General features: G+C 62.6%; 57 protein-coding genes, 1 tRNA gene and 2 pseudogenes (2 of these 60 cut by a window edge). 29 read left to right on the top strand and 31 right to left on the bottom strand.

The genetic code is table 11. The features are described 5' to 3' along the window. From gyrB to ACRTG1_RS14045, 3 genes are all read left to right on the top strand, one after another. Positions 1–1,721, top strand: the 3' portion of a protein-coding gene (gene gyrB, locus ACRTG1_RS14055; protein ID WP_113153699.1) for a DNA topoisomerase (ATP-hydrolyzing) subunit B. 727 nt of this gene lie to the left of the window's left edge; 1,721 of the gene's 2,448 nt are visible here — the last part of the coding sequence; the start codon falls outside the window, past its left edge; the stop codon is at positions 1,719–1,721. A 169-nt stretch (positions 1,722–1,890) separates the two neighbouring features. Next, positions 1,891–2,385 carry a hypothetical protein gene (locus ACRTG1_RS14050; protein WP_113153700.1) on the top strand — a complete coding sequence of 165 codons (495 nt, stop codon included), beginning with the start codon at positions 1,891–1,893 and terminating at the stop codon, positions 2,383–2,385. Between the two features lie 217 nt (positions 2,386–2,602). After that, positions 2,603–2,962 (top strand): hypothetical protein, encoded by a 360-nt coding sequence (locus tag ACRTG1_RS14045; protein WP_432516432.1) that lies wholly within the window; start codon positions 2,603–2,605, stop codon positions 2,960–2,962. 188 nt (positions 2,963–3,150) lie between these two features. Here the strand turns inward: ACRTG1_RS14045 and lepA are convergent, their stop codons facing one another. Further along, positions 3,151–4,959: a translation elongation factor 4 gene (lepA, locus tag ACRTG1_RS14040; RefSeq protein WP_113153702.1), complete on the bottom strand. Its 1,809-nt coding sequence runs from the start codon at positions 4,957–4,959 to the stop codon at positions 3,151–3,153. A 140-nt stretch (positions 4,960–5,099) separates the two neighbouring features. Here lepA and ACRTG1_RS14035 point away from each other — a divergent pair, with 140 nt between their 5' ends. Next, positions 5,100–5,564 carry a MarR family winged helix-turn-helix transcriptional regulator gene (locus ACRTG1_RS14035; RefSeq protein WP_206546522.1) on the top strand — a complete coding sequence of 155 codons (465 nt, stop codon included), beginning with the start codon at positions 5,100–5,102 and terminating at the stop codon, positions 5,562–5,564. 9 nt (positions 5,565–5,573) lie between these two features. On the opposite strand, the gene ACRTG1_RS14030 is transcribed toward ACRTG1_RS14035, so the two are convergent. The 3 genes from ACRTG1_RS14030 to ACRTG1_RS14020 all read right to left on the bottom strand — a co-directional run bounded on the left by ACRTG1_RS14030 (position 5,574) and on the right by ACRTG1_RS14020 (position 8,520). Continuing rightward, positions 5,574–6,368, bottom strand: a complete 795-nt coding sequence (locus tag ACRTG1_RS14030) for a DUF2189 domain-containing protein (protein WP_297563680.1) — start codon at positions 6,366–6,368, stop codon at positions 5,574–5,576. 131 nt (positions 6,369–6,499) lie between these two features. Next, positions 6,500–7,708, bottom strand: coding sequence for a cation:proton antiporter (locus tag ACRTG1_RS14025; protein ID WP_299939508.1), 1,209 nt, complete (start codon positions 7,706–7,708; stop codon positions 6,500–6,502). Continuing rightward, positions 7,708–8,520, bottom strand: a complete 813-nt coding sequence (locus tag ACRTG1_RS14020; RefSeq protein WP_432516431.1) for a YiiX/YebB-like N1pC/P60 family cysteine hydrolase — start codon at positions 8,518–8,520, stop codon at positions 7,708–7,710. Before ACRTG1_RS14020 ends, ACRTG1_RS14025 begins: the two co-directional genes overlap by 1 nt. Positions 8,521–8,790: 270 nt before the next feature. Between ACRTG1_RS14020 and ACRTG1_RS14015 the strand changes: the two genes are divergently transcribed. The 5 genes from ACRTG1_RS14015 to mbfA all read left to right on the top strand — a co-directional run bounded on the left by ACRTG1_RS14015 (position 8,791) and on the right by mbfA (position 13,639). Continuing rightward, a complete protein-coding gene (locus ACRTG1_RS14015; RefSeq protein WP_432516430.1) occupies positions 8,791–9,495 on the top strand; it encodes a CerR family C-terminal domain-containing protein in 705 nt (234 codons plus the stop codon). Continuing rightward, positions 9,492–10,445: an HlyD family secretion protein gene (locus ACRTG1_RS14010; RefSeq protein WP_113153708.1), complete on the top strand. Its 954-nt coding sequence runs from the start codon at positions 9,492–9,494 to the stop codon at positions 10,443–10,445. Before ACRTG1_RS14015 ends, ACRTG1_RS14010 begins: the two co-directional genes overlap by 4 nt. Further along, positions 10,442–11,359 (top strand): ABC transporter ATP-binding protein, encoded by a 918-nt coding sequence (locus tag ACRTG1_RS14005; RefSeq protein WP_206546527.1) that lies wholly within the window; start codon positions 10,442–10,444, stop codon positions 11,357–11,359. Before ACRTG1_RS14010 ends, ACRTG1_RS14005 begins: the two co-directional genes overlap by 4 nt. After that, entirely contained in the window at positions 11,356–12,489 is a 1,134-nt protein-coding gene (locus ACRTG1_RS14000) for an ABC transporter permease (protein ID WP_206546528.1), read from the top strand. The genes ACRTG1_RS14005 and ACRTG1_RS14000 overlap by 4 nt, the downstream gene beginning before the upstream one ends. A 166-nt stretch (positions 12,490–12,655) precedes the next feature. Next, positions 12,656–13,639 carry an iron exporter MbfA gene (mbfA, locus tag ACRTG1_RS13995; protein WP_113153711.1) on the top strand — a complete coding sequence of 328 codons (984 nt, stop codon included), beginning with the start codon at positions 12,656–12,658 and terminating at the stop codon, positions 13,637–13,639. A 5-nt stretch (positions 13,640–13,644) separates the two neighbouring features. Here the strand turns inward: mbfA and ACRTG1_RS13990 are convergent, their stop codons facing one another. The 3 genes from ACRTG1_RS13990 to ACRTG1_RS13980 form a co-directional block, all read right to left on the bottom strand. Further along, positions 13,645–14,007: an antibiotic biosynthesis monooxygenase family protein gene (locus ACRTG1_RS13990; RefSeq protein WP_297560970.1), complete on the bottom strand. Its 363-nt coding sequence runs from the start codon at positions 14,005–14,007 to the stop codon at positions 13,645–13,647. Further along, the gene (locus ACRTG1_RS13985) at positions 14,004–14,336 is read right to left on the bottom strand and encodes an NIPSNAP family protein (protein ID WP_113153712.1); all 333 of its coding nucleotides are present in this window, start codon (positions 14,334–14,336) and stop codon (positions 14,004–14,006) included. The genes ACRTG1_RS13990 and ACRTG1_RS13985 overlap by 4 nt, the downstream gene beginning before the upstream one ends. A 63-nt stretch (positions 14,337–14,399) precedes the next feature. Continuing rightward, on the bottom strand, positions 14,400–14,606 hold the full coding sequence (locus tag ACRTG1_RS13980; RefSeq protein ID WP_432516429.1) for a DUF1127 domain-containing protein: 207 nt from the start codon (positions 14,604–14,606) through the stop codon (positions 14,400–14,402). 92 nt (positions 14,607–14,698) lie between these two features. Here ACRTG1_RS13980 and ACRTG1_RS13975 point away from each other — a divergent pair, with 92 nt between their 5' ends. From ACRTG1_RS13975 to ACRTG1_RS13965, 3 genes are all read left to right on the top strand, one after another. Further along, positions 14,699–15,382: an ArsR/SmtB family transcription factor gene (locus ACRTG1_RS13975; protein WP_432516428.1), complete on the top strand. Its 684-nt coding sequence runs from the start codon at positions 14,699–14,701 to the stop codon at positions 15,380–15,382. A gap of 99 nt (positions 15,383–15,481) precedes the next feature. Further along, the gene (locus ACRTG1_RS13970) at positions 15,482–16,528 is read left to right on the top strand and encodes a M42 family metallopeptidase (RefSeq protein ID WP_113156108.1); all 1,047 of its coding nucleotides are present in this window, start codon (positions 15,482–15,484) and stop codon (positions 16,526–16,528) included. Between the two features lie 209 nt (positions 16,529–16,737). After that, positions 16,738–16,872 carry a hypothetical protein gene (locus ACRTG1_RS13965; protein ID WP_261397498.1) on the top strand — a complete coding sequence of 45 codons (135 nt, stop codon included), beginning with the start codon at positions 16,738–16,740 and terminating at the stop codon, positions 16,870–16,872. Between the two features lie 9 nt (positions 16,873–16,881). Here ACRTG1_RS13965 and ACRTG1_RS13960 read toward each other — a convergent pair whose 3' ends face one another. The 4 genes from ACRTG1_RS13960 to dut form a co-directional block, all read right to left on the bottom strand. After that, positions 16,882–17,241, bottom strand: coding sequence for a DUF1850 domain-containing protein (locus ACRTG1_RS13960; RefSeq protein WP_206549112.1), 360 nt, complete (start codon positions 17,239–17,241; stop codon positions 16,882–16,884). Beyond that, on the bottom strand, positions 17,238–19,355 hold the full coding sequence (locus ACRTG1_RS13955) for a TRAP transporter permease (RefSeq protein ID WP_432516427.1): 2,118 nt from the start codon (positions 19,353–19,355) through the stop codon (positions 17,238–17,240). The genes ACRTG1_RS13960 and ACRTG1_RS13955 overlap by 4 nt, the downstream gene beginning before the upstream one ends. Before the next feature lie 194 nt (positions 19,356–19,549). Next, positions 19,550–20,506: a TAXI family TRAP transporter solute-binding subunit gene (locus tag ACRTG1_RS13950; RefSeq protein ID WP_113156109.1), complete on the bottom strand. Its 957-nt coding sequence runs from the start codon at positions 20,504–20,506 to the stop codon at positions 19,550–19,552. Between the two features lie 235 nt (positions 20,507–20,741). After that, complete coding sequence (gene dut, locus ACRTG1_RS13945; RefSeq protein WP_113153716.1) at positions 20,742–21,227, bottom strand: dUTP diphosphatase; 486 nt, start codon at positions 21,225–21,227, stop codon at positions 20,742–20,744. 203 nt (positions 21,228–21,430) lie between these two features. On the opposite strand from dut, the gene ACRTG1_RS13940 reads away from it, so the two are divergent. The 8 genes and pseudogenes from ACRTG1_RS13940 to ACRTG1_RS13905 all read left to right on the top strand — a co-directional run bounded on the left by ACRTG1_RS13940 (position 21,431) and on the right by ACRTG1_RS13905 (position 26,700). Next, positions 21,431–23,020, top strand: coding sequence for a peptide chain release factor 3 (locus ACRTG1_RS13940; protein WP_432516426.1), 1,590 nt, complete (start codon positions 21,431–21,433; stop codon positions 23,018–23,020). 187 nt (positions 23,021–23,207) lie between these two features. Beyond that, positions 23,208–23,867: a peroxiredoxin gene (locus ACRTG1_RS13935; RefSeq protein WP_113153718.1), complete on the top strand. Its 660-nt coding sequence runs from the start codon at positions 23,208–23,210 to the stop codon at positions 23,865–23,867. A gap of 171 nt (positions 23,868–24,038) precedes the next feature. Next, entirely contained in the window at positions 24,039–24,389 is a 351-nt protein-coding gene (locus ACRTG1_RS13930; RefSeq protein WP_432516425.1) for an MliC family protein, read from the top strand. Between the two features lie 69 nt (positions 24,390–24,458). Beyond that, complete coding sequence (locus ACRTG1_RS13925; RefSeq protein ID WP_113153720.1) at positions 24,459–24,815, top strand: ArsR/SmtB family transcription factor; 357 nt, start codon at positions 24,459–24,461, stop codon at positions 24,813–24,815. A 38-nt stretch (positions 24,816–24,853) separates the two neighbouring features. Continuing rightward, positions 24,854–25,402: an SRPBCC family protein gene (locus ACRTG1_RS13920; protein ID WP_432516424.1), complete on the top strand. Its 549-nt coding sequence runs from the start codon at positions 24,854–24,856 to the stop codon at positions 25,400–25,402. 39 nt (positions 25,403–25,441) lie between these two features. Then, a pseudogene (locus tag ACRTG1_RS13915) lies at positions 25,442–25,885 on the top strand (SRPBCC family protein); the annotation flags it as partial. 6 nt (positions 25,886–25,891) lie between these two features. Then, complete coding sequence (locus ACRTG1_RS13910) at positions 25,892–26,287, top strand: VOC family protein (protein WP_297561068.1); 396 nt, start codon at positions 25,892–25,894, stop codon at positions 26,285–26,287. A 20-nt stretch (positions 26,288–26,307) separates the two neighbouring features. After that, positions 26,308–26,700 (top strand): VOC family protein, encoded by a 393-nt coding sequence (locus ACRTG1_RS13905; RefSeq protein WP_432516423.1) that lies wholly within the window; start codon positions 26,308–26,310, stop codon positions 26,698–26,700. Between the two features lie 36 nt (positions 26,701–26,736). Here the strand turns inward: ACRTG1_RS13905 and ACRTG1_RS13900 are convergent, their stop codons facing one another. The 8 genes and pseudogenes from ACRTG1_RS13900 to ubiE form a co-directional block, all read right to left on the bottom strand. Further along, entirely contained in the window at positions 26,737–27,654 is a 918-nt protein-coding gene (locus ACRTG1_RS13900; RefSeq protein WP_113153723.1) for a pirin family protein, read from the bottom strand. Positions 27,655–27,899: 245 nt separating this feature from the next. Continuing rightward, entirely contained in the window at positions 27,900–28,424 is a 525-nt protein-coding gene (locus tag ACRTG1_RS13895; RefSeq protein ID WP_432516422.1) for a GNAT family N-acetyltransferase, read from the bottom strand. Then, positions 28,421–29,665, bottom strand: coding sequence for a bifunctional phosphopantothenoylcysteine decarboxylase/phosphopantothenate--cysteine ligase CoaBC (coaBC, locus tag ACRTG1_RS13890; RefSeq protein WP_432516421.1), 1,245 nt, complete (start codon positions 29,663–29,665; stop codon positions 28,421–28,423). The genes ACRTG1_RS13895 and coaBC overlap by 4 nt, the downstream gene beginning before the upstream one ends. A gap of 14 nt (positions 29,666–29,679) precedes the next feature. Then, a complete protein-coding gene (locus ACRTG1_RS13885; protein WP_113153728.1) occupies positions 29,680–30,105 on the bottom strand; it encodes a type II toxin-antitoxin system VapC family toxin in 426 nt (141 codons plus the stop codon). Further along, positions 30,089–30,265, bottom strand: a complete 177-nt coding sequence (locus ACRTG1_RS13880; protein ID WP_222474305.1) for a hypothetical protein — start codon at positions 30,263–30,265, stop codon at positions 30,089–30,091. The genes ACRTG1_RS13885 and ACRTG1_RS13880 overlap by 17 nt, the downstream gene beginning before the upstream one ends. A gap of 15 nt (positions 30,266–30,280) precedes the next feature. Further along, positions 30,281–30,346 (bottom strand): annotated as a pseudogene (locus ACRTG1_RS13875) (FitA-like ribbon-helix-helix domain-containing protein); the annotation flags it as partial. A 423-nt stretch (positions 30,347–30,769) separates the two neighbouring features. After that, complete coding sequence (gene ubiB, locus ACRTG1_RS13870; protein WP_432516420.1) at positions 30,770–32,344, bottom strand: 2-polyprenylphenol 6-hydroxylase; 1,575 nt, start codon at positions 32,342–32,344, stop codon at positions 30,770–30,772. Between the two features lie 10 nt (positions 32,345–32,354). Next, positions 32,355–33,131 carry a bifunctional demethylmenaquinone methyltransferase/2-methoxy-6-polyprenyl-1,4-benzoquinol methylase UbiE gene (gene ubiE / locus ACRTG1_RS13865; RefSeq protein ID WP_113156110.1) on the bottom strand — a complete coding sequence of 259 codons (777 nt, stop codon included), beginning with the start codon at positions 33,129–33,131 and terminating at the stop codon, positions 32,355–32,357. Between the two features lie 108 nt (positions 33,132–33,239). Between ubiE and ACRTG1_RS13860 the strand changes: the two genes are divergently transcribed. The 3 genes from ACRTG1_RS13860 (at position 33,240) to ACRTG1_RS13850 (ending at position 35,584) form a co-directional block, all read left to right on the top strand. Continuing rightward, positions 33,240–34,220 (top strand): adenosine deaminase, encoded by a 981-nt coding sequence (locus tag ACRTG1_RS13860; RefSeq protein WP_432516419.1) that lies wholly within the window; start codon positions 33,240–33,242, stop codon positions 34,218–34,220. A 70-nt stretch (positions 34,221–34,290) separates the two neighbouring features. Then, on the top strand, positions 34,291–34,920 hold the full coding sequence (gene upp, locus ACRTG1_RS13855; RefSeq protein ID WP_113153732.1) for a uracil phosphoribosyltransferase: 630 nt from the start codon (positions 34,291–34,293) through the stop codon (positions 34,918–34,920). 97 nt (positions 34,921–35,017) lie between these two features. Then, entirely contained in the window at positions 35,018–35,584 is a 567-nt protein-coding gene (locus tag ACRTG1_RS13850) for a TIGR02281 family clan AA aspartic protease (protein WP_206546542.1), read from the top strand. 8 nt (positions 35,585–35,592) lie between these two features. On the opposite strand, the gene deoA is transcribed toward ACRTG1_RS13850, so the two are convergent. Genes deoA through ACRTG1_RS13820 form a run of 6 tightly spaced genes read right to left on the bottom strand, consistent with a single transcriptional unit; the run spans position 35,593 to position 41,760 of the window. Continuing rightward, the gene (gene deoA, locus ACRTG1_RS13845; protein WP_432516418.1) at positions 35,593–36,912 is read right to left on the bottom strand and encodes a thymidine phosphorylase; all 1,320 of its coding nucleotides are present in this window, start codon (positions 36,910–36,912) and stop codon (positions 35,593–35,595) included. A gap of 8 nt (positions 36,913–36,920) precedes the next feature. Then, on the bottom strand, positions 36,921–37,727 hold the full coding sequence (locus ACRTG1_RS13840; protein ID WP_113153735.1) for a purine-nucleoside phosphorylase: 807 nt from the start codon (positions 37,725–37,727) through the stop codon (positions 36,921–36,923). After that, positions 37,724–38,119, bottom strand: coding sequence for a cytidine deaminase (locus tag ACRTG1_RS13835; RefSeq protein ID WP_206546545.1), 396 nt, complete (start codon positions 38,117–38,119; stop codon positions 37,724–37,726). The genes ACRTG1_RS13840 and ACRTG1_RS13835 overlap by 4 nt, the downstream gene beginning before the upstream one ends. Next, positions 38,119–39,090, bottom strand: coding sequence for an ABC transporter permease (locus ACRTG1_RS13830; RefSeq protein ID WP_113153737.1), 972 nt, complete (start codon positions 39,088–39,090; stop codon positions 38,119–38,121). Before ACRTG1_RS13830 ends, ACRTG1_RS13835 begins: the two co-directional genes overlap by 1 nt. Position 39,091: 1 nt before the next feature. Then, positions 39,092–40,231, bottom strand: a complete 1,140-nt coding sequence (locus tag ACRTG1_RS13825) for an ABC transporter permease (protein ID WP_432516417.1) — start codon at positions 40,229–40,231, stop codon at positions 39,092–39,094. After that, positions 40,228–41,760, bottom strand: a complete 1,533-nt coding sequence (locus ACRTG1_RS13820; protein WP_432516416.1) for an ABC transporter ATP-binding protein — start codon at positions 41,758–41,760, stop codon at positions 40,228–40,230. Before ACRTG1_RS13820 ends, ACRTG1_RS13825 begins: the two co-directional genes overlap by 4 nt. 182 nt (positions 41,761–41,942) lie before the next feature. Here ACRTG1_RS13820 and ACRTG1_RS13815 point away from each other — a divergent pair, with 182 nt between their 5' ends. Continuing rightward, positions 41,943–42,146: a SlyX family protein gene (locus tag ACRTG1_RS13815; RefSeq protein WP_113153740.1), complete on the top strand. Its 204-nt coding sequence runs from the start codon at positions 41,943–41,945 to the stop codon at positions 42,144–42,146. A 43-nt stretch (positions 42,147–42,189) separates the two neighbouring features. Here the strand turns inward: ACRTG1_RS13815 and ACRTG1_RS13810 are convergent, their stop codons facing one another. From ACRTG1_RS13810 to aroA, 6 genes are all read right to left on the bottom strand, one after another. After that, the gene (locus ACRTG1_RS13810) at positions 42,190–42,801 is read right to left on the bottom strand and encodes a TetR/AcrR family transcriptional regulator (RefSeq protein WP_432516415.1); all 612 of its coding nucleotides are present in this window, start codon (positions 42,799–42,801) and stop codon (positions 42,190–42,192) included. A 71-nt stretch (positions 42,802–42,872) separates the two neighbouring features. Beyond that, the gene (locus ACRTG1_RS13805) at positions 42,873–43,421 is read right to left on the bottom strand and encodes a carboxymuconolactone decarboxylase family protein (RefSeq protein ID WP_162742217.1); all 549 of its coding nucleotides are present in this window, start codon (positions 43,419–43,421) and stop codon (positions 42,873–42,875) included. A 1,317-nt stretch (positions 43,422–44,738) separates the two neighbouring features. Then, positions 44,739–46,442 (bottom strand): 30S ribosomal protein S1, encoded by a 1,704-nt coding sequence (rpsA, locus tag ACRTG1_RS13800; RefSeq protein ID WP_113153744.1) that lies wholly within the window; start codon positions 46,440–46,442, stop codon positions 44,739–44,741. Between the two features lie 148 nt (positions 46,443–46,590). Beyond that, entirely contained in the window at positions 46,591–47,250 is a 660-nt protein-coding gene (gene cmk / locus ACRTG1_RS13795) for a (d)CMP kinase (RefSeq protein ID WP_317562481.1), read from the bottom strand. Continuing rightward, positions 47,247–47,951, bottom strand: a complete 705-nt coding sequence (locus ACRTG1_RS13790) for an SDR family oxidoreductase (protein WP_113153746.1) — start codon at positions 47,949–47,951, stop codon at positions 47,247–47,249. Before ACRTG1_RS13790 ends, cmk begins: the two co-directional genes overlap by 4 nt. Before the next feature lie 29 nt (positions 47,952–47,980). Further along, positions 47,981–49,318 carry a 3-phosphoshikimate 1-carboxyvinyltransferase gene (gene aroA / locus ACRTG1_RS13785; RefSeq protein ID WP_113156111.1) on the bottom strand — a complete coding sequence of 446 codons (1,338 nt, stop codon included), beginning with the start codon at positions 49,316–49,318 and terminating at the stop codon, positions 47,981–47,983. Between the two features lie 302 nt (positions 49,319–49,620). Between aroA and ACRTG1_RS13780 the strand changes: the two genes are divergently transcribed. From ACRTG1_RS13780 to ACRTG1_RS13760, 5 genes are all read left to right on the top strand, one after another. Beyond that, positions 49,621–50,025 (top strand): TIGR02300 family protein, encoded by a 405-nt coding sequence (locus ACRTG1_RS13780; RefSeq protein ID WP_432516414.1) that lies wholly within the window; start codon positions 49,621–49,623, stop codon positions 50,023–50,025. Positions 50,026–50,199: 174 nt separating this feature from the next. Continuing rightward, positions 50,200–50,275, top strand: a tRNA-Ala gene (locus ACRTG1_RS13775). Positions 50,276–50,701: 426 nt separating this feature from the next. Next, positions 50,702–52,288, top strand: coding sequence for a peptide ABC transporter substrate-binding protein (locus ACRTG1_RS13770; RefSeq protein ID WP_113153748.1), 1,587 nt, complete (start codon positions 50,702–50,704; stop codon positions 52,286–52,288). Positions 52,289–52,362: 74 nt separating this feature from the next. Beyond that, positions 52,363–53,280, top strand: a complete 918-nt coding sequence (gene oppB, locus ACRTG1_RS13765) for an oligopeptide ABC transporter permease OppB (protein ID WP_113153749.1) — start codon at positions 52,363–52,365, stop codon at positions 53,278–53,280. Next, positions 53,273–54,178 carry the 5' portion of an ABC transporter permease gene (locus ACRTG1_RS13760; protein WP_206546553.1) on the top strand. Its footprint extends 237 nt past the window's final position, so the window shows 906 of its 1,143 coding nt (coding positions 1–906); the start codon lies at positions 53,273–53,275; its stop codon lies beyond the right edge, outside the window. The genes oppB and ACRTG1_RS13760 overlap by 8 nt, the downstream gene beginning before the upstream one ends.

Genomic DNA, 54,178 nt, shown 5'->3' with positions numbered 1-54,178 from the left:
GCGCCAAGAAGCCGCTGATCGAAGCCCCCATCGCCATTGGCGGTGAGAAGGACGGGATCACGGTGGAAGTGGCGATGTGGTGGAACGATTCCTACCACGAGAACGTGCTGTGCTTCACCAACAACATCCCGCAGCGCGATGGCGGCACGCATATGGCCGGCTTCCGTGGCGCGCTGACGCGCCAGGTGACCGGCTATGCAGACAGTTCCGGCCTGACCAAGAAGGAAAAGGTCTCGCTCACGGGCGATGACTGCCGTGAAGGCCTGACGGCCGTTCTCTCGGTCAAGGTGCCGGACCCGAAGTTCTCGTCACAGACCAAGGACAAGCTCGTGTCCTCGGAAGTGCGCCCCGTGGTGGAAAGCCTCGTCAACGAGGCGCTTGGCACATGGTTCGAAGAGCATCCGACGGAAGCCAAGACGCTGATCGGCAAGGTGGTGGAAGCGGCCTCTGCGCGTGAGGCAGCCCGCAAGGCGCGCGAGCTGACGCGCCGCAAGGGCGTGCTCGACATCACCTCGCTGCCGGGCAAGCTGGCCGATTGCCAGGAACGCGATCCGGCGAAGTCCGAAATCTTCATCGTCGAGGGTGACTCCGCTGGCGGCTCGGCCAAATCCGGCCGGTCGCGCAAGAACCAGGCGATCCTGCCGCTGCGCGGCAAGATCCTCAATGTGGAGCGCGCCCGCTTCGACCGCATGCTGTCGTCCGACATGATCGGCACGCTGATCACGGCGCTCGGCACCGGCATCGGCAAGGACGAGTTCAACGCCGACAAGCTGCGCTATCACAAGATCATCATCATGACGGACGCCGACGTCGACGGCGCCCATATTCGCACGCTGCTCCTGACCTTCTTCTTCCGGCAGATGCCGGAGCTGATCGAGCGTGGAAACCTCTACATCGCCCAGCCGCCGCTCTACAAGGTGACGCGTGGCAAGTCCGTCCAGTACATCAAGGACGAAGCGGCGTTCGAGGAGTTCCTGATCAATTCCGGTCTTGAGGAAGCAACGCTCGAACTGTCCAATGGCGAAGTGCGTGGCGGGCAGGACCTCAAGCAGGTCATCGACGATGCACGCGGCGTGCGCCAGCTCATCAATGGCCTGCACACACGCTACAGCCGTTCCGTTGTCGAGCAGGCGGCCATTGCCGGTGCGCTCAATGCGGCGGTGCTGGCCGATCCGGGCAGGGCAGCCGAGGCCGCACAGAAGGTGGCCGAACGTCTGGACATGATCTCCGAAGACATCGAGCGCGGCTGGGAAGGCCGGGTGAATCCCTCCAATGAGGGCGCTGGCGGATATCTTTTCGAGCGCACCGTGCGCGGCGTGCGCGAAGTGGTGGTGCTGGATTCGGCGCTTGTTGCGTCGGCTGATGCGCGCGCCATTGATCGCTACACCGAGCGCCTCCAGGAGATTTACACCAAGTCTCCGATGCTGCGCCGCAAGGACAAGTCCGAGGTCATCAGCGGGCCGATGGCGTTGCTCGACGCCGTGTTCGCCACGGGGCGCAAGGGCCTCACCATGCAGCGCTACAAAGGGCTGGGCGAGATGAATGCCGAGCAGCTCTGGGAGACGACGCTCGACCCGGATGCGCGTTCGCTGCTTCAGGTGAAGGTGACGGACGCCACCGACGCGGATTCGCTCTTCTCGCGCCTGATGGGCGACGAGGTGGAGCCCCGCCGCGAGTTTATTCAGGACAATGCGCTTTCGGTGGCCAATCTCGACATCTGACCGCATTGCGAGAAGAACGCTTTTGAAACGGCGCGGAGAGATCCGCGCCGTTTTTCTTTTGTGCTGCGAGGAAGCAGTCGCCGGCCCGGATCGCACTTGTCGACACGCGCGCTGTTTCGCGGGATGATCGGCCAGTCGGGGCAAGTCGGGGCCAGAACGGAGGCTGGCGATGCGAGCCTTTTCCTTCAGGAACATCATCATCGCGGCGCTGGCGCTGTGTGCGGTGCTGTTCGCGGTGGGCTGGTTCACGCGTGAGGACCCTGCCGACGCGCCCTACCTGAAAATCCTCGGCGGCGGGTTCATGTTCAACTATCGCGAGGCCGAAATCTTCTACGGTTTCACGGCGCAGGTGGTGCGCCCGCTCGCCAGCGGGTCGATCATCGAAGCGACGTTCGAGGATCCGGCGGGTGGTGCGCCGCTGGTGGTTTCCGAGCGCGTGAGCACGATGACGGATCGCTACGCATTGCGCACTCCGCCCGTTCGCGGGGTTGAAGCGAAGAAGCCCTATCGCGTCGAGATCCGGGTCTATGATCGTACGAAGACCACCCTGCTCTGGCAGGAAGAGCACAGCTATGCGAGCCAGATTGCCGATACGGTTGTTCCGGAAAAGCCGCTCACGATCGGTCCGGGCTATCACAGGAACCCGGAGCTTGAACGGCGATAGCGAAGTGGCCTTGGGTGCTGCCTGATTTTTTTTATGAACCTTTCTCCAGCGTGCAGCGACTGACGAATGCTGGAGCATCGGACCGAAAAGTGGAAACCGGTTTTCGGATAATTCCGTTGCTCCATCAAGAGCTTAGGTCGTCCTTGTGCGTCCGTATGGACGCACGGCGATCCGGGGCGCGAATGCCCCTTCTGAAAAACGCTACTGGAGAAACAAAATGTCCTATTCGTTCAACGCACGTCGCTTCGCCATGGTCGCCGCATCGCTTGCCATGATCACCGCAACCGGTCTGCCGACGGCAGGCGTCGCCGGCCAGTTTGCACTGGCCCCGCAGATGGCCGGTCCCGCCATGAACTGCTCGGTTCCCAATCACGTGGTCTGTACCATCAGCAGCGCCAAGGGGCTGAAGCTGGTGAAGATCACCGCCAACACGCCGCAGGGCAGCGTGAACCTGGTCAACAAGTCCTACAATGGCTGCCCGAAACAGGTGCAGGTTTCCTGGGACTCGGCCTACCAGATGGCCGGCAAGCAGATCGTGGAATGCAATGGCGGGGGCTTCCGGCTCAAGGCGCGTTGAAGCGCCACCCTCTGATCACCAACACCCGGACGATGCCGCCGGGTACGGGTGGCGGGGCAGCCCGCACAGGTGGCATCAAGCGTGAGACCCGCAGGCTTTCGCCAGCGGGTCTCATCGCATTTCTGGTGTCAGGCGTTCCCGCCTGACCGTAGATCGTCCTTCGAGCGTCCTGATGGACGCACGGCGATCTAGTCGCTCATCTTCAGCGCCTGGATGAAGGCTTCCTGCGGAATCTCCACCTTGCCGAACTGGCGCATGCGCTTCTTGCCCTCTTTCTGCTTCTCGAGCAGCTTGCGCTTGCGGGTCACGTCGCCGCCGTAACACTTCGCCGTCACGTCCTTGCGCATGGCCGAAATGGTTTCGCGCGCGACCACCTTGCCGCCAATGGCAGCCTGGATCGGGATCTTGAACATGTGGCGGGGGATCAGCTCCTTGAGCTTCTCACACATGGCGCGGCCGCGCTTTTCGGCAGCCTGCCGGTGCACCAGCATGGAGAGCGCGTCGACCGGCTCTTCATTGACGAGAACCGACATCTTCACCAGATCGCCTTCGCGATATCCGATGATCTGGTAGTCGAAGCTGGCATAGCCCTTGGTGATGGATTTGAGCCGGTCATAGAAGTCGAACACGACTTCGTTGAGCGGCAGCTCGTAGGTCACCATGGCGCGCTTGCCGACATAGGAGAGGTCGGTCTGGATGCCGCGACGATCCTGGCAGAGTTTGAGGATCGGGCCGAGATAATCGTCCGGCGTCAGGATCGTCGCCTTGATCCACGGCTCCTCGATCGTGTCGATGCGCACAATGTCCGGCATGTCGGCGGGGTTGTGCAGCTCCACCTGGTCACCGGAGGTGAGGTTCATGCGGTAGACCACGGAAGGCGCGGTGGCGATCAGGTCGAGATTGAACTCGCGCTCAAGCCGCTCCTGAATGATCTCCAGATGCAGAAGGCCGAGGAAGCCGCAGCGGAAGCCGAAGCCGAGCGCCGCAGAGGTTTCCATCTCGAACGAGAACGAAGCGTCGTTGAGGCGCAGCTTGCCCATGGCGGCGCGCAGGTCTTCGAAGTCTGCGGCATCGACCGGGAACAGGCCGCAGAACACCACCGGCTGCGCCGGCTTGAAGCCCGGCAGGGGCGATGTGGTCTGGCGCTTGTCTTCGGTGATCGTATCACCGACGCGGGTGTCGGCCACTTCCTTGATCGAAGCCGTGATAAAGCCGATCTCGCCGGGGCCAAGCTCGTCCACCATCACCATCTTCGGGGTCATCACGCCAACCCGGTCCACCGGATATTTGGCGTCGGTGCCCATCATGCGGATGGTCTGGCCCTTCTTGAGCTTGCCGTCGATCACGCGCACCAGCACGATCACGCCGAGATAGGCGTCGTACCAGCTGTCGACCAGCAGCGCCTTGAGCGGGGCTTCCCGGTCGCCGCCTTCGGGGGCGGGGAGGCGGGTGACGATGGCTTCCAGAACATCGTCGATGCCCACGCCGGTCTTCGCCGAAATCGGGATCGCGTCGGAGGCGTCGAGGCCGATCACCTCTTCGATCTGCTCTTTCACGCGCTCGGTGTCGGCTGCGGGCAGATCCACTTTGTTGAGAACGGTGACGATCTCATGATCGTTGTCGATGGCCTGATAGACATTGGCCAGCGTCTGCGCTTCGACGCCCTGGCTGGCGTCGACCACGAGAAGCGAACCCTCGCACGCCGAAAGCGAACGCGAGACTTCATAGGCGAAGTCCACGTGGCCGGGCGTGTCGATCAGGTTCAGCACATAGTGCTCGCCGTTTCGCGCATCATATTCGAGGCGCACGGTCTGGGCCTTGATGGTGATGCCGCGTTCACGCTCGATGTCCATCGAGTCGAGGATCTGATCCTTCATCTCGCGATCGGCCAGCGAACCCGTCATCTGGATCAGCCGGTCGGCAAGGGTCGACTTGCCATGGTCGATATGCGCGACGATGGAAAAGTTGCGGATATGGGAAAGTGGCGTGTTCGTCATGTCGCAGGCTCTAGCAGGCGGCCTCATTTTCGACAAGCATATTGCGCTGGCAGATTGCAGCGTATGCAGCGGCAGAGTGCGCTTTTCGGAAAATGAGGCCTCTTATTGTACCGACGGCGCGCCCACCATATATGCTCGGGATGAGCGATCCAGACAGACACAAACTCGGCCTCCTGATCCATGACGTCGCGCGATTGATGCGCCGGCGCTTTCAGGAGAAGGGCAACGAGTACGGACTTTCATCCGCTCAGTGGGGACTTCTGTTCCGGTTGATGAAAGAAGACGGCGTGCCGCAGGCGCGGCTGGCCGAGTTTCTGGAAGTGGAGCCGATCAGCGTTTCGCGCATGGTCGACCGCATGGCCGAGAATGGCTGGGTGGTGCGGCGCGCGGGCAGAATGGACCGGCGCGTGCGCATGATCCACATCACCCAGAAAGCGCGTGAAGCCTGCGACAGCATTCGGCAGATCAGCACGTCTGTCTATGACGAAGCGCTTCTTGATATGGCCGAGGACGAGCGCAGGGTTTTGGTTGGCGCGCTCAACAAGATGGCCGCCAATCTCTGCGCCACGGTGTCCGGGGGCAACGGGCAGACCGCCTGCCCGTAAGCGCGTCTCTCACTCCGCAACCAGTTTGCGATAGAGATGCCATGTCGCGTGGCCTAGGATCGGCATGACCACGGCAAGGCCCGCGAAGAGCGGCAGCGATCCCACAAGCAGTGCGCCTGCAACGAGCAGGCCCCAGAGTGCGATGGGCACCGGATTGGTGCTCGCCGCCCGCACGGATGTGATGATGGCGGCCACGGCGCCGCAATCGCGATCAAGCAGCATCGGAAACGCAATGGACGTGGTGATCAGCACCACCAGGGCGAAGATGAAGCCGATGGCATTGCCAAGCAGCAGAAGCATGAAGCCTGCATCCGTCGTGAACAGGGTCTCGAGAAATTGCGTCATCGATGCCGGCGGTTCGGGACCGAGCAGACGCGTGTAAAGCCCCTGCGCGACGAGAAGCCACGCTATGAACATCGCAAAGAGCATCGCGCCGACCGCCACAATGGACGGGATGGCCGGTGATCTGCGCACGTCGAATGCATGCCGCCAGGATGTATCGAGCCCGGCTTCGCGCCGCCGGCTGATCTCATAGAGGCCGAGTGCCGCGAACGGGCCAAGCAGGGCAAAGCCCGAGACGAGCGGGAACAGGAGCGGCAGCGCATTTGCGCCCGACGCCCAGTAGATGAGAACCACACCGACCAGCGGATAGATGAGGCAGAGAAACGCATAGTGCGATGGCTTCTGCCAGAAGTCGTCGAGCCCGCGTCCAAGCGCGTCGATCACATCCGACGTGGTGATCTTTCGAACGGCCGGCAATGTGAGTGTCTTGTCGGTTCCGGCCATGACGTGAAAACCAGTCATTTTCTGACCTCCCGGATTGGCCGGGTTGCAGGCCGCAGCCCGGCGACAGCATGGCGGGGAGTATAGGCCCCGTGCTGCCTTACGGCGAGGCGCGGGCCGGTCACATCTTGCGGAGCGCGGGTTGAACGCCGTCAGTCGGTTTTCGGGAAGAACACCCGTTTGGCGAAGGGCGCGCTCGCGCCATGCAACACGACCGACAGAAGGATGGCGAAAACCGCGATGTCGGTGATGGCGCTGGCGGCGTCGAAACCTGACTGGTCGACGACGAGGATGAGGTAGAGCACGGAGGCAAGCCCGCGCGGGCCGAACCATCCGACAAAGAGGCGCGCGCGCAGCGTCGTGTCGGTTCCCAGCATGGCGAGTAGCACGGGAACCATGCGGATAACGGTGAGGCTGAGGGCTGCGTAGATGAGACCGGGCAGAAGCGGTGTCTCGAAGGCCTGCGGCAGCAGCGCCGCACCGAACAGGAGGAATGTGAGATTGGTGAGGATCGATCCTTCCGTCATGGCGAAATTGCTCATGCCGGCGACCGTGTGCGCGGGCAGGCGCCAGCCAAAGGCAAGGCCGGCCGAGAAGGCGGCGAGGAAGCCATTGCCACCGGTCAGCTCCGCCGCGAGATAGGCAAGCCCCGCCAGCGTGACCATGATCGGGGTGCGCCCTGCCGGGTTGGAAAGGCGTCGCAGCAGCGCAAACTCGCTGGCGACCGCACCCAGATAGCCGACCGCCAGACCGACCAGCGGCCCGAACACCACCTGCTTGACGAAGAAGGTCGCATGCCCCGCCATGCCCTGGCCGCTGCCTGTGTCGGCCGCAAGAGCAAGTGCGATCAGAAGCAGCGGCAGGCACAGCCCGTCATTCAGCCCGCTCTCCACATCGAGCGCCTCGCGTTCCACTTCCGGCAATCCGTCATTGCCGAAAACGGGCTGCGCCAGTGCTGCATCGGTGGGGGTCAGAACGATGGCCAGAACCAGCGCGCCGAACAGGCCGAGCGTGGGGAACAGCGCCATGCCGGCCAGCGTGCCGGCAAGGATGGTGAGCGGAATGCCGATGAACAGAAGCCGCGCAGACAGAAGCGCGGTGGCGCGCTCCGCCATGACGCCGGAAATTCGGATATTGGCCGCATCGCGAAACAGGATGATCGCCAGCGTTGCCGTGGCGAGGAACTCGACAATGGAATTGCCGAGCGCGGCGGTGAGGTTGCTGTCTGCCTCGAAGAAGCCGTAGCCCAGCGCGGTGAAAAGCATCGGGCCGGAAAGGACCGAGGCTTCGAGCCTGCGCGAGACCAGCGAGTAGGCGGTGAAGCAGAGGAACAGAAGCGCCAGCGCTGCGTGAAGCTCCATCAGCTGTTTCCGTTCTCTTCAGACGTCTGGTCGTCCTTGCGTTCGGCCCAGTTGAGCGTCTTGTAGTCGAAGCCGAAAGTGAGCGTCGGCTTGACGATGGCAAAGTAGGGCGAAAGGTCGAAATCGCGTGGCGTGAACAGGCTGTGGTGGCGGATGTGCAGGATCTCGCGCCGTGAATAGGCCGACTCCGCCGAGGCATGCCCCTTTGCTTTCACCGTTTCCGGCAGGATCGGGTAGCGCACGCCCTGAAAGGCTTGGGCGATGAGCGAGGAGCAGATGGCGCGGGTGGGATCGCCCGAGCCGAGCGCGATCATGCGTCGCCGCCAGCGCACCGGAACGGGTGGCGTGGGCATGAAATAGCGCAGCAGATCGAAGATGTTACGCATGTCGTAGCGTAGCCCGAGCTTGCCGACCATGAAGTCAATGATGGCGTTCCGGTCATCCGGAGTGAGGCCGCTCGCCCGGCAGATGCGGGTGTTGTAGGTCTTGTACTTTGAAAGCGGCACGGCGATGCAGCCATCACCGAGAATGACCTCCACGAGGCGTGGCCGCTCGGAGCCGTCTTCCGGCTCGGGCAGCGCGTCGCCGACATAGAGCGCGGCATGGCTCCAGGTGGACTGGGTGAGATATTTGATCGCTGCCGAGATGCGCTGGTTGCCCTCGATCAGAAGAATGTCACCGGGCTGCAGGGTGCGGTGCAGGGTTTCCGGGTCGGACGGGGTGTAGGGCTGATAGCCTGAGGATTCGCTCTGCAGTCGCCGCGCCAGAAACCGGCCGAGCCGGTCGAGCAGGGTGCTGGATTGTTCGCTCATGCGCTCCCGTCCGCCAATCAAGCAGCATTATCCGGTTCGCTCATGGGGCGAACCATTCGACGTTGCAGACCCTAGAGCATCAAACCGAAAAGTGGAATCCGGTTCTCAGTTCTTCCCATGCTCCGTCAAATGTTTGGTCGTCCTTTTGCATTGAAGCGGACATGCAGCGATCTGTCGGTGGCGTCGTTCAGGGCTGGCGCTTTGGCACCCGTGTTTCGACGCTCGCGACAAGCGATTGACTTTATTCAATCGTTTGATTAAATTTGATGCATGAAACAGCGCAATCATGATTTAACGGGCGCTGGTGCGCGTCTTTCTTCGGCAGAGCACACGCGGCTTTCGCTCATTCAGGCCGGGCTGAAGCTGTTTGGCGAGAAGGGCTATGACGGCACAACGACGCGGGAGATCGCGAGTGCGGCCGGGGCCAATATCGGGTCGATCTCCTACCATTTCGGCGGCAAGGAGGGGCTGCGCGCGGCCTGTGCGGATCACATCGTCGAGCTGGTCGGCGGCATCGCGGGCAGCGCTCTCGATGTGCCGTCCGAGGCGACGGGGCAGCTCGATCCGGCCGCAGCGCGCGCCATCCTGATGCGGGTTCTCGAAACCATGACGGGCTTCATCGCTGCGCGGCCCGAAGCGGGCCTGATCGTCAAATTCGTTCTTCGGGAACTGGCCCATCCCACCGTTGCGCTCGACCGCATCTATGACGGTGTTTTCGCGCCGGTGCACACACGCCTCTGCCAGGTGTGGGAAGCAGCCACCGGCCGGCCGGCGGAGAGTGACGAGACCAAGCTCACCGTTTTCACGCTGATCGGGCAGCTCGTCTATTTCCGCATCGCCAGCGAGGCTGTGCAGCGGCGCATGGGGTGGAGCGATATCGGCAGCCGTGAGGCCGCAGCCATCACAGCCATCGCCAGCAGCAATCTGGAAGCCATTCTGACCGCGCAGACGCGCGACAAGGACACAAAGTCATGAGCATGCTTTGCGCAATTCCTCTTCTGGCAGGTTTCCTGTCTGGCTGCAGTGGCGAGGCCCCGCTGGCCGTCGGCTATGTGGAAGGCGATTATGTGTTGCTTGCGCCCACCGAGGTTGGTCAGCTGAGCGCGGTGCCCGTGCGGCGCGGCGCAATCGTTGAGGCGGGCGCGACCGTCGCCATGATGGATGAGACGGATGCGCGGATCGCCGTGCGTCAGGCCGAGGCGGGGCTGGCCGAAGCGGAGGCGCATCTCGCCGACCTTCAGGAGGCGAAGCGCCCGGAAGAGATCGCCGTCCTGGAAGCTGCGCTTTCGTCCGCCAATGCCGAGGCGGCGGAAGCCGGGCGCGTGCTCTCGCGCACGCAGGACTTGTTTCGCCGGGGCATTGCCGCGCAGGCCGAGCTCGACAAGGCGAAGACGGCCAAGGAGCTGGCGGACACGCGCATAGGCCAGGCCGAGGCCAATCTGGCCGTTGCCCGCCTGCCAGCCCGCGCCGAGGCGATCAAGGCCGCGGCCAAGCGCCGCGATCAGATGGAAGCGGCGCTGGAGCAGGCGCAATGGCGTCTTTCCGAACGCGCCATCAAGGCCCCAGCCGCCGGCCGCATCGATGATGTGATCCGCAATGCCGGAGATGTGGCCGGCCCCTCCGCGCCGGTGGTTTCGCTGTTGCCGGATGGCGAGGTGAAGCTCAAGGTCTATGTGCCGGAAGCCGCGTTCTCCAGCGTGCAGCCGGACGCGTTGCTGGCGGTCAATTGCGATGGCTGCGCACCGGGGCTGACCGCACGCATTTCCTATATCTCGCCCGAGCCGGAGTTCACGCCGCCGGTGATCTATTCGCTCGAGACGCGGCAGAAACTCGTCTACCTCATTGAGGCGCGACCGGAGGGGGACGCCCGCAGTCTTCAGCCGGGGCAGATCGTCGATGTGCGCCTCAAGGCAGACGCGCAATGAACGCCATCGACGTCCACGGTCTCGTCAAGCGGTTCGGCGACAAGACCGTCGTGAACCAGGTGACCATGCAGGTCGCCAGAGGGGAAATCGTCGGCTTTCTCGGGCCGAACGGTTCGGGCAAGACAACGACGATCCGCATCATGTGCGGGCTTCTGACCCCGGATGAGGGAGAGGGCACGGTGCTCGGCTACGATCTGCGGAGCGAGGGGCTCAGGATCAAGCGCGAGGTCGGCTACATGACGCAGCGCTTCTCCTTCTATGAAGACCTCACCATTGCCGAGAACCTGGCCTTCGTCGCGCGGCTTTACGATCTGAAGCCGGTCGGTGCGCATGTGGATCGCACGCTGGAGGATCTGGGCCTCACCTCGCGCCGCAACCAGCTTGCCGGAACGCTTTCCGGCGGCTGGAAGCAGCGACTGGCGCTGGCCGCCTGCATCATGCATCAGCCAAAGCTCCTGCTTCTCGATGAGCCGACAGCGGGTGTCGACCCCAAGGCGCGCCGCGAGTTCTGGGACGAGATCCACCGGCTTGCCGCCGACGGTCTGACCGTTCTCGTCTCGACCCACTACATGGACGAGGCCGAGCGCTGCCACCGCATCTCCTACATCTCCTACGGCACGCTTCTGGCCACCGGAACGGTGGCGGACGTCGTGCGGGATGCGGGGCTTGTCACCTATCTGGTGGACGGGCCGAAACTCGAACAGCTCGCCGCCGAGCTGCGGCAGCGGCCGGGCGTCGAGCAGGTTGCGCCCTTCGGCGCGAGCCTGCACGTGGTGGGCTCGGACGAAGCCGCGCTCAAGGCTGCGCTGGCCGACCTTGAAGGGCGCGACGGCGTGACCGTTTCGCGCGGCGAGACCAGTCTTGAGGATGTCTTCATCCAGTTCATGGCCAATTCGACGGACAACATGCAATGAACCGCATCTTCTCCCTTGGCCGTCTCATGGCGCTGCTCATCAAGGAGTTCATCCAGATGCGGCGCGACCGCATCACCTTCGGGATGATGCTCGGCGTTCCGCTCATGCAGCTCGTGCTGTTCGGCTATGCGATCAACAGCGATCCGAAGGCCCTGCCGGCGGCGCTCGTTTCGCTGAGCCAGGATCACTACAGCCGGGCCATGGTCTCTGCGCTGGAGAATACGGACTATTACCGCTTCGACCATGTGGTGGGCAGCGCGGAAGAGGCCGAGCATCTGATGGCGAGCGGTGAGGTGGTGTTTGTCGTCACCATCCCGTCGGACTTTGCGCGCCGGGTCGACCGGGGGCAGCGCCCGCAAATCCTCATCGAGGCCGACGCCACCGATCCATCGGTTGCCTCCGGGGCCATTTCCACGTTGGGCACGGTCGCCGCCGAGGCGCTTCTGCGCGAGCGTGGCGTGCCCGCCTCCGAGGCAAAGCCCGCCGACCGGCTCGAGGTCATCGTGCACCGCCGCTACAATCCCGAAGGGCTCTCGCAGTACAACATCGTGCCCGGTCTTCTGGGCGTCATCCTGCAGATGACCATGGTGATGATGACCTCCATCGCGCTGACGCGCGAGCGCGAACGCGGCACGATGGAAAACCTGCTCGCCATGCCCGCCAGCCCGCTGGAGATCATGCTGGGCAAGGTGCTGCCCTATCTCGTCGTGGGCGCCGTGCAGGTGGCCGTCATTCTGGGGGCAGCGAAGCTGCTGTTCGGCGTGCCCTTCGTGGGCAGCCTGTGGCTGCTTCTGGTGGCGGTGCTGATCTTCGTGCTGTCGCTGGTTCTGCTCGGTTACACGATCTCCACCGTGGCGCGCACGCAGATGCAGGCCATGCAGCTCACCTTCTTCTTCTTCCTGCCATCGCTCCTTCTCTCCGGTTTTATGTTCCCGTTTCGCGGCATGCCGGAGTGGGCGCAGTGGCTTGGCGAGATCTTCCCGCTCACTCATTTTCTGCGCGTGATCCGCGCCGTGATGCTGAAGGGAGCTGACCTGCCGGCCATCGCGTTCGAGACAGGCATTCTGGTGCTGTTCATCTTCATCTATGCCGGGTTTGCGCTGTTGCGCTTCCGCCGGACGCTGGATTGATCTGGATGTTTCTTGGGACATCGGCTTCACCCGAAAACCGGTTTCCACTTTTCGGTCCGATGCTCTGGGCCAAGCGAATGGTTATGACTGAATAAGCCATGAGCGTTGACGCGGGCGCACTTGGTTCTTAAATTAGAATAATTCTAAACAATGGATTGCCCGGACAATGCTCTCTCGCTTCTTAGGTTCCTCCCGCCGCTCCTTCTCATCGCTGACTGAACAGGAAATTCTCGCTCTCGCCATCTCGTCGGAAGAAGATGATGCGCGCATCTACCGCGCCTATGCGGACGGTCTGCGCGAGGACTTTCCGCATTCTGCCGCCGTGTTCGAGGAAATGGCGAAGGAAGAGGACGGACATCGCGCCGCGCTGATCGAGGCGCACCGCGCACGGTTCGGCGAGCGCATTCCGCTGATCCGTCGTGAGCATGTGCGCGGCTATTACGAGCGCAAACCCGACTGGCTGGTGCGTCCGCTGGGACTGGAGAAGGTGCGTGCGCAGGCAGAGCAGATGGAAGACCAGGCGCACCGCTTCTATGTGGAAGCGGCCAAGCGCACGGAGGATGCGGGCATCCGCAAGCTGCTTGGCGACCTTGCCGCTGCAGAAAAGGCGCATGAATCGCTGGCGCACCGGCTTTCGGAAAAACATCTGGGCGCAGACGAGCGCGCCGAGGAAGACCAGACAGAGCACAAACAGTTCGTTCTGACCTATGTCCAGCCGGGCCTTGCCGGCCTGATGGACGGCTCCGTCTCCACGCTGGCACCCATCTTCGCCGCCGCCTTCGCCACCGGCGACACCTGGCAGACCTTCCTGGTCGGTCTCGCCGCCTCCATCGGCGCAGGCATCTCCATGGGCTTCACCGAAGTGGCGTCGGACGATGGCGTGATCTCGGGTCGCGGCTCGCCGATCAAGCGCGGCATCACCACCGGCATCATGACCACGGTGGGCGGTCTCGGCCACGCGCTGCCCTATCTGATCCCGCATTTCTGGACCGCGACGATCATCGCCTTCATCATCGTGTTCGTCGAGCTTTGGGCAATCGCCTGGATCCAGAACCGCTACATGGAAACCCCGTGGAGCCGCGCCACCTTCCAGGTGGTGCTCGGTGGCGCGCTGGTGTTTGCCGCAGGCATGCTCATAGGCAACGCCTGACCGGGCTAAACCGACCGACGGGCCGCGTCATGCATGGCGCGGCTGTCGGCGGGTGCTTCGGCCCGTTCCGTCATTCCGTAATCGCGCAGGACATGGGCGATGCGTAACCGGTAGCCGGCAAATATGCCGTTCCGCCCGGCGCGCTGCGCCTGCCTGTGTTCCTCGGTGTTGCGCCAGGCTTTCACCGCTTCCTCATCGCGCCAGAACGAGAGCGAGAGCACCCGGTTCCCGTCATTGAGGCTCTGGAACCGTTCGATGGAAATGAAGCCATCCACGCCGTCGAGCATCGGGCGTAAGTCTGCGGCTATGCCGAGATAGGCATCGCGCTTTCCTGCCGCCGGCTCCACTTCGAAGATCACCGCGATCATGGCTGCACCCATTTCGCATGGGGAGCGGAGGCAAGTTTCAGAAACATGCGGTCCTCCTTCAGGATGAAACGTTCGCGCTTTGCGAATTCATAATTCGCGCGGCCTTCGGGGCTTGCAGCAAGCCTCGCCCGGTACTCTTCGTAAGCTGCGAGACTGTCCAGATTGTAAACGCCATAGGCGGTGGTCGTGGAGCCCTCATGTGGTGCGAAATAGCCGATCAGGTCCACGCCTGCGCGCGGGATCGCCTGACCCCAGTTGCGGGAATACTCCTCGAAGGCGTCTCGCTTGAAGGGATCGATCTCGTAGCGGATGAAGCAAGTGATGGTCATGGGGGTGGTTGTCTCCTGCCGACATGCTTCGGTCGGTATCGAAGCATTTTCGGGTTTTCTGTGTCAGATGTCCCAGAAGGGTTTTGCGCATTCGCGCTGCACGTCGCGGCGGGTCAGGCCCACATCGCGCAACTGTTCGTCGGTTAGGTCTGTTAGCGTGCGCCTCTGCCGATAGCGTTCCGAGGCCAGCGCAAGGCGCGCTGCGAAACACTGCAGCATGACGGTGATCGACAGGGGGCGGCGTGCGTCCCCCATCGAAGGTGGCGTCAATGGTTTTCCATAGGGGCGCATCGCTTTCTCCCTGGTTCGACAAGGAGAGAATAGCGCTTGCTGCACATGCACACTTTGATTAGCATCGAACTATGAAAGCAGGAACGGACCTCGCCCAGATTGCCAGCCTCGTCGGAGATCCGGCGCGCGCCAACATGCTGGCTGCGCTGATGGGCGGCACGGCTTTGACGGCCAGCGAACTGGCGGTCGAGGCCGGCGTCACCCTGCCGACGGCGAGCGCCCATCTTTCCAGGCTGACCGAGGGCGGACTGCTGCGCATGGCGCGGCAGGGCCGTCATCGCTATTACGCGCTGTCCGATCATCAGGTGGCGGGCATGCTGGAATCCATCATGGGGGTCGCGGCGGCGCTGGGGCCGCGAAAAGTGTTGCCCGGTCCGCGCGACACGGCCATGCGCGAAGCGCGCATCTGCTACGACCATCTGGCGGGCGAGGCGGGCGTCGCCATGTTCGATGCCTTTGCCGGGCGTGGTTTTCTGACCATCGATGGAGAGGATGTGAGCCTGACGGAAAAGGGCGCTGGCTTCTTCTGCGATTTCGGGCTCGACATTGAGGCGATGCGCAGGAAGCGGCGGCCGATGTGTCGCTCCTGTCTGGACTGGAGCGTGCGGCGTTCGCATCTGGCAGGCAGTCTCGGCGCGGGCATGCTCGACCGCTTCATCGCGCTGAACTGGGTGCGGCGGAAAAAGGAAAGCCGCATCATCCGCTTCACACCACCCGGGCGCACGGGTTTCGACAAGCTGCTGCGGGAGGCCTGAGCCAGCGCGAAACGCAGGCGTGGCCGTTTCCTTCCGCGCGGCTTTGCGCCATGGTCGCCCCTCACCAATGATTCCAACAAAGCTCTGCCGGGGACAATGATGAACACCGAACTGCTGCGCAGGCTCTGCGAAACGCCGGGCGCGCCGGGCCATGAAACGCGCGTCCGCGCGCTCATCGAAAAAGAGATCGAGGGACTGTTCGACGAAGTGCGGACCGATCCGATGGGCTCGCTCCTGTGCGTGCGCAAGCCGCGCAAGAAGACCAAGGGCGATCCGCTCAAGATCATGCTTCTGTGCCACATGGACGAGATCGCCTTTCTTGTGACCCATGTGACCGAGAAGGGCTTCCTGCATCTCGATCCGGTTGGCGGCTTTGATCCGCGCAACCTGTTTTCCCGCCGTGTGCTGATCTGCACCGAGAGCGGCGACTACAAGGGCGTGATGAACCCCGCCGGCAAGCCGATCCACATTCAGAGTGCGGAAGAGCGCAAGAAGGTGCCGGAGCCGGGCGATTTCATCGTCGACATGGGGCTTGGCGAAAAGGCGCGCGATCTGGTGCAGGTCGGCGACTTCGTGGTGATGGACGAGCCTTTCCTCGAAATGGGTGACAAGTTCGTCTCCAAGGCGCTCGACAACCGCGTCGCCTGCTGGCTTGGCATCGAGGTGATCCGCGCGCTGGAGGAAGCCGGCACGAAGCATGATTGCGAGATCCATGTGGCCTTCACGGCGCAGGAAGAGGTTGGCCTGCGCGGCGCGCGCACGGCGGCCTATGCGGTCAAGCCGGATATCGGTCTCGGCATTGACACCACGCTTGCCTGCGACACGCCGGGCATTGGCGAGCATGAAGCGGTGACAAAGCAGGGGCAGGGCTTTGGCCTGCACGTGAAGGACTCGTCCTTCATTGCCGATCAGGCGCTGGTGCGTGAAGTCGAACAGCTCGCCAAGAAGAAGGCGATCCCCTACCAGCGCACCATTCTGGCCCGTGGCGGCCAGGATGGCGCGGCAGCCCAGCAGGCCGCCGCCGGTGCGCGCGCCGTGGGCATCGTGGTGGGCACACGCTACATCCACACCGTGACCGAGATGATCGACCGCAACGACCTTCAGGCCGCACTCGACATCATCGTTGCCTATCTGGGCGAAAACTGAGACTGAAGCGCCGCCGCGCCGCGCAGAACTGTGGCGCGGCGGCCACACCGTAAAACTCGCTGAACGCGCAGCCGTTTTCTGCCTTCAAACGGGCACAAACCGGGGCGAAATCCGACCGGCATTCACAGAGCGTTCACCTTGTGAATGTAAAGCTTGAGACAGTTGTAACAGGCGGTTTTGGAGGAGCCGCCACCGGTTGGACGAGACCCATGGCACTTTTTGTACGTTGTATTGCCGCCCTTCGTGAGTTCATCGCGCCGCGCTACCATCCGGAGCGCCACTATATGCGCGGTCCCGGCCCTGCCTGCCAGAAGCGTGGCAGCGGTTCGGCCACGGCAGCCTGACGGCAGCGCTCACTCACAATATCTGACGATCACCGGCTTTCCGGCTGCCGCGCCCAGTTCGTGGCATTCATCTGCCGTGCACAATTGCCAGCCGGAGCCTGTTGCGCCCGACGCCGCAAGGGCAAGTTCGCTCTGTGGCGGCAGGGTCGGGCGGTAGGTCCACCAGCCATTTTCAAAGCGCGCTTCGGGCGGCGGTTCCATGCCCGCGCCCGATCCCTGAACGCGCGCCTCGACAAGTTCGAGCCCGGCAGGGCCTGCCCGCCAGTCTTCTTCCCAGCGGATCTTCTCGACCGAATGCGTCCATGACAGGGTGAAAAGCGCCGCCCCGAGGGTCAGCGCCTTTCCGCCTGCCAGAACGCATATGCTCATTCGCCGGCCCGCTTTTCCTGAGGCGCGTGCGCCATGCGGGTGCGATACCAGTGCTGACCGAGGAACAGGGCCGCAAGCGCGAAGCCGAGTTCATCGGTAACAGGAAGAGCCGCGATCAGGGTGAAGGCCGCGACCGCTGCAAGGACGCGCTCCCAGATGGCGAGTTTCGAGCGCAGGAAGCCGATCACCGCAGCCCCCCACAGCGCGATCGCCAGCAGCGCCTTGAAGACGATGTAGGCGACCGCCGGATAATAGCCCCAGGCCTCGGCCAGCGGACCGCCATCCTGAAGCATCAGCGCCGGTGTGTAGACCGCCATGAAGGGTATCACGAAGCCGGCGGCGGCCACCTTGATCGCTTCCATGGAAATCTTGAGGCCGTTTTCCTTGGCAATGGGGCCGGCGGCGAAACAGGCAAGCGCAACAGGTGGCGTCAGATCGGCCAGAATGCCGAAATAGAACACGAACATGTGGCTGACGATCAGCGGCACGCCGAGCGCCAGAAGCGCCGGGCCGGCAATCGACGAGGTGATGATGTAGTTGGGGATGGTCGGAATGCCCATGCCCAGAATGATGCAGGTGATCATGGTGAGCACGAGCGAGAGGAACAGGCTCTTCTCACCCACCGAGACGATGAACTGGCCGAACGTGTTGGCGACGCCGGTCAGGGTCATGGTTCCGATGATGATGCCGACCACGGCACAGGCCACGCCCACCGGCAGCGCTGTCTTCGCGCCCTCGGCAAGCGAGTCGCGGCAGACGGCCAGCGTCTTGCGCCCGCCATCGACGAACAGGTTCGCGACGATCAGCACAAGGGCGGCGATCAGGATCGCCGTTATGCCGTAGCTGAAGAAGCTTGCCGCAACGAGGCCGAGACCGACCCAGAAGATGACCCGCAGCACCTGGCCGGGAAGACCGAGCGCCACCGAGCCGCCGAGGATCAGCAGAACCGTCAGCGACAGCCCGATCGTGCCGGCGAAGAGCGGCGTATAGCCGGAGAAGAGGAGGTAGACGAGCACGGCCAGCGGCAGAATGAGATACCAGCCCTTGCGCAGCGCCTTGCGGGGAGAAGGCAGCTCCGAGCGCGGCAGGCCATGCAGGCCATATTTGCCGGCTTCCAGATGCACCATCCAGAAGGCGGAGGCGAAGTAGAGCACGGCGGGAATGATCGCCGCCTTGACCACCTCGTAATATTCGATGCCCAGCGTCTCGGCCATGATGAAGGCCACGGCGCCCATCACCGGCGGCATGATCTGCCCGCCCATGGAGGCGGTGGATTCGACGCCACCGGCAAAGGCCGCGCGGTAGCCGAAGCGCTTCATCAGCGGGATGGTGAACTGGCCGGTGGTCACCACATTGGCGACGCCCGAGCCGGAGATCGTGCCCATCAGGCCGGACGAGATGACCGACACCTTGGCCGCGCCGCCGCGCGCATGGCCCACGAGGCCGAGCGACACATCGGTGAAGAGCTTGATCATGCCGGCGCGTTCGAGGAACGAGCCGAACAGGATGAACAGGAAGATGTAGGTGGCCGACACGTAGATCGGGATGCCGTAAATGCCTTCCGTGCCATAGGCCATGTGGTCGATGACCTGGCTGAAATCATAGCCGCGATGGTTCAATGGTGAGGGCAGGTATTGCCCGAACAGGCAGTAGGCGAGAAACGCGCCGGAGATGATCGGCAGGGCCGGGCCCATCAGCACATAGGCGGCGGCGAACACCGTGACCAACGCAATGACGCCGAACACGATGTCGATGGGTAACGGATCGCCGGCCCGCAGGAGCAGCGGCTTGTATTCGACATACTGATAGAGCGCCACGGCCACGCCGGCGAGCGCCAGTCCCCAGGCCAGCGCCTTGATGGCCGGCGCGCTGCCGCGGGCCTGGACCACCAGCGGAAAGACCAGCAGCGTCAGAAAGCCCACATGGAACGCACGCACCACCTGGCTCGGCAGGTTCAGCACATGGGCGGCGGTGGCGATCTGGTAGAGCGAGAAGATCACCGCGATCCAGAAAAGGAACCGCCCGATGCGGTCGGTGCCGAACTCGCCATGGGCGTGATCGTGCAGGTCTGCCTGGTCCGCGCCTGTCGTCTGGCCGGTTTCACTCTTGCTCATTGGGCGCTCCGCTTCCCCATGCTCTTGTTCGGGCCTTGCCGATTGTCCGCTCGTTGTCCGCTCGGGCGCCACAGGGGGCGCCGCAGGGGGCACCGCAGCGGCGCGAGGGCTCGGCATTCGGGCCTTCCTGTCACACCCCGCGCCGGAGCGTGACAGGAAGGCCCCGTCGCTGGACGGGGCCTCGCCTCACTAGCCTAGAGCAGGCCCTTTTCCTTGTAGTAGCGCTCTGCGCCGGGGTGCAGCGGCAGCGGCAGGCCCTTGGGGCCATTCTCGGCGGAGATCGCCTTGGCGGCGGCATGAGCGGCCACCATGTCGTCGAGGTTCTCGAAGAGCTGCTTGGTCATCTCGTAAGCAACCTCGTCGGAGACATCCGAATGCGATACGAGAATGTTGGTGATGGCCAGCGTCGGCACATCCTCGCTCTGGCCCTCATAGGTGCCGGCGGGAATGGTTGCCGCGATGAACGGCGCGCCCAGCGTTTCGGCAACGCTGTTGGGCACCGACACGAGGGTCACCGGCAGCGACAGCGCCAGATCCTTGATGGATGCAACGCCCAGACCGGCCGACTGCAGCGTGGCGTCGAGCTGGCGGTTCTTGATCAGCTCGACGGATTCGCCGAACGGCAGATACTCGGTCTTGCCGAGATCGTCATAGCTCATGTCCATCGCGCCGAAGATGCGCTGGGCGTTGAGCTCGGTGCCGGACTTCGGTGCGCCGACGGAAAGGCCCTTGCCCTTCAGGTCACCGAATTCCTTGATGCCGGATTCCTGCGAAGCAACGATCTGGATGTAGTTGGGGTAGATCGCGGCGATGGCGCGCAGCTTGTCGAGCTTCTGGTTGAAGCCGGCTTCCGCGTCGCCTTCCCAGGCCGACTTCACGGAATCGCCGAGCGCGAAGGCGATCTCGCCACGGCCCTGCTGCAGCAGGTTCAGGTTTTCGACCGAAGCCTTGGTCGACTGCACCTGCGTGCGCACGCCGTCGATCTTTTCGCCGTAGATCTTGGAAAGCTGGGAGCCGAGCGGATAGTAGACGCCCGAAGTGCCGCCGGTCAGCACGTTGATGAATTCCTGGGCCATGGCGCCTGCGGGCGCGAGGCCCAGCGAAAGCGCAACCGCGCCGGCTGCGAGATACTTCCTGCTTGCTGATAACATCTTGTCTCCTCCGCTGTTTAACAGTTCGGCAGGCATGGCGGCCTGCGCCATGCGTGACTGTAGACAACCGCACGCCCTTGCCAACCGGAAAGCGGCAGGCAAAGGGAAAAACGGCCTGTCAAAGCCGATAATCGGAGGGAAAAAGCGGCGCAAGCCCCAAGCCGCCGCAATAACGGCCTGAGGTCTTATACCAAAGTATAGTGTCGTTGCGGCAGCCCCAGCGGCTGCCCCATAGTCAGGCGACGCCGGTGGAGCCGAAACCGCCTGCGCCACGGGCGGTGCCGCCCACATGGGTGCGTTCTTCAAGCCGCGCCTGGCTGACCGGCGCAATCACCAGCTGGGCGATGCGCAGGCCGCGGGTGATGGCGAAATCATCCTCGCCATGGTTGATCAGCAGCACCTGAACCTCGCCGCGATAGTCGGCGTCGATGGTGCCGGGCGCGTTCAGGCAGGTGATGCCGTGCTTCAGCGCGAGGCCGGAGCGCGGGCGCACCTGTCCTTCGAAACCCTCGGGCAGTTCCAGCACGAAGCCGGTGGGCACCAGCGCGCGGCGACCGGGCAGGAGAACGATGCGGCGGTCTTCCGGCACTGCGGCGCGCAGATCCATTCCCGCTGCGGCCTCGCTCTCATAGGCGGGCAGCGGCAGCCCCTCGCTGTGCGGCAGACGAACGATGCCGACGGTGGGGCCGATGACGGGCATGGAGGAAACGGTGTTGGACATGGTGCTTATCCTGTGCGCTGCAATCCGGGGGACGACGATCACGACTCATTCCGTCTGGCCCGTTTCGCCGGCGAATTCAACAGCTGGCCGTCAGCCAGAGCCATCTCTTCACCGCTATGTGGCTTTTGCCTGCGACCACTTTCCGTTCGACAGGCGCAGCGCCGCTTGTTAAAAGCCCCGGGCTTCAGGAAAACCAGATACAGATGACCGACAAAATCGCCGATGCGGTGGCCCGCCGCCGCACCTTCGCAATCATTTCGCACCCGGACGCCGGTAAGACCACGCTGACCGAGAAGCTGCTTCTGTTCGGCGGCGCGATCCAGCTCGCCGGTGAGGTGAAAGCGAAGAAGAACCGCGTCCAGACCCGTTCGGACTGGATGAACATCGAGCGCGAGCGCGGCATTTCCGTCGTCACATCGGTGATGACGTTCGAGTATGGCGACCACGTTTTCAACCTGCTCGATACGCCGGGCCACGAAGACTTCGCCGACGACACCTATCGCACGCTGACAGCGGTCGACAGCGCCATCATGGTGATCGATGCGGCCAAGGGCATCGAGCCGCGCACGCTGAAGCTGTTCGAAGTGTGCCGCCTGCGCGACATCCCGATCGTCACCTTCGTCAACAAGCTCGACCGCGAAAGCCGCGATCCGTTCGAAATCCTTGACGAGATCGAGCAGAAGCTGGCGCTGGACACCGCACCCGTCACCTGGCCCATCGGCCGGGGCAAGAGCTTTGTCGGCACCTACAATCTCGCCAACGACACGATGCGCCGCTCGGATGACGATGTGGAACCGATCGCCGTCGATGGGCCCGATTCCGACGCCGTGGCCGGTCTTCTGCCGGAGCATGAGCGCGAAATGCTGGTCGAGGAGATGATGCTGGGCAAGGAAGCCTGCCGTCCCTTCGACATGCAGGCGTTCCGCGAAGGGCACCTCACGCCGGTCTATTTCGGCTCGGCGCTGCGCAATTTCGGTGTGCGCGACCTGATCGAGGCGCTTGGCGCATTCGGTCCCGAACCGCGCGCACAGGAAGCGGATGCGCGCAAGGTCGAGGCGAATGAGGAGAAAATGACCTCCTTCGTCTTCAAGATCCAGGCCAACATGGACCCCAACCACCGCGACCGCATCGCGTTTGTGCGCGTGTGCTCGGGCAGGCTGCAGCGCGGCATGAAGGCCAAGCTGGTGCGCACCGGCAAGCCGATCAGCCTGTCAGCGCCGCAGTTCTTCTTCGCCAAGAGCCGCATCACCGCTGACGAGGCGTTCGCCGGCGACGTGGTGGGCATTCCCAACCACGGCACGCTGCGCATCGGCGACACGCTGACCGAGGGCGAGGAGCTTCTGTTCCGCGGCGTGCCCAATTTCGCGCCGGAAATCCTGCGCCGCGTGCGCCTTGGCGACGCCATGAAGGCCAAGAAGCTGAAGGAAGCCCTGCAGCAGATGGCCGAAGAGGGCGTCGTGCAGCTCTTCACGCCCGAAGATGGCTCGCCCGCCATTGTCGGCGTCGTCGGCGCGCTTCAGCTCGACGTTCTGAAAGAGCGTCTGAAGATCGAGTATTCGCTGCCGGTGGATTTCGAGATGGCGCGCTTCAGCGTTTGCCGCTGGATCACCTCCGACGAGGCGGGCGAAGTGGACCGTTTCATTGCCAGCCATCGCGGCGACATTGCGCGTGATCTCGACGACGATCCGGTTTTCCTCGCGCCGCATGAATTCGGTCTGAACTACGAGGCCGACCGCTGGAAGGCCGTGCGCTTCACCGCCGTGAAGGATTACCAGACCCGAAAGGCCGCCTGAGCGAAGGAATTCGCCGGGCAACACGAGTGGGGGATGTAAATTTCCCGCTCGTGCTCATTTTGGGAATGAGATTCCAAGCAACTGCGTCAATTTACACCTAGATGAGGTTCATCAACCTGTGTTTGGGTTGCTATCCTGCTGCGGCAGGAACACCCAACGCTTTATCTCACCTCAGGAGGAGAGAACGATGAGCCTTCGCATCAATGACGCGGCGCCGGATTTCAGCGCCGAGACCACCCACGGCACAATCAATTTCCATGACTGGGTCGGCGACGGCTGGGCCGTGCTCTTCAGCCACCCAAAGGATTTCACGCCCGTCTGCACGACCGAACTCGGCACGATGGCTGGCCTCGAGGATGAGTTCAAGAAGCGCAACACCAAGATCATCGGCATCTCCGTCGATCCGGTCGAGGACCATGTGCGCTGGAAGGAAGACATCAAGAAGGCCACCGGTCAGGCTGTCGAGTATCCGATGATCGGCGACAGCGACCTGAAGGTCGCCAAGCTCTATGGCATGCTGCCGGCTGACGCGGGCGACAGCTCCGACGGTCGCACGGCTGCGGACAACCAGACCGTTCGCTCGGTCTACGTTGTCGGTCCCGACAAGAAGATCAAGCTGGTGCTGACCTACCCGATGACGACGGGCCGCAATTTCGCGGAGATCCTGCGCGCCATCGATTCCATCCAGCTCACCGCCAGGCATCAGGTGGCGACGCCCGCCAACTGGCAGAATGGCGAGGATGTGATCATCACGCCGGCCGTTTCCAACGAAGAAGCCGAAAAGCGTTTTGGTTCGTTCGAGACAATCCTGCCCTATCTGCGCAAGACCAAACAGCCGACCGGCTGATCCCTTCGCAGGACAGGTATCAAGAATATCGGCCCCGGAAGCGCTGTTGCTTCCGGGGTTTTTCTTTTCCGGCAAGTATCTTTTTCAGCAAGTATCTGCGGCCATTGTCTTTAATTCGACACGCTGCCACGGTGTGATGATCTGGTTTGATAATGATTCAGGAGTTTCATCATGCGCCGTTCCATTCTTGCGCTCGTTTCCACGCTTGCACTGGGGTCGTCCGCCTTTGCCGCGACGCTGGAGATCGATCTGCCCGATGTGGAGAGCGTGGAAACCACCGCAGTGACCTATGCCTGCCCGGACGGCGACATCGACGCCACCTATTACAACGCCGACGGCAATTCGCTCGCCGTCGTCACCGTCGATGGCAACCCCGTCGTGATGAGCAATGTGCTCGCGGCTTCCGGCGCAAAATACGCAGGCGGCCCCTACATCTGGTGGACCAAGGGCGACAATGCGGACCTCTATGACCTGATGAAGGGCGAGGACGCAGACCCGGTTTCCTGCACCGCCAAGGACTGATCCCGGTCTCTTTCCATAAAGTTAAACCATTCGGTTGACCATTGGGCTGGCGACTGATATCTAAACCATATGGTTGAATATCAGTCGCCCCATCTGGATGCCGTTTTCCATGCCCTGTCGGACCCGACCCGGCGGGCCATGCTGCACAGGCTTTCAGCCGGAAAGCACAGCGTGTCGCAACTGGCGGAGCCGTTCGACATGTCGCTTGCCGGCGCATCCAAACATGTGAAGGTGCTGGAGGCAGCCGGCCTTGTGAGCCGGCATGTCGAAGGGCGCACCCATTATTGCCGGCTGGAGGCTGCGCGCCTCGCCGAAGCACAGGCCTGGTTCCGCTACTATGAGCGCTTCTGGAGCGACCGGCTCGATGCGCTTCAGAACATTCTGGAAGCCGAGGATCGGCAGAAACCGCCAGCAGAAAAGGGCTGAGCGCGCGCCGACGCTGTTTCCTCAATGGGAGAGAGACGATGAAACATGCCGATATGGATGCCTATGGCGTTGTCGAAGCGCCGAATGTGGTGCGTTTCGAACGCCTTTTGCCCGGCCCGGCCGAGCGCATCTGGTCTTATCTGACCGAGGCCGACAAGCGCTGCCAGTGGCTTGCCGGCGGCGCAATGGAAGAGCGCGTCGGCGGGGCCGCGCAGCTCGTGTTCCGTCACGCCGACTTCACCGACGAAACGCCGCCTGACCAATATCGCGAGATGAACGAGAATGGCTTCGTGTCCGAAGGCCGGATACTCGAATGGGATCCGCCGCGCGTTCTCGCCATGACCTGGCCGGGTGAAGGTGAAGGAAGCGAAGTGCGTTTCGAGCTGTTCCCGGAAGGCGACAGGGTTCTTCTGGTGGTCACGCATAGCCGCCTTGGCGGTCGTGGCGAGATGGCTAACGTGTCCGGCGGCTGGCATGCGCATCTGGCGGTGCTCGACGCGGTTCTTTCGGGCAGGCCCGTGCCGCCCTTCTGGGCGCGCATCACGGCGCTGGAAGCCGAATACGAACAGCGCTTCTCGCAGACATAAATCACTGTTCGTCCAACGACGAGAGAAGGAAGAAACGTCATGAACATTGCCGTCATGCCGGATGTTTCCGGCCGTCCCCATGAATGCGCATTGTCCCGGTCGATGAGTGCGGATCCCGACACGCTCTATCGCGCCTGGACCGAGCAGCTCGACCACTGGTTCGCGTCCCGCGCCTCGGTGCATATGGAGCCGCGCGTCGGATCTCCCTTCTTCTTTGAAACAGTGCATGGTTTTGATGAGGATAAGCCCGCCGAACGCAGGCCCTGTTACGGGCGTTTCCTCAGGCTTGAGCCGGGCAGGCTGATCGAGATGAGCTGGGTCACCGGATCAAGCGGCACCGAAGGGGCGGAGACCATCGTGACCATGGAGTTCTCGAAGCGCAGCCGCGGCAGCCGCCTGAAGCTCGTGCATAAAGGGTTTCCCAGTCAGGAGAGCGCGGCGAAACACGAAGCGCTCTGGCCGCTGATCCTCGATCACCTCGACCGGTGCATGGAAGGCGTTGGCCCCGGTGAGGCTGCGCCAAGGCCGCATCTGGCCGGCGGGCGCAACATCGCCATGAAGGTGCCTGTGCATCAATATGAAGAGACCGTCCGGTTTTACCGCGATGTGCTTGGCATGGAGCAGATCGAAGAGCTTCTCCCGGCCATCGGCTTCCGCTTCGGGGCCAACCAGCTTTGGCTCGACCAGACGCCCGGCATGAGCCAGGCCGAGCTCTGGCTGGAGATCGTCACGGACGACACGAAGGCGGCGGCGGAACTCATGGCGGCGGAGGGCATCGCCCGCTGCGACGCTATCGAACCACTGGGCGAAAACTTCGACGGTTTCTGGATATCGAGCCCGGCCCAGATCATCCATCTGGTCGATCACAAATCCGGTGCCTGGTAGCCCGCATTCAGGAGGAAGCCATGCTGAAAATCGCGCTGATGAGCGTTCTGGTCGATGATCAGGACAAGGCCGAGGCCTTCTACACGCAGGTGCTGGGTTTCACGAAGAAACAGGATTTCCCGGTTGGCAAGGCGCGCTGGCTGACCGTCGTTTCGCCCGGTACGGAGGGCGGAACGGAGCTTCTTCTCGAACCAATGGGATATGATTTTGCGCGCGCCTATCAAAAGGCTCTGCGCGACGCGGGGCTGCCCGCCGTCACCTTCGCCTCGGACGATGTGCATGCGGAACATGCGCGCCTCACAGGAAAAGGCGTGACATTTCGTGTGGAGCCAACACAGGCAGAGGGGCAACCGACCATCGCGCTCTTCGAGGATGGCTGCGGCAACCTCATCCAGATTTATGAGGCCGGATGAGGCGGCGCGTATTGCGCCGCCTCATCGCGGGTTTCGTCAGGACTTCGCGCCTTCGCGGATGAAAGTGCCGGCATTCAGCTCGTTGAAGGCCTGCATGAGTTCCTGGCGCGTGTTCATCACGATGGGTCCGTGCCAGGCTACCGGCTCCTGGATAGGCTTGCCGGACACAAGAAGGAAGCGGATGCCGCGTTCGCCGGCCTGAACGACAACTTCATCGCCCGTGTCGAACACCACAAGCGTGCGGTCGCCGCTCATGTCGCGCAGATGCACTTCCTCGCCGGCGACTTCCTTCTCCACCAGAACACCGAACGGGCGCGACGCATCGCGGAACGTGCCGGAGCCTTCGAAGATATAGGCAAACGCGCTGCGATAGGTGTCGACCGGCAGCACCTTGCGCTTGCCCGGCGGCACCCAGACATCGAGATATTGCGGATCGGCGGCAATGCCGTCGACCGGTCCGCGCTTGCCCCAGAACTCGCCGACCACCACACGCACCCGCGTGCCGTCATCGTCGATCACTTCGGGAATTTCACCGGCTTTCACATCCTGATAGCGCGGCGTGGTCATCTTCTCGCTCGAAGGCAGGTTGGCCCAGAGCTGGAATCCATGCATGCGCCCGGTCTTGTCGCCATGCGGCATTTCCTGATGGAGAATGCCGCTGCCCGCCGTCATCCACTGCACGTCTCCCGCGCCGAGCGAACCGGCATTGCCCAGACTGTCGGCGTGATCCACGCTGCCGGCCAGCACATAGGTGATCGTCTCGATGCCGCGATGCGGATGCCAGGGGAAGCCGGCCTGGTAGTCTTCCGGTCGCTCATTGCGGAAATCGTCGAGAAGCAGGAAGGGATCGGCCAGCTTCGGATCGGTGAAACCGAAAGCGCGGTCCAGCCGAACGCCTGCGCCCTCAATGGTGGGCTGCGCCTGCGAAATCTGCCTCACGGGACGAATGGACATGATCGTCTCTCCATCTGTTGCCAGAGCTTTGGACCGAAAAACGGAATCCGGTTTTCGGGCCATTCCAATGCCCTGTCAGTAACCTGGATCGTCCTTTGTGCGTCCGGATGGACGCACGGCGATCTTGCGCCAAACATAGAGAGTGCAGCCCCGCATGGCACCGGCGCTCACGGAAACGGGCTGTCTACAGATTGTGAACAGTCTTTCGGGAATGATGCTTCCGGCGGGAATGAGGCTTCCGGATTTTACCCGCGCCAGTAGATGATTGCCGGCCGTTCGTTGAAGTCCGTGCGCGCGCGTTCCGCAAAGCCGAGGCGCGCTGCGAGCTTCTGCGAAGGCGTGTTTTCCTCATCAATGATGCAGGTTATGTCCATGGCCGGCTGTGCGCTGGCGCACCATTTGAACGCGGCTTCCATCGCTTCGCGCGCATAGCCCTTGCCGTGCGCTTCCGGCAGGAAGACCCAGCCGGCCTCCATCGTTCCCTCGATCGAGGGCGAGAGTTCGCGCCGGCATTCCTGCACGCCCGCATCGCCGAGAAATGCGCCGGTGGACTTCTCGATGACGGCGAAATAGCCAAAGCCCATCAGGTCCCACATGCCCCGGTGCATGGCCATGCGCCGCCATGCTTCTTCGCGCGACAGGGCGCGACCCGTGGTAAAGCGCGTCGCCTCGGGCAGCGACCAGAGACGCGCGAAAGCGTCGAGATCGCTGAAGTTGTGCGCCCGCAGCGTGAGGCGTTCTGTTTCCAGAACCGGTGTCGTTGATGTCATTGAGTGGGTCCGAGACGGTCTGCGATGAGTTGCGCCAGTCGCTCCGCAACCTCTTCCTTGCTCATTTCGGGCCACTCGTCATGCCCTTCATGGCCGACGATGACGACGCTGTTGCTGTCGCCGCCCATCACGCCGCCGGGGCCGACGCCGCTGTCATGCGAGACATCATTGGCAACGATGAAGTCAGCGCCCTTCTTGTTGAGCTTGGTGCGGGCGTTCTTGAAGAGGTCCTGCGTTTCGGCGGCAAAGCCGATCACGAGCGCGGGGCGTTTCTTGTGATGTCCGATGCCGGCCAGAATGTCCGGGTTTTCGGTAAGCTCCAGCGTGGGCGCGCCCTCGCCGGGCTTCTTCTTGATCTTTTCCGAGATTTCGACGGCGGGCCGCCAGTCGGCAACAGCGGCAACGAACACGCCCGCATCCGCCGGCAGCGAAGCCTCCACGGCCTCGCGCATCTGGCGGGCCGTTTCCACATGGGTGGTCGTCACGCCGTGCGGGTCGGGAATGGAGACCGGTCCGGAAACGAGGTGCACCGATGCGCCCAGCCGGGCGAGCGCGGCGGCGATGGCGTGCCCCTGCTTGCCCGAAGAGCGGTTGGCGATGTAGCGCACCGGATCGATGATTTCGTGCGTCGGGCCGGAGGTGACGATCACCTTGCGCCCGGCGAGCGGCTTTTCGTGATTGCCGATCAGCGCTTCAACCGCAGCAACGATCTCCATCGGCTCGGCCATGCGGCCCTCGCCGGCTTCACCGCTTTCAGCCATCTCGCCCCGGTTGGGGCCGACGAAATTCACGCCGTCTTCCTTCAGTGTCGCAAGGTTGCGCTGGGTTGCCGGATGCTCCCACATGCGCGGGTTCATGGCGGGTGCGATGAGAACCGGCTTGTCGGTTGCTATGAGAACCGTGGACGCGAGGTCGTTGGCATGGCCATTGGCAAGCTTCGCCATCAGGTCGGCCGTGCCCGGCGCAACGACCAGAAGGTCAGCCTCACGCGACAGGCGGATGTGCCCGACATCATGCTCGTCCTGCCGGTCGAACAACTCGGTGAACACATGGTCTGCGGAAAGCGCGCCGACCGAGAGCGGCGTGATGAATTCCTGTGCGGCTTTCGTCATCACACAGCGCACGCTCGCCCCGCGTTCGCGCAGGCGGCGGATCAGGTCGAGGCATTTATAGGCTGCGATGCCGCCCCCGATGATAAGCAGGATACGGGCTTTGGTAAGCGTCTGCTGCGGGGCTGTCATGGATGAAGGCTCTCTCAGGACGGCTTTATTGCGGGCTCTATATCCGTATGGACGAAATCCGAACCTTTGAAAAGGAGCGGCAGGTTAGCGGTTCTGGCCAGCGCGTAAGCAAAGCAGTCGCCGATGTTCAGCGCTGCCGGGTGGCCGGTCGCCTGACCGTAAATCGCATAGGCCTTACGGGCGATGGTCAGCTGCCGCTCATCGAAATCGATGGTTTCGGGGGAAAGCGCGCCAAGAAGCGTGTTGAGCCGTTCGGTGCCGTCGATCAGCGAGATGTGCTTGGCGACATACTGCGCTTCAAACGTCGTGGTACTGCTGATGAGGATCTGCTCTGCGTCCTGAAGCGCCTGGCGGAACGTATCCGCGTCGGGATCGTCGTTCAGGACGGCGATAAGGGCCGACGTATCGACCACGAATTTGGGCTCACAACGTACGGCCATTCCAGATCTCGTCGCTGATTGCCTTGAGGTCGAATTCTCCAATCGGGCGCATGGAGACCGTGTTGAGCGTTTCTGCGCGCCGCGCCTTGCTCTGATGCTGGGCCGGGTCGTCTGCCAGCTGCACGCTGCGGGCCAGAATGCGTCTGACCTCTTCTTCCATCGAGACGTCATTTTCGGCTGCGCGTCTGCGTAGCGCGCGCCGAACTTTCTCATCGACATTTCGTATCGTTAGTGTCGCCATCGATAAGTCCAAAAAATGAGCCGGCAAATCTGAATGCAGAGATTTGTAAAACGCAGACTTGAAAGCAATGACTGCATTTTTGTCTTTGACTGCGCTTGCCGGGTTTTTGACAGCATTGCTGTCATTCTTGCCGGTTTGCGCCCCGCGCGGTCTCGATTGCCTGGAAGGTGCCCCCTTCGCTCGTGCAGCGTATTATGATTCTCTTACTCTATAGATTGTGGGGATGTCATTGCCGGCAATGCATTATTCACACTTCTTCGCACGCGGAAACGCAAGGCGAATCTGTGGCTTAGGTGACGTTTGCTAGCAATGCTGTCATTGCAGGCGCAACGCGTCGTCGCAGGATTAGCCAGCTATCCCGTGCTGCAATGTTCCGAATGTGAGGAAGGATGGCGCAAATGCGCCATCAGCATGGATCGGGGATCAGGAAATCTGCCAGGCGATGGCCGCGAGGGCTGCGGCGATGACCCAGAGCGCAACGCGCCCACCACGGGAATGGCGCGCCTCGGCCTTGCCGATGGCTTCCGCCGTTTCCGGATCGAAGCGCAGGCCCTTCTGCGCCATCGTGTCGATTTCGCGTGAGAGCCGCTCCGTGCGTGCGGCGAGATCCGGCGCCTGACGAACGAGCGAGACGAGAGCGCCGACGCCTTCGCGGGCGTCGTTCAGCATGCCGCGCGGCCCGAGATTGCCGGCAATCCAGTCGGAAACGACCGGTTCGGCCGCTTTCCACATGTTGAAATGCGGATCGAGCGTGCGCGCAACGCCTTCCACCACGACCATGGTCTTCTGCAGGAGCAGCAGTTCGGGCCGTGTCTGCATGTCGAACAGCTCGGTCACTTCAAAGAGAAGCGTCAGAAGCCGCGCCATGGAGATGGTTTCGGCCGACTGGCCGTGGATCGGTTCGCCAATGGCGCGCAGCGCCTGTGCGAAGGCCGCCACATCGTGGTGCCCCGGCACATATCCTGCCTCGAAATGCACTTCCGCCACCCTGCGGAAATCGCGGGTGATGAAACCGTACAGGATCTCGGCGAGGAAGTGCCGTTCCTTGCGGCCGATACGCCCCGTAATGCCGAAATCCACCGCGACGATGGTTCCATCGTCTTCAACGAAGAGGTTTCCCGGATGCATGTCGGCGTGAAAGAAGCCGTCGCGCAGCGTGTGGCGCAGGAAGGACTGAATGAGCGTCTGCGCCAGCGCTTCGAGATCGTGACCCGCTTCGCGCAGGGCCTCGATGTTCGACATCTTGGTGCCGTCGACCCATTCCAGCGTCACCACATCGCGGCCGGTGCGCTGCCAGTCGACATTGGGCACCCGGAAGCCGGGATCGTTCAGCGTGTTCTCGTGGATCTCGGAAATGGCCGCCGCCTCAAGGCGCAGATCCATCTCGATCCTGGTCACCTGCGCCAGCGTTTCGGCCACTTTGACCGGCTTCAGGCGACGGGTGGACGGGATAAAGCGCTCCTGCAGATGTGCTGCGAGGAAATAACTTTCCAGGTCGTTCTGGAAGCGCCGGCGCACGCCGGGGCGGATCACCTTCACCGCAACGCGCTTGAGGCCCGTGTCGGTGGCGACGCGCGCCTCATGCACCTGCGCGATCGAGGCCGCTGCCACCGGGCCGTCGAACTCCGCGTAAAGCGCCTCGACCGGCTGGCCGAGCGAGCCTTCGATGGCCGCGCGCGCCTGCGCCTCGGGAAACGTGTTCATGCGATCCTGAAGGCTGGCGAGATCATGCGCCATCTCATGGCCCACAACATCCGGCCGCGTCGCCAGAAACTGCCCGAGTTTCACATAGGACGGCCCGAGCCGGTTCACGGCCTGGGCAAGGCGTTCGGGCCGGTCGCGCCGCTTGGAGCGACGCCGCGACAAGACTTTGGCCACCTTCCAGCCGAACAGCGGCATGCCTTCCAGCTGGTCGCCGGGCATGGCCGCCACAACGCCTTCACGAACAAGAATCCAGCCCGCGCGGGCCAGCCGAAGATATGCGCCGACAGTGCTCATTTTTACGCCGTCAAATCTTCCAGCCGGAGTGCAGGGTGGCGATGCCGCCGGAGTAATTGCGCCAGGTCACGCGGGAGAAGCCCGCATTGGTGATCATCGCGCCGAAATTCTGCTGGTTGGGGAATTTGCGGATGGATTCGATGAGATAGCGATAGGGCTCGCCATCGCCGGTTACGGCCTGGCCGATACGCGGAATGGCGTGGAACGACCAGTTCTCATAGACCTTGTCGAGGATCGGCATGTCCACCTCGGAAAATTCGAGGCAGAGAAAGCGTCCGCCGGGCCGGAGCACGCGGAAGGCTTCGGAAAGCGCGCGGTCGATATGCGGCACGTTGCGAATACCGAAGGCAATCGTGTAGGCGTCGAAACTGTTGTCCTCGAAGGGCAGCTCCTCGGCGTTCGCCTCAACGAAAGTCAGATTGTCGGCGATGCCCTTCTTCTCGGCGCGCTCACGGCCGACTTCGAGCATCGAGCCATTGATGTCCAGAACGGTGACGTCAGCCATCCGGCGCGAGGCCTCGACGATGCGGAACGCGATGTCGCCCGTGCCGCCGGCCACGTCCAGTGCGCGATAGCCCGGTCGCTTGGAAGGCGCGAGCCAGGAGATCATTGCGTCTTTCCAGACCCGGTGCAGACCCGCCGACATAAGGTCGTTCATCACGTCATACCGTTTGGCGACGCGGTGGAATACCGTGTTGACCAGGCCCTGCTTTTCGGTTTCGTCTACCGTGCGAAAACCATAGGCCGTCTCCATGCCGCCTTCGGCGGTGGTGCGCTGATCGGACATCTTCACCCTTTCGAAATCGCCGGGACCATAGCCCATTGCCGTTCGCGGCGCTATTGTCAAAACCGCGATGAACAGCCGCGCCAGCGGTCTGGTTAAAATGGAGCACACATGGTCGCAAAAGCCGAGCTTCACTGCCATATCGAGGGAGCCGCTTCCCCCGATCTCGTCCTTGCCCAGGCGCGCAAATACGGCGTCGACACATCGAACTTCCTGCGCGACGGGGCCTATCACTGGTATGATTTCACCAGCTTTCTCGCCGCTTATGACGAGGCCGCCAGCCTGTTTCGAACCGAAGAAGACTATGCGCTTCTCGCCGAGGATTATCTGACCAGCCTGGCGAAAGACGGCGCGATCTATTCGGAGATATTCATCTCGCCCGATCATGCAGAACGCGCCGGGCTTTCGCGCATGGCCTACACCAACGCGCTTGGCGAGGGCATCGAGCGCGCGCGCGCCGCAACCGGCATAGAGGGGCGCATCATCGTGACCGGCGTGTGCCATTTCGGGGCAGTGTCGGTGGAAGATGCAGCGCGCTTCGCGGTTGCCTGCGAGCATCCGCTTGTCACCGGTTTCGGTATGGCGGGCGAAGAGCGTTTCGGCAATGTGCGCGACTATGAGACCGCCTTCGACATTGCACGCGAGGCGGGGCTCGGCATCACGGTCCATGCAGGCGAGCTGGTCGGCTGGGAGAGCGTCGAGGCGGCGCTGAACCATCTGCGCCCCACACGCGTCGGTCATGGCGTGCGCGCCGTCGAGAACCCGGATCTGGTGCGCCGTCTGGTGGATGAGGGTGTGGTGCTGGAGGTCTGCCCGGTTTCAAACATCGTGCTGAAGGTCTTTCCCGACTACGCCAGCCATCCTCTGCCGCAATTGATGGCCGCCGGCTGTCGCGTGACGCTCAACTCCGATGACCCGCCGCATTTCCACACGTCGCTCGCGCATGAATATGCGGTGGCGAAGGCGCATTTCGGGCTCGATGACACGGCGCTTCGCGGCATCACGCAAACGGCCATCGAAGCCGCGTTTGTCGATGAGGCCACCCGCACGCGTCTGCTTGCAGCGCTGGGCCATAAAACTGTGGCTCAGTGAGCCTTATGGTATCCTGCGCGGCCACGTGCCGTTAATATCGGCAGGATTTCAAGCATTCGGGGAACAGCACATGCAGGGCGTGACCGTCGTCGACCATCCGCTTGTCCAGCACAAGCTCACCATCATGCGCGACAAGGAGACTTCGACCGCCAGCTTCAGGCGTCTGCTGCGCGAAATTTCGCTGCTGCTCTGCTATGAGGTCACGCGCGATCTGGAACTGACGACACGGCGCATCGAAACGCCGCTTCAGCCGATCGACTCGCCCACGCTCGAAGGCAAGAAGCTCGTCTTCGCCTCGGTTCTGCGCGCCGGCAACGGCCTGCTGGATGGCATGCTGGATCTCGTTCCCGCCGCACGCGTGGCGCATGTGGGCATGTATCGCGACCACGAAACGCTTGAGGCGGTCGAGTATTTCTTCAAGGCTCCGAGCAATCTGGGCGACCGTCTGGTGATTGTCGTTGACCCGATGCTGGCCACGGCCAACTCCGCCATTGCCGCCGTCGACAAGCTCAAGGAGCGCGGCGCGACCAATCTGCGCTTCCTCTGCCTTCTGGCGGCGCCCGAAGGTGTCGAGAACTTCCGCAAGTCGCATCCTGACGTGCCGGTCTTCACCGCGTCTATCGATGAATGCCTGAACGAGAAGGGCTACATCGTGCCGGGTCTGGGCGATGCCGGCGACCGGATGTACGGAACGAAATAACGCTCGTTTAACCAAGCGGCGCGGTTGTCCGCGCCGTTAAAAAAATGGTTGCCGTTGCGGCATAGGGTCTTCCCGATTGAAGGGGTGGAAGGCGCATATGGTTCGCAAGGTGGTCATGCTCGGTATCGTTATCGGAGCTGCGGGGGCAATCCCCGCGCTTTACCAGAGCAATCCGGATTTCTATCGGAGCCTTCTTGGCAGCGCGCTTGAAGAGACGCCTGTGGAGGAGGTTCAGCAGGTCGCGATGGTTCGCGCGCCCGCGCCGGAGCGCGGCAAGACCTCCGTGCTTCTCGGCAAGCGGGTCAGCATCGCGGCCGACAGGTCCGGCCATTTCGTCGGACGCTTCAAGCTCAATGGCCGTCACACGAAGGCCATGATCGATACGGGCGCGACCTATGTGGCGATCAACAGGAGCACCGCGCGCCGGATCGGCCTGAATCTCACCGCGAGCGATTTCAAATATGAAGTCAGCACGGCCAATGGCAAGGCAAGCGCCGCTGCCGCCGTTATCGAAAACCTTCAGATCGGCCGCATCTATATCGAGAATGTCGAAGCGCTGGTGCTTGAGGATCGTGCGCTCGACAGTGTGCTCATCGGGATGAGCTTTCTCGAGCGCCTCGCGCGCTACAGGGTGGAAGATCGCGCGCTGATTCTGGAGCAGTAAGGCAGTTCTCAGACTTCCGCTGTCACCCGGCGCAGGATGGTTTTCTTCGTGCGCGGTTTCGCATCCACGACCGAATAGGCTTTCATAACCGCCCTGCGCGCCCGTTCCGCGTCGTCGTCGGATGCGGCATGCACCATGCAGACCGGCTCCCCGCGTTTCAGCTCCGCGCCCACGGGCAGAAGCTCCGTCAGGCCGACCGAGTGGTCGATGGCCTCTTCGGGCGTGCGTCGTCCGCCGCCCAATTCGATCACGCAGATGCCCACGGCGCGCGAGTCGATTGCGCCGACAAAACCGTCCTCTTCCGCGAGCACGGGCTTGATCACCTTCGCCTTCGGCAAGTGCCTGTCGGCAGCCTCGACAAAGTCCGCCGGCCCGCCGAGCGTGTGCACCATCCTGCCGAACAGTTCCGCTGCTCGTCCGCTTTCCAGCGCGTCATGCGCCCAATCGAAGGCCTCGCGCGTGGTGGCTGCCACGCCGGAGGAAAGAAGCATCTCGCCGGCGAGCGCCAGCGTCACGTCGAGAAGCCGCCGGTCGCGTTTCCTGCCAGTCAGAAAATCGACGGCGTTGACGACTTCCACGGCATTGCCGGCAGCAGAGGCAAGCGGCTGGTTCATGTCGGTCACAAGCGCGGTGGCCGGAAGCCCGGCCTCGCCCGCGACACGCACCAGATTGTCAGCCAGTTTGCGCGCCGCACGGGCGTCATCCATGAACGCGCCATTGCCCGATTTCACATCGAGCACCAGCGACGAAAGGCCGGCGGCCAGTTTCTTGGAAAGGATCGACGCCGTGATGAGCGGGATCGATTCCACCGTGCCGGTCACATCGCGCACGGCATAAAAACGCTTGTCGGCGGGAGCGAGATCGGCGGTCTGGCCGATGATCGCGCAACCCACATCGCGCACGGTTCTGGCGAACAGCTTTTCGTCCGGCTGGCTCGTATAGCCGGGAATGGAATCCATCTTGTCGAGCGTGCCGCCCGTATGGCCAAGCCCGCGTCCGGAGATCATCGGCACAAAAGCACCGCAGGCCGCCACGATGGGGGCGAGCATCAGCGAGACATTGTCTCCCACCCCGCCGGTGGAGTGTTTGTCGGTCACCGGGCCGGGCAGGTCCGACCAGTCGAGTACACTGCCGGAATCGCGCATGGCGATGGTCAGCGCAGCGCCTTCCTCAGCCGTCATGCCGTTCAGGAAAATCGCCATGGCCAGCGCCGCGATCTGCCCTTCGCTCCACGTGCCATGGGTGAGCCCGTGAGCGAAATCTGCGATCTCTTCACCGGTGAGCGCCTGACGGTCGCGCTTCCTGCGGATGATCTCCTGCGGCAGCATGGGTAACCTCAGCCTGTTGGCAGGCCGTCGGCGCAGAGCTGGCCGAGAACCGTTGCGAGACGCTGGCCGCCAATGGGAGCCATGTCCTTGGTTTCCTGATGCGACAGCTCGCCCGCGCTCATGCCCGCACCCAGATTGGTGATGACCGAGCAGGCCGCGACCCGAAGGCCGAAATAGCGCGCGAGGATCACTTCCGGCACGGTCGACATGCCCACCGCGTCCGCGCCCAGCGTGCGCGCCATGCGAATTTCCGCCGGCGTTTCGAAGGACGGGCCGGAGAACCACATGTAGACGCCCTTGTGCAGCGCGACGCCGCTCTTTTCAGCGGCGGCTTCGAGGCTGGCGCGCAGGCCCGCATCATAAGCCTCGCTCATGCCGACGAAGCGCCGGTCGCTGCCCTCGCCGATCAGCGGGTTCATGCCGGAGAAATTGATGTGGTCCTCGATCAGCATCACCGAGCCGGGCGGCATGTCCTGTCTCAGCGATCCCGCCGCATTGGTCAGGATCATCTGGGTGATGCCGATGCCCCACAGGGTTTCCAGCGCCGGGCGCATGGCCGCCGCATCGCCATGTTCATAATAGTGCGCGCGGCCGGCAAGCATCAGCACGGGCGTGCCTGAAAGCCGTCCGGCGACAATCTCGCCCGCATGGCCGGTCACGCCGCTTTGCGGAAAACCGGGTAATTCGGAATAGGAAATCCGCACCGGGTTTTCGACGTCGTTCACAAGACCGCCGAGCCCGGAGCCAAGCACCAGCGCAAGCTGCGGGGCGAGGCCGTTCAGCCGTTCGGTGAGAAGGTCCACCGCTTCTTTCATTTGCCATCCTCGAAGCTGAAGCCGCGCGGGAACACGGCCGAGAAGGGAACCGTTTCAAGCACCCCGTTGGTGTCGCAGAGATGCAGGCAGGCATCGTCGGTGACGAACTCCGCCAGCCGCTGGCGGCAACCGCCGCAGGGCATTATCTTCGGCATCTTCTCCGCCACCACGGCGATCTCCGTCACGCGCCCGCCGCCCGCCATGACGAGATGGCCAAGCGCGGTGGTCTCTGCGCACCAGCCTTCCGGGTAAGACGCGTTCTCGATGTTGCAGCCTGCGTGGATTGCGCCGGCCTCGGTCTTCACCGCAGCCCCCACGGGAAAGCGCGAATAGGGGGCGTAGGCGTTCTGCATCGCCGCGCTGGCGGCTGCAAACAGGTCTTCGGCGCTCATCACCGCTCCTTCACATAGGGCACGCCGCCGGCGCGCGGGGGAATGGCCTTGCCGATGAAGCCGGCCAGAAGCACCACGGTCAGAATGTAGGGCAGGGCCTGCATGAACTGCACCGGCACCTGACCGATGAGGGGCAGGGGCGTGCCCTGAATGCGGATCGCGAAGGCATCGAGAAAGCCGAACAGCAGGCAGGCGAACATCACCGGCACGGGCTTCCACTTGGCGAAGATCAGCGCGGCGAGCGCGATGAAGCCGCGTCCTGCCGTCATGTCTTTCACGAAGCCGGCATTCTGCGCCATGGAGAGATAGGCGCCGGCCATGCCGGTGAGAATGCCGGTGCAGATCACGGCCCGGTAGCGCAGCCACGAAACGGAGATGCCCGCCGTGTCGACCGCAGCCGGGTTTTCGCCCACCGCGCGCAGCCGGAGGCCGAAGCGGGTGCGGAACAAAACCCACCAGGTGAAGGGCACCAGAAGAAAGGCCGCATAGGTCAGAAGCGAGTGGCCGGAAATCAGCTCGGAATAGACGTCGCCGAGGATCGGGACGTCGCGTACGGCTTCGGCAAAGGGTAACTCGATCGCGCCGAAACGCGCCTCGCCCGGCAGCGATGGCGTGCGCCCGCCCTGCCGGAACCAGGCCTGCCCCAGAATGATTGTGGAGCCGGCGGCGATGAAGTTGATGGCGACGCCCGAAACGATCTGGTTGCCGCGATGGGTGATGGAGGCAAAGCCATGCACCAGCGCGAGGAAGATGGAGATGAGCATCGCAGCGCCGAGACCGGCCCAGGCGGATCCGGTGACGGCGGCGGCCGCGCCGGCCGCAAATGCGCCTGCCAGCATCTTGCCTTCAAGGCCGATGTCGAAGACGCCGGAGCGCTCCGAATAAAGCCCGGCAAGTGCGGCCAGCAGAAGCGGTACCGAAAGCCGCACGGTGGAATCGAGAACGAGGATCAGGGCGTGAAAGAAGTCCATGTCAGCTACCCTCTCCCTGCTGCGCCTCAAGGCCCGTCGAACGCGAGCCAAGGCTTGCGAAAAGGGCCTGAATGGACGGTCTGAACATATGCTCCAGCGCACCGGCAAACAGGATCACGAGGCCCTGGATGATGACGATCATGTCGCGTGAGATGTTGGGCATCTCGAAGGCGAGTTCCGCACCGCCCTGATAGAGCATGCCGAACAGGATCGCCGCCGGCACGATGCCGGCCGGATGCGACCGGCCCATCAACGCCACTGCGATGCCGACGAAACCGGCCCCGGTCACGAAGTCGATCTGCAGCCGGTTCTGGTCACCCATCACCGGGTTGAGCGCCATCATGCCGGCAAGCGCGCCGGAGATGAGCATGGTGATGATGATGATTTTCGTTTCGCTCACACCGGCATAGCGGGCCGCCTTGGGGCTGTAGCCGCGCATGCGGATCTCATAGCCGAGCCGCGTGCGCCAGATCAGCACCCAGACGAAGAACGCCGCAGCCAGCGCCAGCAGGAACGACAGGTTGAAGGGCGCGGAGCGGATGGTGAAGCCCACGGCCTCAAGCATCCAGTTGAGCTTGGGCAGCTGCCCGCCTTCAAGGAAGTTGCGGGTCTGCGGGGCCTGCGCGCCGGCGGGCTTCAGCACGTTCACCAGCAGATAGACCATCAGGCTGGCGGCGATGAAGTTGAACATGATCGTCGTGATGACGATGTGCGAGCCGCGCTTTGCCTGGAAATAGGCGGGAATGAAGGCCCACGCCGCGCCGAACAGCGCCGCGCCGACAATGGCCAGCGGAAAAACGAGCCACCAGGGCAGAATGCTGTCGAAGGCGAGGCAGACAACGGCCACGCCGAGCCCGCCCACATAGGCCTGTCCCTCGCCGCCGATGTTGAACAGGCTGCAGTGAAAGGCCACCGCCACCGCAAGGCCGGTGAAGATGAAGCTCGTCGCGTAATAGAGCGTGTAGGCGATGTTCTGGCCGCGTCCGAGCGCGCCATCCACCAGGATGACCGCAGCACGGATCGGGTTTTCGCCAACCAGCATCACCACCAGGCCGGCCACCAGAAAGGCCACGGCAAGGTTGATCAGCGGGATCAGCCCGTAATCGGCCCAGGCGGGCAGTTTCGCATAGGGCGCGCTCATTCCGCCGCCTCCTTTTCCTCGACGCCGGCCATGAGCAGGCCAAGTTCGCTTTCGCTTGCTTCGGGTCCGCGCTCGCCGACGACACGGCCGGCGAACATCACCAGAATGCGGTCGGACAGCGAGCGGATTTCATCCAGCTCCACAGAGACCAGAAGAACGGCCTTGCCCTGGTCGCGCATGTCGATCAGCCGTTTGTGGATGAACTCGATCGCGCCCACATCCACGCCGCGCGTCGGCTGGCCGACGATCAGCACTTTCGGGTCCTGTTCGATCTCGCGGGCCAGCACGATCTTCTGCTGGTTGCCGCCGGAGAAATTGGCCGTCTTCAGCCGGCAGTCCGGCGGGCGGATATCGTATTTCTCGATTTTCTCGCGCGCATCGGCGCGGATCGCCTCAATGTTGAGGAAAGGGCCGTTCAGATATTTTGCCTGCCGGTGATAGCCCAGCATGGCGTTTTCGTTTTCCTCGAAAGGCAGCACGAGACCGACATGGTGGCGGTCTTCCGGCACATGGGCCATGCCGCGTTCGCGCAGGTCGGCAGGGTCGGCCGCACCCGTCAGGTCCACCGGTTCGCCATCCAGCGTCACCGTTCCCGAAACCGCCTTCTGCACGCCGGTGATGGCGTCGAGAAGCTGCGACTGGCCGTTGCCGGCCACGCCCGCAATGCCGACGATCTCGCCCACGCGCACATCCAGCGACAGGTTGTCGACCATGGTGACGCCGCGCGAATCCTTGACCGTCAGTCCCTTGACCGAAAGAAGAACGTCACCCGGCGTCGCCTCGCCCTTTTCCACCTGCAGCAGAACGCGCCGGCCCACCATGAGCTCGGCCAGTTCTTCCACATTGGTCTCGGAGGTCTTGCGAGTGGCCACCATCGTGCCCTGGCGCATGACCGACACATTGTCGGTGATGGCCATGATCTCGCGCAGCTTGTGCGTGATGAGGATGATGGTCTTTCCCTCATCCTTAAGCTGCTCCAGAATGCGGAACAGATGGTCCGCCTCGGCAGGCGTCAGAACGCCGGTCGGCTCGTCGAGGATCAGAATGTCAGCGCCGCGATAAAGCGCCTTCAGGATCTCCACGCGCTGCTGCAGGCCCACCGGCAGATCTTCAATGATCGCATCGGGGTCCACTTCCAGCCCGTAGTCGCGCTCCAGCCGCTCAAGCTCCGAACGGGCCTTGGCGATGGAGGTGTTGAGCAGCGCTTCGCCCTCGGCCCCCAGAATGACGTTTTCCAGAACGGAGAAATTCTCCACAAGCATGAAGTGCTGATGCACCATGCCGATGCCCAGTGCGATGGCGTCGCTCGGCGTGTTGATGGTCGCCTTCCTGCCGGCCACCTCGATGCGCCCTCTGTCGGCCTGGTAGAAGCCGTAGAGGATCGACATCAGTGTCGATTTGCCGGCCCCATTCTCGCCAATGATGCCATGGATCGTTCCGGCGGTGATCTTCAGATCGATGTTGCGGTTTGCGTGAACCGCCCCAAAGCTCTTGCTGATGCCCTTGAGCTCGATTGCCGTGTCAGCCATCGGCGACCCACTTCCCCGTTTTTATCAATTGGTCAAATGCAGTATCACGGCGTTCCGCCACCTGCCAACCGCGCGCTGCGCGGCAGTAACGAAACGTCCCTTGGGGCACTCTCGACAAATCGGGCCTTGCTTGTCAATTTCCCGGCGCGAGAATGCACCGAAACCGCAGAAAGAAGCGTGCCATGACGGAAGACCGGATCACCCAGCTCGAAATCCTGGCCGCCGAGCAGGAAAAGACCATCGAAGAGCTTTCGACGGAACTCACCCGCCAGTGGCGCGAGATGGAGGCGCTGAAGAAAAAACTCCAGCGCCTGTCCGAGCGCTTCATGGAACTGGAAGAGCAGACGGCGGGCGACGTGCCGGTGACGAAGCCGCCGCACTGGTGAGGGGGGTAACCCTTGCCATTTTCACGGGCTGTTCCACGCGGGTTCACGCTTCCGGTGTCACCAGCGCCTCGAAAGCCCGGCGCATCTCGGTGCGGGCGGCGTGTTCGGATATTTGCCCGTCGAGCAGCGCGCGCGCCAGTTCTTCCACGGCCCCGAACAGCGCGATCATCCGGGCCTGCGCGGGCATGTCGCCTGCCGGAAAGCAGGGGGCGAGAAGCCGTGTCAGCATATCGCAGAAAGCGGTGCGGATTTCCGTGCCGATCATGCCGTGCTCGGGGTAGGAGCGTAGGGCGGCGATGGTCGCTTCGTAAACCCGCCCGTGCCGTGTGATGCAGGCGATATAGCTGTCGGCGAACATGTTTGCAGCATCGCGGGGCGTGGGCGGGCGGTGGGCCATGCCGGCTTCGAGATCGGCAAAGAGCCGCTGATCATAGCGCCGATAGAGCGCGAGCAGCAGCCCCATGCGGGTGCCGAACTGGCTATAGGTGACAGGCTTGGTGACGCCAGCGGCCTCGGCCAGCGTCTGGAGCGTCAGCGCATCGGAACCCCTGGTGGCCAGAATGTCCGCCGCAAGGTCGAGAAGGAGGTTGCGGCGGTCTTCGCGTTTGAGGCGCTTGCGCGGGGTGGCGCTATCCTGATTTTGCTGGCCTGACATGGCTTGCCTTATAGACAATCGCGATCATGCGGGCCAGCGGGCGGCGCGGTGACCGCCCGCCGGTCTGCATGTCAGTCGCGGTTCTGGAGCGGCACTTTCGGGAAGTCGATTTTCGGCTGCACGATGTTGTTGACCCAGTTGCTGAAGCTGTTCATCGCTGTCCATGCGCAGATCTGGATCAGCTTTTTCTCCGAAATGCCGGCCTGTGCGGCGCGTTCGAAATCATGCGTTTCCAGATTGCCGCGCTGTGCAATCAGGCGGAGCGCCAGGTCGATGACCGCCTGTTCGCAGGCGTCATCCGCCTCGCCGCGCTGTGCGGCGACGCATTCCTCGGCGCTCATGCCGGCTTTCTTGCCCGAGAAAGTGTGTCCGCTGACGCAGTAATGGCAGCCATTGCTGTTGGCCACGGCCAGCGAGATCATTTCGCGCTCGCGGACTGACAGATGGCTGGCTGCCTCCACGGCTTCCTGAAAGGCCAGATAGCCATTGAGCGTCGCGCCATCGATGCCGAGCGCGCCGAAGAAGTTCGGCACCATGCCGTACTGGGCTTTGAAGCCTTCGAGGGTCGGGGTGGCGGCTTCATCGGCCGTTTCGATGGTGACCGGGGTCATTTTCAGCATGGGGTTCTCCATGGGGGATTCGGGAATGGGGAGGAATTGGGTCGAAGTTCAACGCGCGGGCGCTTGAGCCTGCGTTGGGGTTCGTATGTGTAAGACCGGAAGAGAGACGGTGCGTGTAAGCTTGGCCGTCAACCCGCGATCTATCCCATCGCGGGAGGGCAATGGGTGCAGCGGGGGCGGGCGGGTGCTGAGGCCCGCGTGTGCCGGTCAGCGGCCTGGTTTACGAACTGCATGATCCTGTCCACGGTTTGCGGCGTGCCGCGTGTTGTACAGTCGCTATATACTTATGGTAACTTAATTTGCAAGAGCCCTGAAGGGATGGTGAAGTCCCGTGGCGGCTGCCCTGAGAGACGGCAACGAGAGGCCCGTCGAAGAGCCTTCGGCTGGACACGCCAGCCAGTGGCGCGTGAAGGAGGCGCCTTAGATGGGCTCGAACGCTTTGAACGCCTCTGGGAACAATTCATGGAACTGGATGAGAAAACAGCCGGCGACGCGCCCGTGGCGAGCCGCCACACTGATGAGGGCTTTTCGCTTTTACGCGGTAGCCACAAAGGTGGCGGGCAGTCCGGGCGCCCTGTGCAGCCCGGATTCCAGGGAAGGGCGTTCGGCGGTGCTCAGGGCCGCGGCCATCCGCTCGCAAGCCTGTCGAGGACCTGCATGAATGGCGCAGGGAGGTTATCGGGCGTTTCCTGGTATTATGGCCGGTTCACGGCTTCTATTTATAAGTAAAGAATTTCATTTTCTCTTGAAGGTGGGATAAGTGCGTTATCACAAGGGCGTTTGACACGCCTAGAACGATGGGCAGAATGCACTTATCCTGAAGCGCTTCGTAGATTATAAAATTTGCAACGGCAATTGTAATCAATGCGAAGGCAAACTGAATCGCTTTTATCATAATTTTCTCTCTTGAATAAAAACTATATTGCCATTCGTCGGCGATCCCGTTGATTTACATAGAAGAAGGCGTCGCCAGATGGCGAAGGCTGTATCAAATGCAGCTCCGGCGGCGTCTGAGGCGCAGGAGTAGGTTGCGTTTGTGGTTGTGGCGTTATGAGGTTTCGGATGCCAAAGGTAAGAAGCTAAGCATATTTTTCATAATAGATTTGAAAAATTCTAATTTTTACTAGGTAATTAGCAGCGCTCTTTAAAATAATGCGAATTTCCATTTGGTCAACTTGGTATTTCGAATAAATAGATTACGTTATGTTCTGTATTTGATTTTGAGGAAACCTGCTTCATCTCAAAAAGACAGGCATTAAAAAACCCCGCCGGATCGCTCCGGCGGGGTCTTTGTTTTCAGGCCTGATCGGCTGACGATTACTCGTCGCCGCCCTGCTTCTTCAGGGCTGCGCCCAGAATGTCGCCGAGCGAAGCGCCGGAGTCGGTGGAACCGAACTGTGCGACAGCTTCCTTCTCTTCGGCGATTTCCAGCGCCTTGATCGAGACGTTGATGCGACGGGTCTTCTTGTCGAAGACGGTGACGCGGGCGTCCACCTTCTGGCCGACGGAGAAACGCTCGGGGCGCTGCTCTGCACGGTCACGCGACAGGTCGGAGCGCTTGATGAAGCTCTCGACGTCGTGATCGACCAGCAGAACCTCGAGGCCGCCGTCTTTCACGCCGGTCACTTCACAGGTCACAACCGCGCCCTTGCGCAGTTCGCCGGAAGCAGCGGCTTCGCCGATGGAGTCATGACCAAGCTGCTTGATGCCGAGAGAGATGCGCTCCTTGTCGACGTCCACGTCGAGAACCTGCGCCTTCACCACGTCGCCGCGGTTGTACTCTTCGATCACCTGCTCGCCCGGACGGTTCCAGTCGAGATCGGAAAGGTGGACCATGCCGTCCACGTCGCCGTCCAGGCCGATGAACAGACCGAACTCGGTCTTGTTCTTGACCTCGCCCTCGACAACGGAGCCGACGGTGTGGTTGCGGGCGAATGCCTCCCACGGGTTCTCGAGCGTCTGCTTGAGGCCCAGCGAGATGCGGCGCTTCACCGGATCCACTTCCAGCACGACAACTTCGACTTCCTGCGTGGTGGAAAGGATCTTGCCCGGATGAACGTTCTTTTTCGTCCAGGACATTTCCGAAACGTGGATCAGGCCTTCGATGCCCGGCTCCAGCTCCACAAACGCACCGTAGTCGGTGATGTTGGTGACGCGACCCAGAACCTTCTTGCCAAGCGGGTACTTGCCGCCGATGCCGTCCCACGGATCGGCTTCGAGCTGCTTCATGCCCAGCGAGATGCGGTGGGTTTCCTGGTTGATGCGGATGATCTGCACCTTGACCGTCTGACCGATGTTGAGGATCTCGGTCGGATGGTTGACACGACGCCATGCCATGTCGGTGACGTGCAGCAGGCCGTCGATGCCGCCCAGGTCAACGAACGCACCGTAGTCGGTGATGTTCTTGACCACGCCTTCGACCACCTGACCCTCTTCGAGGTTCTGGACGATCTCGGAGCGCTGCTCTGCGCGGCTCTCTTCGAGAACCGTGCGGCGGGACACGACGATGTTGCCGCGGCGCTTGTCCATCTTGAGGATTTCGAAGGGCTGCGGGGTGTGCATCAGCGGGGTGACGTCGCGGATCGGACGAATGTCGACCTGCGAACGCGGCAGGAAGGCCACGGCGCCGTCCAGATCGACGGTGAAGCCGCCCTTGACCTGGTTGAAGATGAAGCCCTCGACGCGCTCGCCGGCGTTGAACTTCGCTTCCAGCTTGACCCAGCTTTCCTCGCGGCGTGCTTTCTCGCGGCTCAGCATTGCCTCGCCAAGCGCGTTCTCGATGCGCTCGACATAGACTTCAACTTCGTCGCCGACCTTGAGGTCCGATTCCTTGCCCTTCGCGCCGAATTCCTTCAGCGGGACACGGCCCTCGACCTTGAGGCCGACATCGACGATCGCCATGTCTTTTTCGATGGCGGTGACGATGCCCTTTACGACGGAGCCTTCAGCGGCGTCGCGTTCGTTGAAGGATTCTTCGAGAAGGCTCGCGAAATCATCGCGAGACGGATTGAATTCTGACATTGATGCTCCTGAAACGCCCTGTTTTTCAAAACGGGGCAAAGCGCCGGTGGTTCGTGTTGCGTTTGTCCAGCCACGCATCCGAGCGGATCGCTCTATGGCCGCCTGAGCGGCAGATCCGGCGCAAAGAATGCGTGGCAGACGATTTTTCTCAGTCTTCTTTTCGAGCCGCCAGCCTGGCATCCACCAGTTTGCAGGCAGCCTGAAACGCCGTCTCTATATCCATTTCGCTCGTATCGAGCAAGTGCGCATCGTTCGCGGGCCTCAGCGGACTGTCCTCGCGACCCATGTCGCGGGCGTCCCGCCGCTCGATATCGGCCAGGATCCGGGCATAGTCGGCAGTGCCACCGCCGGCCTCGATTTCACGCCAGCGGCGGGTGGCGCGCACCTCGGGGCTCGCGATCACATAGAGCTTCACATCGGCTTCAGGGCATACCACCGTGCCGATGTCGCGGCCGTCGAGCACCGCGCCGGGCGGGGTTGCGGCGAAGGCGCGCTGCTTGTCCACCAGCGCCGTGCGCACCGGCGTCATCACAGCCACTTTCGAAGCGGCCTCGCCAATGCCGTGGGCGGAAAGCACTGCCCGGTCGAGCGCGCCCAGATCGAGCGCGCGCGCCGCGCGTTCGGCAATCGCCACATCGTCAAGCGGTTCGTCCGCGTCGATCAGCGCCTTGGCCACACCGCGATAGGTGAGGCCGGTGTCGAGATGGTGCAGGCCATACTGGCTGGCCAGCCGGCGTGCGAGCGTGCCCTTGCCGGAAGCGGCGGGGCCGTCGATGGCGATGGTGAACTTGTCTGGCATTCCCGTCATACCGAGCGCGTTATGCCTCCGTCGATGCGTATGTTCTGGCCGGTGATGTATCCCGACTTCTCACCGGCCAGGAAGGCGATGAGTTCGGCAACTTCTTCTGCGGAGCCGTAGCGGCCCATGGGGATGCGCGAGCGCCGTTCTTCCTTCTCGGGCAGCGAGTCGATGAAACCCGGCAGCACGTTGTTCATGCGCAGATTGTCTTCGGCATATTTGTCGCAAAAGAGCTTGGTGAAGGCCGCCAGCCCTGCCCGGAACACGCCCGATGTGGGGAATGCGGCTTCCGGCTCGAACGTGGCGTAGGTGGAGATGTTGACGATCGAGCCCGATTTCTGCGCCTGCATGATCGGGGTGACGAGCCGTGTCGCGCGCACCACGTTGAGCAGGTAGAAATCCATGCCCGTGTGCCAGTCCCCGTCCGAAAGCGCCAGCACGTCGCCCTTGGGGCCGTGGCCAGCGCCATTCACCAGCGCATCGATGCGGCCGAAGCGCTCCATCGTCGCGTCGGTGAAGCGCTTGAGGTCATCCGTGGAAAGGTTGGAGCCGGTGAAGCCCAGCCCGCCCAGTTCCCTGCCCAGCGCCTCGCCCTTGCCGGAGGACGACATGACGGCGACCTGATAGCCGTTTTCGGCCAGCTTGCGGGCTGCAGCAGCGCCCATGCCGCTGCCGCCGCCGACAATCATGGCTGTTTTCCCGGTGCTCATGCCGTTTCCTCCCGTGCAGGTATTTCGTGTCAGTCCAGCTTTGCACCCAGTCGCGTCATCAGGGCGGTGAAGTCGGGGAAGCTGGTTGCGATCATCGCCTGGTCGTCGATGGTCACCGGCTTCTCGCTCGCCAGGCCCATCACGAGGAAGCTCATGGCGATGCGGTGGTCGAGATGCGTCTTGACCGTTCCGCCGCCAAGGCCCTTGCCGCCGGGGCGGCCCGTCACGCGCAGGGTTGCTTCGCCTTCTTCGCAGTCGACGCCATTGGCCTTGAGGCCGTCGGCAACGGCGGAAAGCCGGTCGGATTCCTTGACGCGCAGCTCTTCCAGCCCCTGCATCAGCGTGTCGCCCTCGGCAAAGCAGGCTGCCACGGCGAGCACCGGGTATTCATCAATCATCGACGGCGCGCGGTCTTCGGGCACGGTCACGCCCTTCAGTTCGGAGCCGCGCACGCGCAGATCCGCCACGTCTTCGCCGCCCTCATTGCGGCGGTCGAGAATCTCGATATTCGCGCCCATCTCGATCAGCGTGGTCACGAGGCCGGTGCGGGTCGGGTTCATCAACATGTTTTCGATGACCACGTCTGAGCCCGGCACGATCAGCGCCGCCACCAGCGGGAAAGCGGCCGAGGACGGGTCGCCCGGAACGGCGATGGTCTGGCCCGTCAGCGTCGGCTGGCCTTCGATGCGGATGTGGCGCACGCCGTCGGCGTCGGTCTCCACTTCCAGCGATGCGCCGAAGCCGGCCAGCATCTTTTCGGTGTGGTCGCGGGTCGCCACGGGTTCGATCACGGTGGTCACGCCGGGCGTGTTCAGCGCGGCCAGAAGCACGGCGGATTTCACCTGTGCAGACGGCATCGGCACCCGGTAGCTGATGGGGGCAGCGTGCTTGGGGCCGCGCAGCGTGATCGGCAGGCGGTCGCCCGGCTCGGCGGAAACGACCTGCAGACCCATTTCCTTCAGCGGATCGAGCACGCGGCCCATCGGGCGCTTGGAAAGCGAGGCGTCGCCGATGAAGCGCGTGGTCATGTCGTAGGAGCCGACAAGGCCCATGGTCAGGCGCACGCCGGTGCCGGCATTGCCGAAGTCGAGCGGCTCTTTGGGTTCCAGCAGCGCGCCGTTGCCCGTGCCGATGGCGATCCATTCATCGCCGCGCTTTTCGATTTTCGCGCCCATGGCCTTCATGGCCTCGCCGGTGCGCAGAACGTCTTCGCCTTCCAGAAGGCCGGTGATGCGCGTCTCGCCCGCAGCCAAGCCACCAAACATCAGCGCCCTGTGCGAGATCGACTTGTCGCCGGGCACCCGGGCCCGGCCGGAAAGGGCGTCGGATTTGCTGGCGCTCATGGGGCGCGGTTCATGATCGTGCATTGCGTGGTCCTTGGCGATATGCATGCTGCCGGGCGGCAGATTATTCGAGGATTTTCACAGCTGGCTCTAGCATGATGGCGATAGCTGGTCATCCCCCGGTTGACGGATGGCCCCTGACGGGGTTGTAAAGAGAGTGCGCCTTCGCAGGAGAGGCATAATCCAGGGTTCGCATTAAGCTTTGACAGGTGCTCGACTTGCCGTTATGGGGACCAAAATTTTCAAGTAGGCAGGAAGCGCTTCCGGTGCCGGCCGCGATGGAGCCGTCGCAGGCTGGGCCGACCGCAAGACGATGAGGCAGCAAGGTGGCTAAACCGGAACTCGGAACAAAACGCATCTGCCCGGAGACGGGCCGTAAATTCTACGATCTGAACAAGGATCCGATCGTGTCGCCCTATACGGGGCAGACCTATCCGCGCAGCTTCTTTGAAGCTGTCTCCGACACTTCCGTGGAAGAAGAAGAGGAAGTGGAAGAGAAGGAAGTGGATGGCGAGGGCGAAGGCCCCGAAGTGGTTTCGCTCGAGGATGCCGATGATGAGGCGACCTCCAGCAAGAAGTCGGAAATCCCGGATCTCGACGACGATGACGACGACGATGATGTCGATCTCGGCGACGATGATGACGACACGTTCCTCGACGATGATGATGACGACGACGACGACGATATGAAAGACATTATCGGCGTTGGCGACGACGAAGACGAAAGCTGATTTTTCAGCACCTGCGGGAAGAAAAACCCCAGCCAGCGTTAAAATCGACGCACAGGCGAAAAACGGGGCTTGATCTTCCCGCCGGGCGGGTTTAGAAGCCGCCCACACGGTTGGCCCAGCGGGCCGGCCGGACCTCTTCGCCGGAGACGGCGACCGGCCAAATCGCCGGAGTGTGGGGCCATAGCTCAGTTGGGAGAGCGCTTGAATGGCATTCAAGAGGTCAGGGGTTCGACTCCCCTTGGCTCCACCAAATTTTCTCTGATCTCAGACACACAGAACCGGTCAAGCCGAAGTTGCTTCTTCTTCCGCGGCTTTTGCACAGTCAATCCGGTTGCGTGTTGCGACATATGGCCTTGAGCGATGTGGACGCACAGGCCGTCACAGCCGTCCGTCGGGCTGCATGAAATGTCGCAGGCAGAGGCCCGGCCCCAGCGTGAATTCAAGCCCGGACGCCTTGCTCCCCAAACGCATCTTTTGCCCTCTGCCCGAAAGCCGTCGAGCCTCTCGCAGTGTTCCGCTCAGCGGTAATGCATCCTAGCGGTGTTTGCTGCGAATTTCTTGCAACCTTAGGAAATCCTCCCCGAAAGCGTTTGACGTATACGGAAATTCGTTGCCAAATGCCGCGTCTCTCATCCGTTCGTCGGATGATATGAAAGCAAAATGGGAGTGAGGGAAAATGTTGAAATCCCTGGTACGGCCGCTGCTCGCGGGTACGATTCTGGTCTCGACGGCGATGGCAGCGTCCGCCGTGACCTATGTACGCGGCAATGACGGCGATCCGGAAACGCTGGACCAGCACAAGACGTCGCTTGTTGCCGAAGCCCACCTGATGCGCGATCTCTATGAAGGCCTGGTCGTCTATGACGCCAACGCCAAGATCATTCCGGGTGTGGCCGAGGAGTGGAGCGTGTCCGATGATGGCACCGTCTACACCTTCAACCTGCGCGACGATGCAAAATGGTCGAATGGCGACCCGGTGGTGGCTGAGGATTTCGTGTTCTCGCTGCGCCGTATCATGATGCCCGACACGGGCGCGAAATACGCCAACATCCTCTACCCGATCAAGAACGCCGAGGCGATCAACAAGGGTGAGATGGAAGCCGATCAGATGGGCGTGAAAGCCGTCGATGATCGCACGCTTGAGATTACGCTCGAGCAGCCGACCCCGTTCTTCCTGGAGCTTCTCACGCACCAGACCGGCCTGCCGGTGAACCCGAAGGCCGTCGAGGCGCATGGCACGGATTTCGTGCAGCCCGAAAACATCGTCACCAACGGCGCCTACAAACTCGTTTCCTTCACGCCGGGCGACAAGATCGTCATGGAGAAGAACGAGAACTTCCATGACGCCGACAATGTCCAGATCGACACGATCGAGTACATTCCGTTCGAAGACCGCGCGACCTGCGTGCGCCGCTTCGAGGCCGGCGAGGTTCAAAGCTGCTCCGATCTTCCGACCGAGCAGATCAAGTCCATGAAGGAGCGTCTGGGCGATCAGGTTCGCATTTCGCCCTATCTCGGCACCTACTATTACTCGCTCAACATGAAGCGCGATGTCATGTCGGACCCGAAGGTGCGGCAGGCGCTCGCCATGGTCATCGACCGTGAGTTCCTGGGCGACGAGATCTGGGCCGGCGCGATGCTGCCCGCCTATTCGCTGGTTCCGCCCGGCATCGGCAATTATGAAGGCGGCGGTTCGCCGGCCGAGTGGGCCGACATGTCCCTGCTCGATCGCGAAGACAAGGCCATCGAGCTGATGACGGAAGCCGGCTACGGCCCGGACAATCCGGTCACGGTCGAGCTTGCCTACAACAACTCCGAGAACCACAAGAACACGGCAACTGCGATTGCCGACATGTGGAAGCCGCTCGGCGTCAATGTCGAATTCAATGTCCGCGACCTGTCCGCTCACTATGCGAACCTGCGCGACCAGAAGGATTTCGACGTGGCGCGCGCCGGCTGGATCGGCGACTACTCCGACCCGCAGAACTTCCTGTTCCTGGTCGAGAGCGACAACACCGGCTTCAACTACGCCCAGTATGAGAACCCGGACTATGACGCACTGATGGACAAGGCCGCTGCCGAGACCGATCTGGTCAAGCGCGCCGAGATCCTGCGCGAGGCAGAAGCGACGTTCATGGCAGACATGCCCTACATCCCGCTTCTGTTCTACTCGTCCCTGTCTCTGGTGTCGCCCAAGCTCAATGGCTGGGAAGACAACATCCAGAACGTCCATGGGACGCGCTTCATGAGCATCAGCGAGTAACAACAGCGTTCGATCTTTCCGCCCGGCCCCTTCGTGGGCCGGGCGGTTTCGAACACATATGAGAGTTGGTAGCGATGCTCGGTTATGCCGTGCGCCGTCTTCTTGGCGCTATTCCGACCCTGTTCCTCATTGTCACCTTCGCCTTCTTCCTCATGCGGGTGGCGCCGGGCGGTCCCTTCGACCGCGAGCGCACGCTGGAGGCCAAGGTCCTGGAAAACCTCAACCGCGTTTTCCACCTCGATAAGCCACTTTGGGAACAGTATTTCTATTATCTCGGCAACCTCGCCCGTGGCGATCTGGGTCCGAGTTTCATCTATCGGGATTTCTCCGTTCAGCAATTGATCGGCAATGGTCTGCCCGTGTCCATCCAGCTCGGTGGCATGGCCCTGCTTGTTGCGCTGCTGATCGGTAGTGTGCTCGGCAGTATTGCCGCGCTGCGCCAGAATTCCTGGGTCGACTATTCGGTCATTGCGGTCGCCACTTTCGGCATCACCGTGCCGAACTTCGTCGTCGCCCCGCTTCTGTCGCTGATTTTCGGCGTCTGGCTCAGCCTGTTGCCGGCCGGCGGCTGGAGCAGTCCTGAATCCATGGTGCTGCCCGTCATCACGCTCGCCCTGCCGCAGGTGGCCATCATCGCCCGCCTGATACGCGGCTCCATGATCGAGGCGTTGCGTTCCGACCATGTGCGCACGGCGCGGGCCTATGGCCTGCCGACGCGCATGATCGTGGTCGTGCATGCGTTGCGGGCGGCCTGTCTGCCGGTGATTTCCTATCTCGGGCCTGCGGCTGCCGCGCTGCTGACAGGGTCCGTGGTGGTGGAAACCATCTTCGGCCTGCCGGGCATCGGCCGTTACTTTGTCCAGGGCGCCCTGAACCGCGATTACACGCTGGTCATGGGCACCGTCATCATCATCGCCGTCTTCGTGGTGGTCTTCAACCTGATCGTCGACCTCCTCTATGCGGCGCTGGATCCGAGAGTGCGTTATGACTGACATCGCCACCGGCCCAATGCCGCCAGAGGGCGAGCTGCCGACCACCAAGAGCCGTTCGGCCTGGGAGACGGCTTTCATGCGGCTGCGCAAGAACCGCGCAGCCATGGCCAGCCTGTTCGTTCTGATCCTGTTCGTTTTCGCGGGCATCTTCGGGCCGATGCTGGCGCCGCATCCCTATGCGCGCGTCTATTCGGACTTCGTGAAGGTGCCAGCGAGCCTCGAGCCCTATCCGCGTCAGGCAGAAATCGTGCCGCTGGCCGAGTCCGCCCTGTCGCGGGCGCGGCTTGAAACCAGTTCCATCGAGCTTGATGGCGACAGGGTGCGGATCGAAGCAACATCCAGCCGCGAGATCGATCCGCGCGTGACGCGCTATCTCGACCGCTCGGATCTGTTCTCGAACGCCCGTGTGGTCGAGCAGGCCGGCGACAACAAGTCGATCATCATGGAGGCAGACGTCCAGCGTCTGCGTTTCATATTCGGCACGGATGCAAACGGGCGCGACCTGTTTGCACGCGTGCTGATCTCGATCCGCATTTCGTTGATGATCGGCGCGCTCGCCACGGGCGTGGCGCTGTTGATCGGCGTGATCTACGGAGCCACCGCCGGCTTCCTGGGCGGGCGCATCGACAACGTGATGATGCGCATCGTCGACATACTGTACTCGCTGCCCTTCACCTTCTTCGCCATCCTTCTGGTGGTGTTCTTCGGCCGAAACGTGGTCCTGATGTTCATTGCCGTCGGCGCGGTCGAGTGGCTGGACATGGCGCGTATCGTGCGTGGCCAGACCATCGCGCTGAGAAGGCGTGAGTTCGTGCAGGCGGCCGAGGCGCTGGGTGTCGGCTCAAGCGGCATCCTGAAGCGGCACATCATCCCCAACACGCTCGGCCCGGTGATCATC

Origin of the sequence: Nitratireductor sp. PBL-C9, assembly GCF_050877045.1 — a bacterium.
Lineage (GTDB): Bacteria > Pseudomonadota > Alphaproteobacteria > Rhizobiales > Rhizobiaceae > Nitratireductor > Nitratireductor aquimarinus.
Note: the sequence above shows the minus strand (reverse complement) of the source record. Positions and strands in the feature narration are given on the sequence as shown.

What these genes read in the sequence shown, in the direction of transcription:
- ubiB (WP_432516420.1), bottom strand. Translation starts at nt 32,344, where the DNA reads ATGAGCACTGTCGGCGCATATCTTCGGCTGGCCCGCGCGGGCTGGATT.
- ACRTG1_RS13850 (WP_206546542.1), top strand. Translation starts at nt 35,018, where the DNA reads ATGGTTCGCAAGGTGGTCATGCTCGGTATCGTTATCGGAGCTGCGGGG.
- ACRTG1_RS13900 (WP_113153723.1), bottom strand. Translation starts at nt 27,654, where the DNA reads ATGTCCATTCGTCCCGTGAGGCAGATTTCGCAGGCGCAGCCCACCATT.
- coaBC (WP_432516421.1), bottom strand. Translation starts at nt 29,665, where the DNA reads ATGACAGCCCCGCAGCAGACGCTTACCAAAGCCCGTATCCTGCTTATC.
- ACRTG1_RS14050 (WP_113153700.1), top strand. Translation starts at nt 1,891, where the DNA reads ATGCGAGCCTTTTCCTTCAGGAACATCATCATCGCGGCGCTGGCGCTG.
- ACRTG1_RS13820 (WP_432516416.1), bottom strand. Translation starts at nt 41,760, where the DNA reads ATGGCTGACACGGCAATCGAGCTCAAGGGCATCAGCAAGAGCTTTGGG.
- ACRTG1_RS13905 (WP_432516423.1), top strand. Translation starts at nt 26,308, where the DNA reads ATGCTGAAAATCGCGCTGATGAGCGTTCTGGTCGATGATCAGGACAAG.
- ACRTG1_RS14000 (WP_206546528.1), top strand. Translation starts at nt 11,356, where the DNA reads ATGAACCGCATCTTCTCCCTTGGCCGTCTCATGGCGCTGCTCATCAAG.
- ACRTG1_RS13840 (WP_113153735.1), bottom strand. Translation starts at nt 37,727, where the DNA reads ATGAAAGAAGCGGTGGACCTTCTCACCGAACGGCTGAACGGCCTCGCC.
- ACRTG1_RS13910 (WP_297561068.1), top strand. Translation starts at nt 25,892, where the DNA reads ATGGAAGGCGTTGGCCCCGGTGAGGCTGCGCCAAGGCCGCATCTGGCC.
- ACRTG1_RS13925 (WP_113153720.1), top strand. Translation starts at nt 24,459, where the DNA reads ATGGTTGAATATCAGTCGCCCCATCTGGATGCCGTTTTCCATGCCCTG.
- ACRTG1_RS13965 (WP_261397498.1), top strand. Translation starts at nt 16,738, where the DNA reads ATGGCACTTTTTGTACGTTGTATTGCCGCCCTTCGTGAGTTCATCGCG.
- ACRTG1_RS14020 (WP_432516431.1), bottom strand. Translation starts at nt 8,520, where the DNA reads ATGAGCGAACAATCCAGCACCCTGCTCGACCGGCTCGGCCGGTTTCTG.
- ACRTG1_RS14005 (WP_206546527.1), top strand. Translation starts at nt 10,442, where the DNA reads ATGAACGCCATCGACGTCCACGGTCTCGTCAAGCGGTTCGGCGACAAG.
- ACRTG1_RS13920 (WP_432516424.1), top strand. Translation starts at nt 24,854, where the DNA reads ATGAAACATGCCGATATGGATGCCTATGGCGTTGTCGAAGCGCCGAAT.
- ACRTG1_RS14030 (WP_297563680.1), bottom strand. Translation starts at nt 6,368, where the DNA reads ATGACTGGTTTTCACGTCATGGCCGGAACCGACAAGACACTCACATTG.
- ACRTG1_RS14045 (WP_432516432.1), top strand. Translation starts at nt 2,603, where the DNA reads ATGTCCTATTCGTTCAACGCACGTCGCTTCGCCATGGTCGCCGCATCG.
- ACRTG1_RS13860 (WP_432516419.1), top strand. Translation starts at nt 33,240, where the DNA reads ATGGTCGCAAAAGCCGAGCTTCACTGCCATATCGAGGGAGCCGCTTCC.
- oppB (WP_113153749.1), top strand. Translation starts at nt 52,363, where the DNA reads ATGCTCGGTTATGCCGTGCGCCGTCTTCTTGGCGCTATTCCGACCCTG.
- ACRTG1_RS13895 (WP_432516422.1), bottom strand. Translation starts at nt 28,424, where the DNA reads ATGACATCAACGACACCGGTTCTGGAAACAGAACGCCTCACGCTGCGG.
- ACRTG1_RS13960 (WP_206549112.1), bottom strand. Translation starts at nt 17,241, where the DNA reads ATGAGCATATGCGTTCTGGCAGGCGGAAAGGCGCTGACCCTCGGGGCG.
- ACRTG1_RS13880 (WP_222474305.1), bottom strand. Translation starts at nt 30,265, where the DNA reads ATGGAAGAAGAGGTCAGACGCATTCTGGCCCGCAGCGTGCAGCTGGCA.
- ACRTG1_RS13790 (WP_113153746.1), bottom strand. Translation starts at nt 47,951, where the DNA reads ATGAGCACCGGGAAAACAGCCATGATTGTCGGCGGCGGCAGCGGCATG.
- ACRTG1_RS14025 (WP_299939508.1), bottom strand. Translation starts at nt 7,708, where the DNA reads ATGGAGCTTCACGCAGCGCTGGCGCTTCTGTTCCTCTGCTTCACCGCC.
- ACRTG1_RS13770 (WP_113153748.1), top strand. Translation starts at nt 50,702, where the DNA reads ATGTTGAAATCCCTGGTACGGCCGCTGCTCGCGGGTACGATTCTGGTC.
- cmk (WP_317562481.1), bottom strand. Translation starts at nt 47,250, where the DNA reads ATGACGGGAATGCCAGACAAGTTCACCATCGCCATCGACGGCCCCGCC.
- ACRTG1_RS13985 (WP_113153712.1), bottom strand. Translation starts at nt 14,336, where the DNA reads ATGACCATCACTTGCTTCATCCGCTACGAGATCGATCCCTTCAAGCGA.
- upp (WP_113153732.1), top strand. Translation starts at nt 34,291, where the DNA reads ATGCAGGGCGTGACCGTCGTCGACCATCCGCTTGTCCAGCACAAGCTC.
- deoA (WP_432516418.1), bottom strand. Translation starts at nt 36,912, where the DNA reads ATGCTGCCGCAGGAGATCATCCGCAGGAAGCGCGACCGTCAGGCGCTC.
- ACRTG1_RS13950 (WP_113156109.1), bottom strand. Translation starts at nt 20,506, where the DNA reads ATGTTATCAGCAAGCAGGAAGTATCTCGCAGCCGGCGCGGTTGCGCTT.
- mbfA (WP_113153711.1), top strand. Translation starts at nt 12,656, where the DNA reads ATGCTCTCTCGCTTCTTAGGTTCCTCCCGCCGCTCCTTCTCATCGCTG.
- ACRTG1_RS13825 (WP_432516417.1), bottom strand. Translation starts at nt 40,231, where the DNA reads ATGAGCGCGCCCTATGCGAAACTGCCCGCCTGGGCCGATTACGGGCTG.
- ACRTG1_RS13885 (WP_113153728.1), bottom strand. Translation starts at nt 30,105, where the DNA reads ATGGCCGTACGTTGTGAGCCCAAATTCGTGGTCGATACGTCGGCCCTT.
- ACRTG1_RS13990 (WP_297560970.1), bottom strand. Translation starts at nt 14,007, where the DNA reads ATGATCGCGGTGATCTTCGAAGTGGAGCCGGCGGCAGGAAAGCGCGAT.
- ACRTG1_RS13835 (WP_206546545.1), bottom strand. Translation starts at nt 38,119, where the DNA reads ATGAGCGCCGAAGACCTGTTTGCAGCCGCCAGCGCGGCGATGCAGAAC.
- ACRTG1_RS13955 (WP_432516427.1), bottom strand. Translation starts at nt 19,355, where the DNA reads ATGAGCAAGAGTGAAACCGGCCAGACGACAGGCGCGGACCAGGCAGAC.
- ACRTG1_RS13940 (WP_432516426.1), top strand. Translation starts at nt 21,431, where the DNA reads ATGACCGACAAAATCGCCGATGCGGTGGCCCGCCGCCGCACCTTCGCA.
- ACRTG1_RS14015 (WP_432516430.1), top strand. Translation starts at nt 8,791, where the DNA reads ATGAAACAGCGCAATCATGATTTAACGGGCGCTGGTGCGCGTCTTTCT.
- rpsA (WP_113153744.1), bottom strand. Translation starts at nt 46,442, where the DNA reads ATGTCAGAATTCAATCCGTCTCGCGATGATTTCGCGAGCCTTCTCGAA.
- ubiE (WP_113156110.1), bottom strand. Translation starts at nt 33,131, where the DNA reads ATGTCCGATCAGCGCACCACCGCCGAAGGCGGCATGGAGACGGCCTAT.
- ACRTG1_RS13830 (WP_113153737.1), bottom strand. Translation starts at nt 39,090, where the DNA reads ATGGACTTCTTTCACGCCCTGATCCTCGTTCTCGATTCCACCGTGCGG.
- ACRTG1_RS13815 (WP_113153740.1), top strand. Translation starts at nt 41,943, where the DNA reads ATGACGGAAGACCGGATCACCCAGCTCGAAATCCTGGCCGCCGAGCAG.
- aroA (WP_113156111.1), bottom strand. Translation starts at nt 49,318, where the DNA reads ATGCACGATCATGAACCGCGCCCCATGAGCGCCAGCAAATCCGACGCC.
- ACRTG1_RS14035 (WP_206546522.1), top strand. Translation starts at nt 5,100, where the DNA reads ATGAGCGATCCAGACAGACACAAACTCGGCCTCCTGATCCATGACGTC.
- ACRTG1_RS13975 (WP_432516428.1), top strand. Translation starts at nt 14,699, where the DNA reads ATGAAAGCAGGAACGGACCTCGCCCAGATTGCCAGCCTCGTCGGAGAT.
- ACRTG1_RS13970 (WP_113156108.1), top strand. Translation starts at nt 15,482, where the DNA reads ATGAACACCGAACTGCTGCGCAGGCTCTGCGAAACGCCGGGCGCGCCG.
- ACRTG1_RS14010 (WP_113153708.1), top strand. Translation starts at nt 9,492, where the DNA reads ATGAGCATGCTTTGCGCAATTCCTCTTCTGGCAGGTTTCCTGTCTGGC.
- lepA (WP_113153702.1), bottom strand. Translation starts at nt 4,959, where the DNA reads ATGACGAACACGCCACTTTCCCATATCCGCAACTTTTCCATCGTCGCG.
- dut (WP_113153716.1), bottom strand. Translation starts at nt 21,227, where the DNA reads ATGTCCAACACCGTTTCCTCCATGCCCGTCATCGGCCCCACCGTCGGC.
- ACRTG1_RS13935 (WP_113153718.1), top strand. Translation starts at nt 23,208, where the DNA reads ATGAGCCTTCGCATCAATGACGCGGCGCCGGATTTCAGCGCCGAGACC.
- ACRTG1_RS13810 (WP_432516415.1), bottom strand. Translation starts at nt 42,801, where the DNA reads ATGTCAGGCCAGCAAAATCAGGATAGCGCCACCCCGCGCAAGCGCCTC.
- ACRTG1_RS13805 (WP_162742217.1), bottom strand. Translation starts at nt 43,421, where the DNA reads ATGCTGAAAATGACCCCGGTCACCATCGAAACGGCCGATGAAGCCGCC.
- ACRTG1_RS13930 (WP_432516425.1), top strand. Translation starts at nt 24,039, where the DNA reads ATGCGCCGTTCCATTCTTGCGCTCGTTTCCACGCTTGCACTGGGGTCG.